This is a genomic window from Paraflavitalea sp. CAU 1676 (assembly GCF_029223285.1).
GTDB lineage: Bacteria > Bacteroidota > Bacteroidia > Chitinophagales > Chitinophagaceae > Paraflavitalea.
Map to the genome: position 1 here is coordinate 115,344 of NZ_JARHUJ010000012.1, position 57,671 is coordinate 173,014.

50 protein-coding genes (2 of these 50 cut by a window edge) are annotated in these 57,671 nt (G+C 51.2%); 19 read left to right on the forward strand and 31 right to left on the reverse strand.

Annotation, left to right across the window (positions count from 1 at the left end; translation table 11 throughout):
* From P2H89_RS32670 to P2H89_RS32705, 8 genes are all read right to left on the reverse strand, one after another.
* Positions 1 to 171, reverse strand: partial view of a hypothetical protein gene (locus P2H89_RS32670; protein ID WP_275835242.1) — the 5' end (the start) only. 1,365 nt of this gene lie to the left of the window's left edge; 171 of the gene's 1,536 nt are visible here — the first part of the coding sequence; its start codon is at positions 169 to 171; its stop codon lies off the left edge, out of view.
* Positions 172 to 194: 23 nt separating this feature from the next.
* A complete protein-coding gene (locus P2H89_RS32675; RefSeq protein ID WP_275835244.1) occupies positions 195 to 3,818 on the reverse strand; it encodes a hypothetical protein in 3,624 nt (1,207 codons plus the stop codon).
* Positions 3,819 to 3,843: 25 nt separating this feature from the next.
* On the reverse strand, positions 3,844 to 6,132 hold the full coding sequence (locus P2H89_RS32680; RefSeq protein WP_275835246.1) for a hypothetical protein: 2,289 nt from the start codon (positions 6,130 to 6,132) through the stop codon (positions 3,844 to 3,846).
* Positions 6,133 to 6,162: 30 nt separating this feature from the next.
* The gene (locus tag P2H89_RS32685; protein WP_275835248.1) at positions 6,163 to 10,557 is read right to left on the reverse strand and encodes a DUF6603 domain-containing protein; all 4,395 of its coding nucleotides are present in this window, start codon (positions 10,555 to 10,557) and stop codon (positions 6,163 to 6,165) included.
* A gap of 10 nt (positions 10,558 to 10,567) precedes the next feature.
* The gene (locus P2H89_RS32690) at positions 10,568 to 11,764 is read right to left on the reverse strand and encodes a hypothetical protein (RefSeq protein WP_275835250.1); all 1,197 of its coding nucleotides are present in this window, start codon (positions 11,762 to 11,764) and stop codon (positions 10,568 to 10,570) included.
* Between the two features lie 381 nt (positions 11,765 to 12,145).
* The gene (locus tag P2H89_RS32695; RefSeq protein WP_275835252.1) at positions 12,146 to 12,349 is read right to left on the reverse strand and encodes a hypothetical protein; all 204 of its coding nucleotides are present in this window, start codon (positions 12,347 to 12,349) and stop codon (positions 12,146 to 12,148) included.
* Positions 12,330 to 13,583 (reverse strand): MFS transporter, encoded by a 1,254-nt coding sequence (locus P2H89_RS32700; protein WP_275835254.1) that lies wholly within the window; start codon positions 13,581 to 13,583, stop codon positions 12,330 to 12,332. Before P2H89_RS32700 ends, P2H89_RS32695 begins: the two co-directional genes overlap by 20 nt.
* Positions 13,584 to 13,743: 160 nt before the next feature.
* Entirely contained in the window at positions 13,744 to 14,034 is a 291-nt protein-coding gene (locus tag P2H89_RS32705) for a hypothetical protein (protein ID WP_275835256.1), read from the reverse strand.
* Between the two features lie 258 nt (positions 14,035 to 14,292).
* Between P2H89_RS32705 and P2H89_RS32710 the strand changes: the two genes are divergently transcribed.
* Both P2H89_RS32710 and P2H89_RS32715 read left to right on the forward strand, forming a co-directional pair.
* Entirely contained in the window at positions 14,293 to 15,306 is a 1,014-nt protein-coding gene (locus P2H89_RS32710; protein WP_275835258.1) for a substrate-binding domain-containing protein, read from the forward strand.
* Positions 15,307 to 15,395: 89 nt separating this feature from the next.
* Positions 15,396 to 15,902, forward strand: a complete 507-nt coding sequence (locus P2H89_RS32715) for a DinB family protein (protein ID WP_275835260.1) — start codon at positions 15,396 to 15,398, stop codon at positions 15,900 to 15,902.
* Between the two features lie 138 nt (positions 15,903 to 16,040).
* Here P2H89_RS32715 and P2H89_RS32720 read toward each other — a convergent pair whose 3' ends face one another.
* The 4 genes from P2H89_RS32720 to P2H89_RS32735 form a co-directional block, all read right to left on the reverse strand.
* Entirely contained in the window at positions 16,041 to 16,781 is a 741-nt protein-coding gene (locus tag P2H89_RS32720; RefSeq protein ID WP_275835263.1) for a DUF4397 domain-containing protein, read from the reverse strand.
* A gap of 250 nt (positions 16,782 to 17,031) precedes the next feature.
* Positions 17,032 to 17,568 carry a DUF4199 domain-containing protein gene (locus P2H89_RS32725; protein ID WP_275835265.1) on the reverse strand — a complete coding sequence of 179 codons (537 nt, stop codon included), beginning with the start codon at positions 17,566 to 17,568 and terminating at the stop codon, positions 17,032 to 17,034.
* 120 nt (positions 17,569 to 17,688) lie between these two features.
* Positions 17,689 to 18,180 carry a response regulator transcription factor gene (locus P2H89_RS32730; RefSeq protein WP_275835267.1) on the reverse strand — a complete coding sequence of 164 codons (492 nt, stop codon included), beginning with the start codon at positions 18,178 to 18,180 and terminating at the stop codon, positions 17,689 to 17,691.
* A 122-nt stretch (positions 18,181 to 18,302) separates the two neighbouring features.
* Entirely contained in the window at positions 18,303 to 18,653 is a 351-nt protein-coding gene (locus P2H89_RS32735; RefSeq protein ID WP_275835269.1) for a hypothetical protein, read from the reverse strand.
* Positions 18,654 to 18,975: 322 nt separating this feature from the next.
* Here P2H89_RS32735 and P2H89_RS32740 point away from each other — a divergent pair, with 322 nt between their 5' ends.
* Entirely contained in the window at positions 18,976 to 19,809 is an 834-nt protein-coding gene (locus P2H89_RS32740) for a sugar phosphate isomerase/epimerase (RefSeq protein ID WP_275835271.1), read from the forward strand.
* Between the two features lie 72 nt (positions 19,810 to 19,881).
* Here P2H89_RS32740 and P2H89_RS32745 read toward each other — a convergent pair whose 3' ends face one another.
* Together P2H89_RS32745 and P2H89_RS32750 are read right to left on the reverse strand one after the other, a co-directional pair.
* The gene (locus P2H89_RS32745) at positions 19,882 to 20,421 is read right to left on the reverse strand and encodes a hypothetical protein (protein ID WP_275835273.1); all 540 of its coding nucleotides are present in this window, start codon (positions 20,419 to 20,421) and stop codon (positions 19,882 to 19,884) included.
* Positions 20,422 to 21,077: 656 nt separating this feature from the next.
* Positions 21,078 to 22,109 carry an aldo/keto reductase gene (locus P2H89_RS32750; RefSeq protein ID WP_275835275.1) on the reverse strand — a complete coding sequence of 344 codons (1,032 nt, stop codon included), beginning with the start codon at positions 22,107 to 22,109 and terminating at the stop codon, positions 21,078 to 21,080.
* A gap of 301 nt (positions 22,110 to 22,410) precedes the next feature.
* Between P2H89_RS32750 and P2H89_RS32755 the strand changes: the two genes are divergently transcribed.
* The 6 genes from P2H89_RS32755 to P2H89_RS32780 all read left to right on the forward strand — a co-directional run bounded on the left by P2H89_RS32755 (position 22,411) and on the right by P2H89_RS32780 (position 27,656).
* Complete coding sequence (locus P2H89_RS32755; RefSeq protein WP_275835276.1) at positions 22,411 to 23,322, forward strand: J domain-containing protein; 912 nt, start codon at positions 22,411 to 22,413, stop codon at positions 23,320 to 23,322.
* 20 nt (positions 23,323 to 23,342) lie between these two features.
* Complete coding sequence (locus P2H89_RS32760; protein ID WP_275835278.1) at positions 23,343 to 23,708, forward strand: hypothetical protein; 366 nt, start codon at positions 23,343 to 23,345, stop codon at positions 23,706 to 23,708.
* 9 nt (positions 23,709 to 23,717) lie between these two features.
* Positions 23,718 to 24,017 carry a thioredoxin gene (gene trxA / locus P2H89_RS32765; protein ID WP_275835280.1) on the forward strand — a complete coding sequence of 100 codons (300 nt, stop codon included), beginning with the start codon at positions 23,718 to 23,720 and terminating at the stop codon, positions 24,015 to 24,017.
* Positions 24,018 to 24,134: 117 nt separating this feature from the next.
* Positions 24,135 to 24,917, forward strand: a complete 783-nt coding sequence (locus P2H89_RS32770; protein ID WP_275835282.1) for an RMD1 family protein — start codon at positions 24,135 to 24,137, stop codon at positions 24,915 to 24,917.
* 10 nt (positions 24,918 to 24,927) lie between these two features.
* Complete coding sequence (locus P2H89_RS32775) at positions 24,928 to 26,250, forward strand: hypothetical protein (RefSeq protein ID WP_275835284.1); 1,323 nt, start codon at positions 24,928 to 24,930, stop codon at positions 26,248 to 26,250.
* 131 nt (positions 26,251 to 26,381) lie between these two features.
* Entirely contained in the window at positions 26,382 to 27,656 is a 1,275-nt protein-coding gene (locus P2H89_RS32780) for a hypothetical protein (protein ID WP_275835286.1), read from the forward strand.
* A gap of 64 nt (positions 27,657 to 27,720) precedes the next feature.
* Here P2H89_RS32780 and P2H89_RS32785 read toward each other — a convergent pair whose 3' ends face one another.
* Positions 27,721 to 28,935, reverse strand: coding sequence for an SGNH/GDSL hydrolase family protein (locus P2H89_RS32785; protein WP_275835288.1), 1,215 nt, complete (start codon positions 28,933 to 28,935; stop codon positions 27,721 to 27,723).
* A gap of 264 nt (positions 28,936 to 29,199) precedes the next feature.
* The gene (gene ppsA / locus P2H89_RS32790) at positions 29,200 to 31,635 is read right to left on the reverse strand and encodes a phosphoenolpyruvate synthase (protein ID WP_275835290.1); all 2,436 of its coding nucleotides are present in this window, start codon (positions 31,633 to 31,635) and stop codon (positions 29,200 to 29,202) included.
* A gap of 317 nt (positions 31,636 to 31,952) precedes the next feature.
* Between ppsA and P2H89_RS32795 the strand changes: the two genes are divergently transcribed.
* The 5 genes from P2H89_RS32795 to P2H89_RS32815 all read left to right on the forward strand — a co-directional run bounded on the left by P2H89_RS32795 (position 31,953) and on the right by P2H89_RS32815 (position 38,500).
* On the forward strand, positions 31,953 to 32,825 hold the full coding sequence (locus P2H89_RS32795; protein ID WP_275835292.1) for an AraC family transcriptional regulator: 873 nt from the start codon (positions 31,953 to 31,955) through the stop codon (positions 32,823 to 32,825).
* Between the two features lie 167 nt (positions 32,826 to 32,992).
* Complete coding sequence (locus P2H89_RS32800) at positions 32,993 to 33,742, forward strand: Ig-like domain-containing protein (RefSeq protein WP_275835294.1); 750 nt, start codon at positions 32,993 to 32,995, stop codon at positions 33,740 to 33,742.
* 158 nt (positions 33,743 to 33,900) lie between these two features.
* Positions 33,901 to 34,269, forward strand: coding sequence for a hypothetical protein (locus P2H89_RS32805; RefSeq protein WP_275835297.1), 369 nt, complete (start codon positions 33,901 to 33,903; stop codon positions 34,267 to 34,269).
* Between the two features lie 227 nt (positions 34,270 to 34,496).
* Positions 34,497 to 36,827 (forward strand): TonB-dependent receptor, encoded by a 2,331-nt coding sequence (locus P2H89_RS32810; RefSeq protein ID WP_275835299.1) that lies wholly within the window; start codon positions 34,497 to 34,499, stop codon positions 36,825 to 36,827.
* Positions 36,828 to 36,829: 2 nt separating this feature from the next.
* Positions 36,830 to 38,500: a PepSY domain-containing protein gene (locus tag P2H89_RS32815; RefSeq protein ID WP_275835301.1), complete on the forward strand. Its 1,671-nt coding sequence runs from the start codon at positions 36,830 to 36,832 to the stop codon at positions 38,498 to 38,500.
* 6 nt (positions 38,501 to 38,506) lie between these two features.
* On the opposite strand, the gene P2H89_RS32820 is transcribed toward P2H89_RS32815, so the two are convergent.
* The 3 genes from P2H89_RS32820 to P2H89_RS32830 form a co-directional block, all read right to left on the reverse strand.
* Positions 38,507 to 39,424 carry an AraC family transcriptional regulator gene (locus P2H89_RS32820; protein ID WP_275835303.1) on the reverse strand — a complete coding sequence of 306 codons (918 nt, stop codon included), beginning with the start codon at positions 39,422 to 39,424 and terminating at the stop codon, positions 38,507 to 38,509.
* Between the two features lie 52 nt (positions 39,425 to 39,476).
* Positions 39,477 to 40,478 (reverse strand): aldo/keto reductase, encoded by a 1,002-nt coding sequence (locus P2H89_RS32825; protein WP_275835305.1) that lies wholly within the window; start codon positions 40,476 to 40,478, stop codon positions 39,477 to 39,479.
* Positions 40,479 to 41,294: 816 nt separating this feature from the next.
* The gene (locus P2H89_RS32830; RefSeq protein WP_275835307.1) at positions 41,295 to 41,753 is read right to left on the reverse strand and encodes a GNAT family N-acetyltransferase; all 459 of its coding nucleotides are present in this window, start codon (positions 41,751 to 41,753) and stop codon (positions 41,295 to 41,297) included.
* A gap of 94 nt (positions 41,754 to 41,847) precedes the next feature.
* Here P2H89_RS32830 and P2H89_RS32835 point away from each other — a divergent pair, with 94 nt between their 5' ends.
* Complete coding sequence (locus P2H89_RS32835; protein ID WP_275835309.1) at positions 41,848 to 43,272, forward strand: PLP-dependent aminotransferase family protein; 1,425 nt, start codon at positions 41,848 to 41,850, stop codon at positions 43,270 to 43,272.
* Positions 43,273 to 43,275: 3 nt separating this feature from the next.
* Here P2H89_RS32835 and P2H89_RS32840 read toward each other — a convergent pair whose 3' ends face one another.
* The 3 genes from P2H89_RS32840 to P2H89_RS32850 form a co-directional block, all read right to left on the reverse strand.
* Positions 43,276 to 43,803, reverse strand: a complete 528-nt coding sequence (locus tag P2H89_RS32840) for a hypothetical protein (RefSeq protein WP_275835311.1) — start codon at positions 43,801 to 43,803, stop codon at positions 43,276 to 43,278.
* Positions 43,804 to 43,878: 75 nt separating this feature from the next.
* Positions 43,879 to 44,523 (reverse strand): porin family protein, encoded by a 645-nt coding sequence (locus P2H89_RS32845; protein ID WP_275835313.1) that lies wholly within the window; start codon positions 44,521 to 44,523, stop codon positions 43,879 to 43,881.
* A gap of 163 nt (positions 44,524 to 44,686) precedes the next feature.
* Entirely contained in the window at positions 44,687 to 45,328 is a 642-nt protein-coding gene (locus P2H89_RS32850) for a response regulator transcription factor (RefSeq protein WP_275835315.1), read from the reverse strand.
* A gap of 224 nt (positions 45,329 to 45,552) precedes the next feature.
* Here P2H89_RS32850 and P2H89_RS32855 point away from each other — a divergent pair, with 224 nt between their 5' ends.
* On the forward strand, positions 45,553 to 46,125 hold the full coding sequence (locus P2H89_RS32855; protein WP_275835317.1) for a hypothetical protein: 573 nt from the start codon (positions 45,553 to 45,555) through the stop codon (positions 46,123 to 46,125).
* A gap of 48 nt (positions 46,126 to 46,173) precedes the next feature.
* Here P2H89_RS32855 and P2H89_RS32860 read toward each other — a convergent pair whose 3' ends face one another.
* Positions 46,174 to 46,950: a carbonic anhydrase family protein gene (locus tag P2H89_RS32860; RefSeq protein WP_275835320.1), complete on the reverse strand. Its 777-nt coding sequence runs from the start codon at positions 46,948 to 46,950 to the stop codon at positions 46,174 to 46,176.
* A 151-nt stretch (positions 46,951 to 47,101) separates the two neighbouring features.
* Here P2H89_RS32860 and P2H89_RS32865 point away from each other — a divergent pair, with 151 nt between their 5' ends.
* Together P2H89_RS32865 and P2H89_RS32870 are read left to right on the forward strand one after the other, a co-directional pair.
* Positions 47,102 to 47,995 (forward strand): MBL fold metallo-hydrolase, encoded by an 894-nt coding sequence (locus P2H89_RS32865; protein WP_275835322.1) that lies wholly within the window; start codon positions 47,102 to 47,104, stop codon positions 47,993 to 47,995.
* Between the two features lie 41 nt (positions 47,996 to 48,036).
* Positions 48,037 to 48,600: a hypothetical protein gene (locus tag P2H89_RS32870; RefSeq protein WP_275835324.1), complete on the forward strand. Its 564-nt coding sequence runs from the start codon at positions 48,037 to 48,039 to the stop codon at positions 48,598 to 48,600.
* Positions 48,601 to 48,704: 104 nt separating this feature from the next.
* On the opposite strand, the gene P2H89_RS32875 is transcribed toward P2H89_RS32870, so the two are convergent.
* From P2H89_RS32875 to P2H89_RS32910, 8 genes are all read right to left on the reverse strand, one after another.
* Positions 48,705 to 49,490 carry an SDR family oxidoreductase gene (locus P2H89_RS32875; RefSeq protein WP_275835326.1) on the reverse strand — a complete coding sequence of 262 codons (786 nt, stop codon included), beginning with the start codon at positions 49,488 to 49,490 and terminating at the stop codon, positions 48,705 to 48,707.
* A 15-nt stretch (positions 49,491 to 49,505) separates the two neighbouring features.
* Complete coding sequence (locus P2H89_RS32880) at positions 49,506 to 50,360, reverse strand: fumarylacetoacetate hydrolase family protein (protein ID WP_275835327.1); 855 nt, start codon at positions 50,358 to 50,360, stop codon at positions 49,506 to 49,508.
* Positions 50,361 to 50,409: 49 nt separating this feature from the next.
* Positions 50,410 to 50,979 carry an LUD domain-containing protein gene (locus P2H89_RS32885; protein ID WP_275835329.1) on the reverse strand — a complete coding sequence of 190 codons (570 nt, stop codon included), beginning with the start codon at positions 50,977 to 50,979 and terminating at the stop codon, positions 50,410 to 50,412.
* A complete protein-coding gene (locus tag P2H89_RS32890) occupies positions 50,979 to 52,361 on the reverse strand; it encodes a lactate utilization protein B (protein WP_275835331.1) in 1,383 nt (460 codons plus the stop codon). Before P2H89_RS32890 ends, P2H89_RS32885 begins: the two co-directional genes overlap by 1 nt.
* A gap of 24 nt (positions 52,362 to 52,385) precedes the next feature.
* Positions 52,386 to 53,123 carry a (Fe-S)-binding protein gene (locus P2H89_RS32895; protein WP_275835333.1) on the reverse strand — a complete coding sequence of 246 codons (738 nt, stop codon included), beginning with the start codon at positions 53,121 to 53,123 and terminating at the stop codon, positions 52,386 to 52,388.
* A gap of 9 nt (positions 53,124 to 53,132) precedes the next feature.
* Positions 53,133 to 53,897, reverse strand: a complete 765-nt coding sequence (locus P2H89_RS32900; RefSeq protein ID WP_345799383.1) for a glucose 1-dehydrogenase — start codon at positions 53,895 to 53,897, stop codon at positions 53,133 to 53,135.
* A gap of 45 nt (positions 53,898 to 53,942) precedes the next feature.
* The gene (gene fucP / locus P2H89_RS32905; RefSeq protein ID WP_275835335.1) at positions 53,943 to 55,256 is read right to left on the reverse strand and encodes an L-fucose:H+ symporter permease; all 1,314 of its coding nucleotides are present in this window, start codon (positions 55,254 to 55,256) and stop codon (positions 53,943 to 53,945) included.
* 109 nt (positions 55,257 to 55,365) lie between these two features.
* Positions 55,366 to 55,716, reverse strand: coding sequence for an L-rhamnose mutarotase (locus tag P2H89_RS32910; RefSeq protein ID WP_275835337.1), 351 nt, complete (start codon positions 55,714 to 55,716; stop codon positions 55,366 to 55,368).
* A gap of 359 nt (positions 55,717 to 56,075) precedes the next feature.
* On the opposite strand from P2H89_RS32910, the gene P2H89_RS32915 reads away from it, so the two are divergent.
* Positions 56,076 to 57,671, forward strand: the 5' portion of a protein-coding gene (locus P2H89_RS32915; protein ID WP_275835339.1) for a SusC/RagA family TonB-linked outer membrane protein. 1,539 nt of this gene lie beyond the right edge of the window; only the first 1,596 of its 3,135 coding nucleotides appear in the window; the start codon lies at positions 56,076 to 56,078; its stop codon lies beyond the right edge, outside the window.

Below are 57,671 nucleotides of genomic sequence, written 5' to 3' on the forward strand. Positions count from 1 at the left end.
AGGAAGTACGAATTGGATCTGCGAAACATCTACTGCTACATTGCCTCCATTGGATACTACAAAAGTAAGCGTGCCATAAGATTGATTGCCTGTTGCCGGACTTACCTGCAAGGGGTCGGGCAGGGTTGTGAGGCTGTAATTAAGCAGTGCATTGGTGGTGGATGGATTCATGATTTTTTTTGTTTAGTGATGATTTAAATGATTTGATCCCCGCTTTTTTCTGCTTCTGCACCCGTTAACCTTAATAAACCCTGTCTGATGATAGGTTGTGCATTGTTGAATTGAGCAGTGGGGGTGGAGGGTGTAATGTCATAAGTGGCCCAGCCTGTCTGCCCCTCAAATTGCTGCCAGGACCAGGTGCCGTTCTTGAGCGATGGGCGTGGCATCACCACTGCAGTGTTGTCGGCTTTGGTGACCACTTCGGGGGTAACGGTATCACCCAGCAGGCAGTTGACCCTGAAGGTGAGGTCCATATGGGCAAAGGCGCCACCGACGAATCCCTGTGGTATACCAATACTGATCACCGGCAAAATGCCGGTGGTGGCATGAACGATGGATCGCGGGTCCATCAGCATGGTGAGGTAAGCCGAGGTGCTGCCATCAAAAGGCAAGGCGATGGAGGGGCCGGTACCCACCGGCAGAATGTAGTTTGGATCTTCTACACGTGCCGGTACATTGGGTGTATAAAATCTATTGTAGCTGTTACCGGTGAAATAACCAACCAGTCCGTCGGATCGTTGCCCTGCCTCACCCATACGTATATTGAAAGTATAGCTGGTTACAGGATTGCGGTTGGGGGCGAAGGTATAGCGCCAGCTGGGGTCGGTGATCACTGGTCCTTCCAGCTCATATTGCAGTTGAATGCGTACCATGGCAACCGGTCTGCCGGCCAGCAGGGTGAGGCCCATATCGGCCGTCGTTTGCCTACCGTCGATGGTAACTGCTGCCTTGTCGAGGGTTTCCAGCATGCTGTTAAATGCAGTGGGCCCCAGTTGCTGCATGGCCAGTAACATCTGGCCAAGGTGGTTGAGATCGGGATATGCTGGATTGTTGATCATGTCGGCAATGGTCATGATCTTACTATCGGGTGCGGGTGTCCAGTTTACGACCTTTTGTTGCTGGTCGTTGGTAATGATCCAAACGCCACCGAGTATATTGCCTTCATTGTCGTAGCAGGCAATGCTTTCATCGAGGTAGTTGTGCAATAGCCAGGCGCAAATAGGATTGATGTCGGGCGAGAGTCCTAAAACCTTTTTGTCATCCGAGCAGGATACAAAGTCGAGGTTGAGGCGTGCCGGCTGCAGCAGCCGTGGGGGTAATTGCACAAACCGATATCCTTCCTGCACGATCACCGGATGCTGGGGTTGCAGGGAGGGTGCCAGCAAAGGCTTGGTGGTCATTTGGGTTTGCGAATTGATGACCTCACAGGTTTGCCCGAATTTATCGACCACGTACAACCGGCGGATGAGGAACTGACCGGCCCGCCAGTTTTGAAAGCCCGAAGCGGGCCATGGTTCGAATGGAGGTGGCGAGGTGGCGCCGGGTATGGGTACATAGGTGGCGCTGCTGCCCACGAGGCTGGATAACGACTGATTGGTAAAATAGGCTTGCTGGTTCAGTTCGGGTGATACGTTGGGATTGGGGTCGCGCAACGTCATAGAAGGAGTAAGCCCTACAAATGATTGCGAAAGAAAGTCCCAGCTATCCGTTTGTGTAATGAATTCCTCCAATTGTTCAACAGCCGTATCGTCTGGATTCTCCCGTAAGAATTTTTCCATCTGAGCCCTGAAGTTGAAGCTGGCCTGCGGGGTCATGAAGATCATGCTTTGATACTCCCAGGTAGGTGCTTGGTTGTCAAAGCCGGTTCCGCCCCAGGTGTATTCGTTGCCGTCGAAGGTCCACAGGTCTGTAAGGCCATCGTCGTGCGCAATGGGATACCAAACCACATCCCAGAGTAATACCAGTGGCGCCCAGGGTTGGGCCCAGGTGGCAAGGTCCAGGTCGGGGCAATAACCGGGCAATAAGATATGCTGGCCGCCCGTCATGGCCGCTTTTACCAGGGCAATGATGTCTGGCTTGGAGCTGCCGAGCGCCGCCTGTGCAACCATGGCAGCGTTTCCCGGATCGAGCAGAAAGAATTCCTGCAACAGGTTCACCAGTTGCGAGGGCACACCCTGCATTCTCGAAGGAATGGGTATAATGGATTGTACTTGCGATAAGGTGATGGTCGTGTTTGCATCATACTGGAAGCCGGTGGCCAGCTGACTCATAAAGCGGCACACTAGTGCACCATGCGGCTTGAGCGGTGTTTCATTCTTAAGTCCCTGCATAAGTACTACGGGGTCATAAGCGCGGTGGAAAGGCCGGCGCGCAGATTGTTTGAGTATCCTGGTAGCCGGAAGATCTTTTGACTGTGCATAGATCGAGATATTGTCGAGCAGTTCGGTCTGCGTGTTGCCGGTAGGGACGGCCAATGCCAGTTGATCGACCAACTGCTTTTGCGCATAGACCTGCTTCAGCAGGCCCTGGTTATTGTTGGGGTCGAGCGCATGTTGGAACTGTTGTTGGGAAGTACCAGATGGCCAGGGATTGGTTAAGCCATTCGCCTGTGCGTTGTTGTATTTCCACCAGGTTTGGTACAGGTTCCATTGCAGGGCGCTGAGGGTGCGCACGGCATCGTCGTAGGTTTGCTGGGCCTGGTTGAGGGCTGCCAGCCATAGTTCCTCCTTAGTGAGTTCGGTAGTGGATACCGGTGGCGGAGGGTCGCCCTGGTTGGCATCAACCGGTGCATCTACTATCTCCCAGTTATAACCTCCGGTGCGGGCGCCAAACCAGTTCTCCTGAATTTGCTGGGCCAGTTCAAATGCCGCATCGGGCAGATCATAACCAGGCAACAGGCCATATTGCAGGGCCTCGAGCAGCGACGCATCGATCTTGTCGTTACCCTGTGCCTGTGCAGCAATCAGGGTGGTCAGTGCATCCACCGCTGTATTGCCCAGCGCTATTTTTACATCGGTGCTGGCAGGCGTATTGTTAGGAGCAGCGCCGTTGATATCCCAATTGATGCCCCATACCATGCTGTGATAGAAACCATAGGTAGCAGTATCCGCACTGGGGGCTGCCAGTTGCCATCTTGCTTGAGATAAAAAGGCATTGAAGTCGCCTTTGGCAACCCAACTATGAAGGATGTCTTCTTCCTGCGAGGAATACCATCCACCAACAAAATAACTCAGGTTATCCTGCTGCGCAACCCCGCTAAGCGGGTCGAAGAAGGAGAAAACATTCCAGGAATAAGGTTGAAAGGAGGCAAACATATTGTTGCCGGGCGCAACAGCCGTGAGGAAAAGCGGAGAAGGGTTAGGTTCTTTCCAGGCTGAAAGGGGAACTACCTGACCCACAAAGGTGGACTGCAAATTATTGACACCTGGCTTCAGGTAGGGCGAGCCGCCGGTTACCGGGTCACTGTTGCCGAGGGCATCGCTTTGCACCACCCAGCCAGTGGCAATACGCGCGTTGGCAGGGCCGCTGTAGCGCACGACCAGCCAACGGTTAGGCGCCGGTGGAAATACCACCTTGCCGGCATCGTTCAAATTACCGTTCCTTACTATTTCGGGCAATTCCCAATGCAATACTACACCCGTGCCGGGCAGGTCGTTGGTGCCGGTAAATGCTTTTGGCTGGGGCGTAGCATACATATTGAGGAAGGGATAGCCATATTTCCACCGTTGAATATTGACGCCGGTATTGTGCAATACATTATTGTTGACAACAAAGGCTTCCATTTTTATGGGAACAAGCAAGGGATTGTTGGTAGCCATGATCGTAAGTTTTGAATTGATTGATTTAGGCAGGCGGATTGAAGGTGATCTTTTCAGGTGCTTTTACCATTTCAATGGCAAACTGCGAGGCCGAAATATTGGCTTGTGATAAAGCCGTTGCCATAGCAGGTATAATATAGTTGGGGGTGCCTGCCACCGCAGGTACCAGGTTAAGCACCAGGCCGCCGGTGTTATTCTGGACAGGCCGCATGAATTGTTTGATATCACCCGAAGCCGGAAAGTTGGGTGCCCCCAATGGTGCGCCGAGGTTTGTTGCTGCAAGACTTCGCCGCAGTATCGTCCATCCGTCTTCTACGCCAAAGAGTAAACCCTGTTCGGGCTGACTGATGGTAACGGTATCCGGTACGCCCGACCAGAGCACGAGTAATATAGAAGGGGAGAGGTGGTCCATGCGCAGGATACTGACATCCGTTCCACCTGCTTTAGCAGTTACCGAAAGGCCGGGCCAGCCACTCACCAATGCCGAACGCAATAGCATACCCGCCGCAGGTAATTTGGGTGCGGGCGGATCTTCGCTCGCTTTACGTAATAACAGATTGCGGGCGCCGGCAGCTTTCTGCAGACTGCGTTCCTTTAAGGAGGGGGCCAGTATATTGTGTGCCATCCCTTCCCGGCTGCCATGTATGCCGATGTTCATGGCGCCATCTATTAACAGGTGCAGCCATGCCTGGTCTACATAAAAGAACCGGATCGATTCTACGGGCAGCATACGCTGATCGGGCACCAGGTGATTGAAGGATATGCCCTCGAGCAATGCCAGGTTGCCCAGCCAGGTGGTTAGTGGGTCTATCTCTTCGGCAGCTTGTGTAGCGAGAAAACTACTGATGGCCGGCTGTCGAAAGAACCAGGTAGCTTCCGCCGCGGGCGATGCCGGTGGTGCCTCTTGCGGAAACAGGAAATTCCTGGCAGGGCCTTTTACCGCCTGGGTATTATTCAAAGGCGCCTTAAATGATTGGGTGAGCTCGCTGTGCACGCTGGCTTTTACATGACCCGTAAATGTTTTACGGCTTAATCCTGGCGATGCCAGCACGGCAAGATCGGTGATGCCTGCCAGGTGCGGTTGTTTGGATCGTTCCAGCAAGCGGGTGCCCGTAGAGATCGTTTTATCACGCACCCGTTGCAAGGCGTCGATATAGCCGGGGTCGGCGAGTGCGGTAAGCCTGCCGATGGTCCAGGCTGCCGCATAGGAGTTATCGAAAATGCCATTTGCCTGGTCGTAGATCATAGCGGCAGCTGCATGCTGGTATTGGGTGATGGAAGCGGGCAAAGGCTGAGCAGGTACCGGACTAAAGGGCCCCCTGTACCAGCAAAATGTATCGGGCCCGGGGTCTGTATGAAAAGACAAGGCTGTATAACCTTGTTTTAATCGGGTAGCCGCCACCGATCCATCATCGGCAGCAGGTATTTTCAGCAACAAGGAGTTGGGGTCGTTGTTGGCTGCCGTGATGAGGTGCTCCGCGAGTTCTGCAAATGTCTGCCCCGGTTGCGCGGCACAGGTAAAGGTCCAGGAGGCCAGGCTAATGAGTTGCACTTTAGAAGCGCCTGTTGGCCATTCCGGTGCATCGACCAGGTAATTGCTGAGGCCTTCGAGTGATACCAGCTGCACGTAATTGACGGCGCCAGCTGAATCGCCGGGGTTCGAAGAAAGGGGAAATCGATTGGCAAGGACGATGGAGAACCAGCCATCTCCGTCTGTACCGTTTACAACCTGTGTTGCTGGATTGATATGACGTACATGTGATAGCGTCGATAGCTCTTTTAGTCTGGGAGTAATGGCCTGGAAAACGGCCGTGGAAATGCGAAAGCTGTTCATCGTGCTTTGCAGGATGGGCGTAGAAATTTGGGTTGGGTCGATCGAAGGTTTTATAATACCCGCTTCAGCATGAAGAAAATCCTGCACCGTAGAAGTGATGAGGGGCGAATGAGTGGCAGGGTCGATCTCGAGTTCGCTGGCCCTCAATACCAGCAATGCCATCCAGGGAATGGTTTTATCGCTGGTAATAGGGCGCTCCCAGGGTAACACAGCGTTTTCAAGTACAATGGCCGGCAGTACTTCCGTAAAGTCTCCATTGGCATTGCTGGCGGGGCTCATGGCATGTATCTCAGTTGTATCGATGGAAAACTGAGGGCCCTGCACAGCGAAGGTCTGGGTGGTAGTTTTTGAATAATTATCGGTATCCGTATTCGGCAATGACAGGGTAGCGCTTACCACATACTTACCGGCGCCAAGCCCGGGCGTTTCATTGTCATACAACTCCATGAAACCCGGATCGATAATATTTTGTTTGCCCATAGCTGATCGTTTAAAAGGTGAGAGGTTGGTTTAGCTGACTGGTATCACCAGCGGTTCTTCCGGGAAGATGGAACCTGCCCGTTCTGCATATTTGGTCATATCCCCATCGGTGCCCGGTTTAATGCCAAGATCACCCAGGCTTTTAAACAGGTCGTTGCGCGCCTTCGTATAGGCAACGCTGGCTATTTGCTGCTCGATCATCAGGATGGTGTTGGCGCCTGCCTGTGCTATCGGTCCTTGCGCCGGCTTGCCCGGCTGAACAGGCAAAGTACCGGCAAGCAGGGGCGCGCTGGCCAGGTTCAGGGTTACATTGATGATGCCCGGCGTATAGCCGAATTGGGTAGCTGGTGCTGCGAGGTCGAAGCCCGTTAGCTGTTCCTTCACCAGCTGATCATTACCGTCCGGTACCTGCGTTTGAGGGCCCGTACCCCACATGGCCTTGGGTACATTTTGCTTGCGGGGATTGACAGTCCAGCCTGCAGTAACGAGGTTCAGCTCCGCACCGTTGTAGGTTACCGTAAGCGTGTGTTTAGAGGTGAGGTCTTTCCCGGTATTGCTGACCGCTTTGAGATGATTACCTGCGGCATTGGTTTGCATGGGCCGTATGTTGATGAGGCTGCCCTGTTGAAACGGCGTTTCACTGCTGCCCAGCAATAATTGGGAATTGGGTACGGCCGATGTAACGGAAAAGCTGAACTGCGATGGGCGCACTATCCACGGATCTGCGGCGTTGAGATCGGCATTGCCATTGGGCGCCAGTCCATCGCCGGGCACCATCTTGATGAGATCGGCCGCTTTGGGCAACTGTTGCATGAACTGGGGCCATTTCAAAGCATCCGGATTGCCGGTTTGCGTTGCGCCAAAATCGATGGTAAATGAAATGACCCACCAGTGTACGGTAGCAGTGCCTCCCGTAGACGGACCCCACAGGTGAATATCGGCGCCCAGTTCTGCTTCGAGGGTAATATTGGTGAATCCAAGATCGAGGCGGTAAGAGGCGCCTATCGAAGTGCCTAACTCCACGTCGAAGTGAAAGGGATTCCAGTATACCAGCATATTGGCCCAGGCTTTGAACCACGCCCGCAGGTTGCCTTCCTGGTAGGTGACACTTAGTTGTGCGCCGGCCATGGCCGCCGCCGGTGTCATGGCGAAGTAAGCAGTGCCGGTAATGCTCACCGTCGAGTCGAGCGACCAGGTGAAGCCCACACGCGGTATCTGCGGATACCAGTCTGGCGGATCGAAGCTGGGATGATAGCCACCCAGCGTGATCACAAAATCGCCGGCATGATCGCTGGGCGTGTACCAGGCATAAAAGGCAAATCCGCCCATGAGCCGGCACGAAGGATCGAGCAGGTAGGAGTTGGGACTCAGTATCGCTGTTAGGGAGAAAATACCCTGGCCCGGATCTACAATGGTTTCTATCTGTAATTCGATGAATGCGTAGGTTACGCTGCCACTCATGGGGAAGCGTGCACGGGAGAGGCCCAGCAGGGCGAACTGTAACCGCTTTCCAAACTGGATAATGAGTAAGGCATTGGTCGATACGATGGAAAAGGTGGAGAACTGAAGGCCGGCTGCAAACCAGTATTGACCAACTTCATGCGATATCCAGGCAGTGCCGCCATCGAGGCCCAATAGTATACGCAAAACTTCGGCGGGCGTAGCAGTAGCTCCGCCAATAACAGAGGGGTTCTGTGCGCCAGCCACCAGCGGAAACTGGTAGAGTTCATTCATGCCGGGCAGGCGCAAACTGGAATTGTATCCAAAACCTCCGGCAAAGCCGGTAACGAAAAATACAGGAGGGCCTCCAAAGCTGCCGGTTACCTGTCCAAATACAAACATGGAAGGCACAGTGGAGGTATGGGTATTATCCGTGTAAATGCTGGCATAACTGCCGAGGGCTGTAATGGAGAAGCTGCTCGCTTTGATAACAGCGCCACCCGCATACTCATAGGCTACACCGGTAGAAGGGGGTACTTTGAAGAAGGAGCCGCCAATGGAGAAGCCCGGCTCGCTGAATTCGATGCCAAGGCCCGATAACGTGAATTGCGGTGAAAAACTGCTGAGGGGGGAGCCAATACCCATGCCAACCAGTTCTATGGAAAGGCCGCCAGCGGTGAAATTCGCATCCAGCAGGAACCACAATACAGATTCCTGGTATCGCACACCTATACGCCGGAACATGACGGGCCCTACGGCCTTCTGTACATTGAACCAGGTAGTGCCGTCGGCCTGGTTGCCCGGTGTAGAGGTAACGGGGGTATTGGTATTGCCGGTAGCCGGACCCTGTACCGAGCTTTTGTTGGCCGGCATATTCGTGGTGCTTTTTCCACCTACACCCGAGCCTAGCGGAATGATATAACCGCCCACGTTAAACTCCATGGAGATATTCACGGTAGAGGCCATTCCTTCGGCAGGGATAGAAGGATATTCGGCGCCCAATTGCAGAATAAGCGCATTAAGTTGCCCTACCTGGCCCGGAGTTATCACATCGGAGGTGACCAGTACTTTCAGTTTGTCGATCTCCACTTTTTCCAGTGCTGAGAGCGCCTGGCCCACGAGGGGCAGATTGGTAAGGTCGATGGGCTTATCAACATGAAGACCACCAAAGAAAGTATAGGAATTGCTGCCGGTTGGTTTGAAGACAATCAGATCGGCTTTGCCATAATTGGCAGAGGCTGCACCGATGGTGAAGATGCTGTCGGTGATATCGTACACCAGGGTGATCTGTTTTAGCCCCATATCAAGGTCCTGCGGAATACCCAGACTGCCAAACCCAAGGGCGATCGCAATGTCATTCAGGTCAAGCGGATTGGCCTCGTTTTGCCAGGAGCAGCTGATAACCGTTTTTCCGCCCGTGTTGGTGATCTCGCCCGCAACAGTAACCGATGAAAATACGAACTCAACCTGTATGTCGTAGGTGAACTGTGGTTCAAGTCCGATGGCAAGGTTGATATTGAAATCGACGGGGGTACTGCCTACGGTGAGCTGGCCTGCCAGCGTAAACGTCATGTTTTTGCCGGGCACATCCATCGAAAGCAGCATCACCGTTAGGCTGAAGGTAGAAAGCGCTTTGGCGATATCCGACGGTATCGTAGGGCCTCCAAAGCCCGTTACAATGGTTTGCAGCCATTGAGCCGCCGTCATCGTCTTTTGAGAATACAGGGCAAACGATAACTGCAGGTCGGGTAGGAGAATAGAGCCCGTGAAGGTAACCTGGTCTACGCCGCTGAACATATCCAGCTTTCCCGAGATGGCCACGCTGCTGTAAGCCGCGTTGAACGGATCGATCAATTGCCAGCCCACCGAGAAGCTGGACATCACCAGTTTATTGTCGATGATCGTCCAGGGGCGCAAGGTGCCCACTGCCAGGCTCGTGCTTAAGATCGAAAAGTTGCCAAGTGTAAAGGATAACGAATACGACTGCAAACCGAAGTTGCTGAGAAAGGGCAGCAGGCTGCTGGCTGGTGCTGCGGCAAAGAACTCATCCCACGACTTGCCGGCCATCCACTGGCCCAGGCTGTTGATGCTGGTAGTAACCGACCCCGGTTGCGGAGCAATGACCAGCGTTAGGAAGGGGGAGCTCGTTTCATACGACAATACAAAAGATACATTCAAAGGGTCGGTCTGACCCGTTAATTGAGTAGTGGTGTTCAGCACGATCTGCCCCCAGGGCTCATAGGGCGCCTGCGGATTATTATCGGGCCGATGGTATTCCATGGAAGCCTCTACTACCGGTGCAGACACCGTGAGGGCCTGCAGGGGGAGTGTAGCTACGCCATCAACGTTGCCCTTGAGCGCAAAGGACGGGCCGTTGGGTGTTTGCGTAATGAGTCCCGTAAATGGAGCAGCAGCAGGGGCGTTGTGGCCAAACATTTGCAGCAACTGCAATAGTGGACCCAATATACCCGTAAGTGTATAAGCTGCATTGAAATTCAAACCTTCACTAATACCGGCCGGAAGGCTATTCTGGCCAAACATGAATATGAATTGCGGCGCCTGCAAGGGCAACCGGTCGAAGGGCCATCCCAACAGCGAAGGATAACTATTGCTGAAGAGCCAGGTGGTGGATCCTCCGGCAGCAAGCACGGTAAGGTCGATGCTGAGCTGCACCTGGTATACGATATTGTTATTGACAGTTACTGCACTGATGACCACGGTTACTTTATTGCCTGATAGGTTCAGGAAGGCATCGGCGGCCGTAGCAGGTATGCCTGCGGGAAAGGTAAAGCTGTTGACGCCCGGGTTTTGCGGTATATTGGCCGCACTCGCTGTGAGCAATACATTGCCGGCAGAACGAAGCAGGTTCTGTTGTACCAGGGTAGAAAAAGCAGTGCCACTGCCGAGCAGCATATCATTGATGGTAATAACGCCTCCGCTGTTAGCCTGGTTGTAAAGTGTTTGAGCGATGGATTGGAGAGACATGTTGCAGGATTTAAAATTCTACAAAAACGGCTAAGTGATCACTGGTCCCGGGCACAGGACCAAGCCTGCCGAAATTGAGCGGCCGGCGAAAAACCTCGTCTTGTTGATTGGGGGGCAGTGCCAGTATCTGCGCAAGGGAGTTCTCCATTAAAGTAGGAATATCCGGATCGTAGATCCGGTTCATGATCGCCCATCGTTGTCCGGGCACAACAGCCTGGGCGCCAAATCTTATAGCCACATTGTCCAGTAATAGTTTAGGTTGGTAGAAGGTGGGCGTGGCAATGCTTCTCCGTTTTAGCATACTAGGGGGCATGCCATACCGGAGAACAGGGGTAAACCTATACAGGTCCTGCAGCGCTGAACGGGCATAACAAAACTCTTGTCCAAAATCGATATTATAATCACCGGCAATGACCTGCACTTCATTGTTGGCAATCACCTTGTCGAATAAATAACCTGCCAGGCGCGCCAACGCAGTTTCGGCAGCAGCCAGGTTGGGCGGAAAATGTACGCTGGCCAGGTTGATGATCCGGTGTGCACCTCCCAATTCTACAAACCGGGTAAGAAATGGATTGCGGGAAGTGGTGGCGGGGAATTCAACCGGAGAACCATTCGGATAAAAATAGGTGTATTGACCCGCAAAATAGTTGCCGGCAGGCAGGCAATTCTGCCATCCGGGAAGATATGGTCCGGCCACAGCGCCACCGCCTGCCGGTACGGCCACCTTTAAAGGAGAATCGGGCGTATTGGGCCATATATAAGGCCCCTGAAAGGAAACGCGATCCTGGCGAAAGAAGACACCAATACCTTCCGTATATTGTCCGTCATTGATCAATTGAAGCAAAGGAGCATCATCTTCGTCCTCATTCTCTCCGTCGATCTCCGTTACATTGATCTTGTTGACCAATTTGAGGGCCGGCACGAGGCACCAGTGGGGACTCATAGCTCTTAAATGCCCCAGCAGGGTTACGAGTCCCTGAGCTCCTCTGCCACTTACCGGGCTTCCCCGCTCTCCTCTTCCGCTGATCACCTCGATCACCACAAAGATGTCGGGGTCGGTAAGGTTTACGTTGTTGAGAATGTAAAGGAGCTTTTGAACGTTGATGTTGTTGGGGTGCTGAAGCGGCACATGGGGGTTCGCATTGGCCAGGCTTATCTTATTGATGGTGAAATTCTGAATATTCCACACCAGCAGTTTTGTACCCATGGCAAGGTTTGATAAGTTTTATGAATAGCATAGCCAGGTGAATGATTGTTCACACCATAGCCGTACAGTTGCAGGCACAGAAAATCTTTATTCTGATGAATGATCAGTAAATAAACAGATCGGGCAGTTTAATGAAAGTGGGGCGGATTGAGTGGAGGATCAGTTGCTATGATGAAGGTATCTTATGGAATGAAAGAAACGGTGCGTACATGTACGGTATTTGAAATAGGCTGATACGTAAAGTAGAATATTTGATTTTTGTGGACTTGCTGTTTGACCGATTATCTGGCATTGGGCTTTTATTGAAATCGTAGGGTTATTAAATAACAAAACGGGGCCTGCAAGAGGCCCCGTTCATTGATCAGGTCAATAAGTCGCTGATTATTTTACCAGGAGGGGATTGAAAATAGCATGTGGCCCAGCCAGGAAATGGCCAGGGAATATCCTTAGCCCGGCTATCCCGGTTTTCTTGCCGCCCACCTGTTTGTTCTCCAATGTTGAGTCGTTCGGCGCAATGGCGTCGAACTGACTGCCTTGTTTTACAATACGTTTGAAACTGCGTTCATTACTGATAGATGTTTTCATAATTTTTTTCTTTTACTGGTGACTGAATGGCCTTGACCGTTTCCTGGTTCGGAACAACGGCAGGCTGCTTTTTCACTTTGGCAAGCACCATGCAAAGAATAAAACCGGTAAGGGCCAGCCCGGCCCCTACGTACTCCGGCGAGGTATAACCTAAGCCGGCAGCGATGGGAAGTCCGCCCAGGTAAGCGCCCAGCGCATTACCCATATTGGCACTGGCCTGCAAAACAGAAGAGGCCAGCATTTCGGCGCCTTTGGCCGAACTGATCATGAGCATTTGCATCGGGGCGATCACTGCAAAAGCGATAGCGCCTGTAACAAAGGTCATCACGAGTGCCGGAGCTTTATAATAACTCACTACCGATACGATGAGCAGCGCCGCGATCATCGTGAGCAATAGCGAACCCGTTGTCTTGAGTGGCGAGAAGCGGTCGGCCAGCCGGCCTCCCATAAAATTACCCACTGCCATACCCACACCGGCAATGATCATGATGCTGCTCACGCTGGCAGCGCCGAAGCCTGCTACTTCTGTCATCAATGGAGCGATATAGCTGATCCAGGCAAACAAACCACCGGTACCGATGCTCGAAATGCCAATGATGAGCCAGAAATCTTTTTGCCTGAACACCCGCAGACTCTTACCAAACCCTTCCGATTGCGAAGGCGCGAGGTTCGGCATCCACTTATAAATGCTGAATGCAGCGATCACCGCAATAACGGCAATGGTGAAGAAAGCATATCGCCATCCAAACTCGTGCGACATCCAGGTACCCAGGGGTACCCCGGCTATATTGGCGATCGTGAGGCCGGCAAACATCATCGATACAGCCCTTGCTTCACGGCCGGGTTCTGCGAGCCGCGCTGCTACCACGGCGCCCATTCCAAAGAAAGCGCCATGCGGCAGGCCGGCAAACAGCCGGGCCACCAGCAATAGTCCATAGGAGGGGGCCAGGGCAAATAAGGTATTGAAAAGCGCAAACATGCCCATCATGCCCATCAATACTATGCGTGGCTTGTAGTGGGAAGTGAGCGCGGTCATCAACGGTGCACCGATCACTACGCCCAATGCATAGATCGCGATCAGGTAGCCCGCCTTGGGTATCGATACCGACAGTGAAGTGGCTACGTCGGGCAATACTCCCATCATCATAAATTCTGTCATCCCCACCACGATACCGCCAAGGGTAAGAGTGAGTAGTCCTGGTTTCATCGTTCTCAAAAAGCTCGTCTGTTTCATCTGTTGTGCTTAAATGGGTTTGTGTTCGTCTACGGCAAAAAAAAAATGCCCGCTTGGTAGCAGGCATTCGTGTGGGGGAGGATCTCATGTGAGCTTTAAACTCAGTTCCCATAGGTAATATCTTAACTCCAAAGGCAGGCAACCTAAAACCAATCTGTAACTAAACCAATCGTACATGTTTGCCTGTCTGCAATACTTCTGCTACCAGATCAAGATCGTCTTTCGCCGCTCCTGATATCACTATGAGATCTATAGAAGAATCCTCCATAATGGCGCGTTTGTCCTGAACGATCTCCGATTGCGGATAATGCCGCCGGGCAATCTCAGGGGATACATCCGGTACCATCACTTTTTTGAGATGGAAACCGTGTCGGTTACCCAGCGAATCCGTTTTAAACGAACCAACTGGCTGCTTACATTCAATGAGCCCAACATTAGTGAACTGTTCCATACACACTGGCTTTTGATTCAATAACCCTTCCTGTTGTTCCTGCTGGATCCATCGGGTCGGATTATTTGGAATGCGTGTTGACGACACAAAAGTAAATATATTTGGTTAAACGTTTAACCAGCTTAAGATAGCCTTAACGATTCTTAATGCCGCTTTAATACGTTAACTTCCACAATTATTCTGATAATCAGTAAATTGCCTAAACCGGGTTGGTTAATGCATTAAGCGGATAGCGGGCAAATAAGGTACAATTGTGATATGGAACGTAAAGTGTCATTGAAAGATATTGCGCAAAAAGTAGGGGTGTCGACCGCTCTCGTTTCCTATGTGCTCAACAATAAACGGGAGAACCGCGTATCGCCCGAACTGGCCCAGCGCATCCGCGATGCCGCCGCCGACATGAACTACCGCATCAACCAGGTAGCCCGCAGCCTGAAGACCAATAAGACCAATACCATCGGCCTCGTTGTTTCCGATATCGCCAACCCTTTCTCCTCAGGGCTGGCCCGCATCATTGAAGACGAAGCCGAGCAACATCAATACACCGTGATCTTCAGCAGTTCGGATGAAAATGCCCGCAAATCGGGCAAGCTCATCGATACCCTGCTCGACCGGCAGGTAGACGGACTGATCCTGGCACCACCTGCTTTTTCTGAACACCAGATCATCCGGCTGCAGCAACAGCAGGTGCCTTTTGTGCTGGTAGACCGGTATTTTCCCGATCTGAAGACCAACTATGTGGCGCTCGACAATTTTGGCGCAGCCCATAAAGGCGTAGAACACCTCATTACAGCCGGTTGCCGCAGGATCGGGATGCTCACCTATGCCAACGAGTTGTTTCACCTCCAGGAACGTGTAAGAGGCTATACGGCGGCATTGAAAAAGCATAAGCTGCCGGCAAAAAAGTCACTCATTAAAGAAGTCGACATCCGCCTTCAAAAGGCCGATATCGAAAAAGCCATCCATCAACTCCTCACTGGCCCGGAGCCCATCGATGGGCTTTTGTTTGCTGCCAATAACCTGGCCGTTGCGGGGTTCCGGTATATCAACACGCTACCGGTAAAAGTGCCGGAAGCCTTGCGTATCGTCAGCTTCGACGAAACCGAAGCCCTGGAATTCTATCACGCCCCCTTTGCTTATATCAAGCAGCCTTTGGGCGAAATGGGCCGGCTCGCTACCCGGATGCTATTGGAGGCTATCGGCCAACGTCCCGCCACCACCCAGATCAACCTCGAGGGTGAACTGGTCGTTAAAACACCCAACCTGCGGTAAAAAAATCTGACATCCCATTTTCCCTACTGACATAAGGCTGTCACTAGCCGGTTATTTCTTTGTGGTATCACTTTTAAAAAAGAACCACTATGCAAGCAACAGCCGTTAAAAACAATGTATTCGTTACGCCCGACCAATTACTCGAACACTGGCAAGGGCACCGTCACCTCACCCGCAAAACGATCGAAGCCTTCCCCGATGATAAGCTGTTCACCTACTCGATAGGCGGCATGCGGCCTTTTGCCGACCTGGCCCATGAACTGAGCACCCTGGCCATTATTGGTGTGCATGGTACGGCCACTGGCGAATGGAAAGAGCTGGCGGATCTGTATGCCGGCAATACCCAACCTGCCACCAAGGCCGACTTGTTACAATTCTGGGACGATGTCACCGCATTCATCAATGAGAACTGGGAGAAAATACCAGCCAGCCGCTGGCAGGAAACCGATAAAGCAATGGGGCAATATGAAATGCCGGTATATGGCGCCATGTTCTACTGGATCGAAAACGAGAATCATCACCGCGGCCAGGGCTTTGTATACCTCCGTTCGCTGGGTATTCAACCGCCTTTCTTCTGGGACAGAGGCCAGTTCTAAACGGACCCGGCAGTTACGGTTCTGTCAATACATCATCGACCTTTTTCAAACAGCTCCCTATAGCAATAGCAAAGCCCCTTGCAAAAGCAGGGGGCTTCTTTTTTGGGGACGATTGGATTTCTATAGTTCCTTCACAAACTATTTGTTGTCGTCGCTCAAAGTACCGTTGCCAATAAATTTTATCTGCACCTGTTGGTTGGCGTCGGCAGCACCGGGCTTGCCCACCAACAAGATGGTATATATTTTCTTTTGCTCTACTGAAATGGTGCGGCTTGCATCCACGCCGTTGTTGTTCTTCACGGCAATACTGATACTGCCGGGATTGATAGCGGTAAATTCACTCACCCTTGTGTAAGGAGCCGGTTCATTGACCACATTGTTGCCACCGGCTGCAATGGTAACCGTTGGCGCATTTACCGAATCGGTGATCGCGTTGATGTACCGTACATAGGCTTTGCCGTCGGCAGCCGATAAACTATCGAAATTATCCACGGCCACAATGTTCCTGTAGGCACTGTCTGCTCCGGTTATGAACAAAGAGTAATATTTGCCGGTCTCGAAATTGAAACTGGAAGCACTGATCTGTTTGTTGTTGTTCACATTGAAAGCATCGATCTGCCGGTTGCCCGCATAGATGCTCTGGTAAGCGCCGGAGTAATTGGTATAGGCGAGCGGTGTTTGCGTAAGCAGGTTGCCCGATAACCTGATCAACAGGCCCGGTTGATCGGGAGCCAGGTTGAAGGACATCAGTGCGCCGGCCGGAATATCGGGGTTGTTACCATCCTTATCCTTTAAGCAGGAAGAAAGCAATACGCCTGTAGAAACTACTAAGAGCACGGGAATCAAACTCCTACGGAGAAAAGACAAAGCTTTGTTCATAGCATGCGTTTTTTAAAGTGAAAAAGAAAACTCTTTCAGCAGTTGCGATGGTGTGTTGGCTTTGATGCGTGGTTGGTAGTAAACAGGTTGGTAGGGGAGAGGGCAAAATTACCGAAAAGCGCCGCCCGATAGTGATAAGGAAAATGTAAAGGAATGATAAAGCTTCGTTAAAGCGACTGGCAACGAATAGGGCCGGCGATCATCATCGCCGGCCCCGACATTAAAAGAAATTAATGAGATGCAGACTGCATCACGCCACCTGTACCTCAGGCTTTTTCTTCCTTTTCAGGAAGAGCGCACACAGCAGCGCAACGACCGTACCTATAGGTAAAATTTCCATATAGGTGAGGAGGATAACGCCCACCGGCGTTTGATACATCTTCGCATAGCTGGCCATACTTTCCCGCTTCTCATTGATCTGGGCCGGTGTGGCGCCACTCTCCTGAGCGTCCCGGATCACGCAGGTACTATAGCGTTCCAGGAAGTCGGGCATGAACAGGTAATATTCGATCAGCCAAACGCCCACATACATGGTCGAAGCAATCAGCGCGATGAAGAAGCCCACTTTAAAGGCTTTTCCAAAACTGATCACCCCCTGGTTATATTTATCGCGATAATTCTTAATGCCAACAAAGAGGAACGAGAAGGCAACCAGCATGGTGGTGTAGCCAAGAATTTCACTGCCTTTAAAATGGTCGGTCTTATAAACCATGTTGGCAGAGTAGAGCATCATGGCGGTAACGATGAGGCCGGCGATCAATCCGAAAACAAGAACGGTCTTTTTCATGATGGTGAAGATTGGTGAATTGGTTACCCCGCAAAATTGAAGGTAAAATCGTTCCTGCAGCTCATACTTTGGGGTGATTTTAGGCTGGAGATCGTTTTTAGTACCAATGGGTGATACCTGCTATGGAATGATACTCAGTCGCTTAGCTTTTTCGATAGCTTGCGTGCGTCGTTTAACGTCCAGTTTCAGGAAGAGATTCGAAGAATGGGTCTTAACGGTATTGAGGGAAACATACAAGTGGTCGGCAATTTCCTGGTTACTGTGGCCCGCAGCGATCAGTCGGAGCACTTCCAGTTCGCGCGGACTGATGCCCGATTTAGTAAGGGCAGTGTGATTGATGGCGAAATCGCCGGTTACCGTCGCAGCCACTGGTTCTTTTTCGATATACAATTCCTTTTCGATCACGACGGTATTGATCTTTGGCTTGCTGAGGCGGAGGGCCAGCCATACCCCGAGCACAGTAAAGATCACGGCAATAGCGCCGGCATAGACCTGGAAAGCATTGTTGATGATGATGAAACGCAGCTCAAGCCAGCGCAGCAATACCAATAAAGCGGCGAGCGAAAGGCCGTAGCCCACAATATGTTTGTACCTGGCCAGCGATTTCAGCATAAGGCAATAGCCGGTTAAAAGACCGGCTAGTTCAAAAATACAATAATTCATCCGGAGCGATAGGTTCAACGATCGTGCTGAACATCGCCGCACCCGGAGGATGATTTTTTGAAGTCTATTTATTATGCGTGATCCTGACGACGGCGCATCACCAGGCTGGCGATCCTGCAGGTAGCCACGGCTACTGGTATGAAACTCAGCAAAGCCAGCATCCCGCATATTTGTGCACTGGCAGGCATTAGTTCGGTGCCAATGGCCAGGGTGGCATTTTCATACAGGATGGCGATGGTGATCAGCGAAAAGGCGAGGGTAGCCACCAGGCTAAAGCCCAGGGTGATGCCAAGGTTACGTCCTCCTTTTTCCTTACCATTCAGTTTGATCTTGTCGCCGAATAACATGAGCAGAAAAAGGCCTCCGAGCGAAATGGCGCTCAGGCATTTTACAAATGGGGATAACAGTTCATGCAGCTCCATAGTAGAACAGTTTAGGTAGTGTTAACAGGGTTAAAGGTTCAGCTTCCGCGCGCGTGACGTGGCAGCAAATGGTCAAATTCTCTTTTGTGGATGGGAACCTTGAACTGCGGGGCAGTGAACAGGTTATTATAACACTTTAGCTTACACAGGAAAGAATGGAAAATGGAAACAGGGTGCGCCAAAACTAAATGAATTCAGCAAAATAAACATACCTATGCCCTAATTATTCGCCGAACCTGCCAAAATTTGACATATAGCAAAGGTATTAGGGTACAAGTCGTATCTTCCGACCTCATATCAACCAACTGTTTAAAACAGCCATATGACATCAAGACGGAATTTTTTACAGCAATCTGCCCTGGGCCTGGCTGGCTCCCTTAGCTTACCACTTGTATCCGGCGCTGCTCCTGCCAAAAAAGGAAATACCCCCATTCTTACGGGCGTGGCTGGGTACACCTTCGCCAAATTCGATCTCGAGAAATCGATCGCAATGATGAAGAAGGTCGACATAAAATATATCTCGATCAAGGATATCCACCTGCCACTGAACAGCTCCGATGAAAAGATCGAGAGTGTGAAGAAGCAATTCGCCGATGCCGGGATCAATGTGTACGCTGTAGGCGTTATCTACATGAAATCGAAGGAAGCGGTGGACCAGGCATTCGCCTATGCCAAAAAAGTAGGGGTGCCCCTGGTGGTAGGCGTGCCCAATCCCGAACTGCTCGACTACACCGAATCGGTGGTGAAATCGACTGGTATCAAGATCGCCATTCACAACCACGGACCGGAAGATAAACTCTATCCCAGCCCTAAGAACGTGTGGGATCTTATCAAGGACCGCGACGAAAAGATGGGCATCTGCATGGACATCGGCCACGCTATTCGCGCCGGCGCTGATCCCGCCGAAGTAGTGAAGCTTTACAAGAGCCGTCTGTACGACCTGCACATCAAGGATGTATCGCTGGCGGCCAAAGATGGCAAGGCCATTGAAGTAGGCCGTGGTGTCATCGACTTCCCGGCACTGGTAAAGGCCCTGCAAAAGATCCGCTACCAGGGCGTATGCAGCCTCGAGTTTGAAAAAGATATGAGCGACCCCCTTGCAGGCATTGCTGAATCAGCAGGCTATTTCAAAGGAGTCGTGAAGTCGTTGTCGTAAGTGCAAGATCCAACGGTATTAAAAATGTAAGTATAGGAGGGTGTCAAAATCAATTTTGACACCCTCCCTTATTTAGCAACCATCTTTGCGAGGGATACGTTTAAAAATTACTTTACTATCTCGTTCTGCATAGTTGCACCTTACTATTGGATAGGAATACTTAGGCGCGTGTGATACGACATGGCTTCTTATAATGATTTTGTCGTTAACTTTCAGGCTCTGCAATTGCTCAAGTTGAGACTTTTCCGGCTCAAATGTTACAATATAATCGACACCATCAATCCTGGCCATCACACCGAAACCCAATCTTGAGCCTGGCGGAAGAGAAAGGGAGGTTACAACAGCCTCCATATTGCTAGAATCACTTATATGCTTGCTTAATTTAGCAGCACCGGCAAGCACTTTTTTACCTTCGGGAGACGCTACCCACTTTTTGTAACTTATACCTCCAGGCGTAGCCTCCCATTGTCTCAATGCGGCTTCCCTTTCAGCAGCAGAGAGTGGCTGGGGGGGTGATTTTTTGGGCGTTTCATTGTTGGTTTCGTGATTAGCATATACTAGTCCGCTTACCACAACCAGCAGTAGGATCAACGAATAGATAACTTTTTTCATATATTGTAGATTTAATTAACAAAGATTGATCTCCTTATAAATCACAACCGTTTAAGGCATTTCTTTTTTGTTTTTCGTAGCCCGGTAATGTTTGATACAGCAAAACTACTTTGATCCTTCCAGCTTGAAGGGTCAGGGTTGTAAATTCAAATGTAAACGTTGTAAATTATTGTAAATAGCACCCTGGACCTTAGAGCCTTGCTGCTTAAGATCCTCACTGACTGCAAAAAAAAGGCTGGTGCTCCCTGACTGATCCCGGCCTGATCCGCCCCCGGTCACGCTCTGATCAGTCCCCGATCAATTCCTGCGTACGCTGTGAGTAAGCCCATAGGAGGGGCAAAGGAACTCCGAGGGAACTCCAAGGGAAGTCTAAGGGAATAGTAAGGCAACAGGCATCAAATGCAGGCTGGACGGGCTTTTTTTCTGTTTCAAAATGGCGGATGCAGTCCCATGGCGGGTTTGCTCGAAATGTGCCATTAAAACTTGCTGAACCCCAGGCAGAGCTCAAAACCCTTACTGTAATGTACAATCACCACCGGCCCGTCACCAAATTTATCTTCCCGTATCGCGGAAATCACATCCGGCAGCTTCTCACTAAGGGAAAACCGCTTCTTTTCGACATTCATCAACCGCAGTGGTCGCAGAGTCGGTAGTGATCAATAAAACTTCGGCAACGGATTTAGCTGCGTATTCTGCCGCTGGTGCCAGTAGGGGTAAATAGCATCCCTGTCGCTGGCAGCATCGAGTTTTTTGACCTGCTCCGTGGTCAGGTTCCAGCCTACCGCGTCCAGGTTCTGCTTCAATTGCTCCTCGTTGCGTGCACCAATAATGATATTGGCAACCGTAGGGCGCTGCAATACCCAGTTGAGCGCTACCTGCGCCACCGACTTGCCGGTTTCGGCAGCCACCTCATCGAGGGCATCCATGATCGTATAGAGAAATTCTTCATTGAGCGCTGGCCCGTGGCCGCCGCCCTGTTGCACCCTGTTCTCTTTGGGCAGTGGTTGGTTGCGGCGGTATTTGCCACCCAGCCGGCCCGAGGCCAGCGGGCTCCACACAATGGTGCCGACCTTTTGGTCGATGCCCAGCGGCATCAATTCCCATTCAAACTCGCGGTCGAGCAAAGAATAATACGCCTGGTGGGCGATGTACTTGGTCCAGCCATACCTTTCCGAGACCGACAACGATTTCATCAAATGCCATCCCGAGAAATTGGAGCAGGCAATATAACGCACCTTGCCGCTTTGCACCAGGTTGTCGAGCGTGCGCAGGGTTTCTTCTACCGGCGTATTGCCATCGAACCCATGCATATGATAAATATCGATATAGTCGGTTTGCAGACGCCGCAGGGAATCTTCCACCTGCCGCAGTAAATGGAAACGCGACGAACTATAATCATTGGGGCCGTCGCCCATGACGAAGGTTGCTTTGGTGGAAAGGATCACCTGGTCGCGGATGCCCTTGATCGCATGGCCCAGTATCTCTTCGGCCACGCCACGCGAATAAACGTTGGCGGTATCGAAGAAATTAACACCTGCGTCCATACACAATTTCACCAGGCGGTTGGCTTCTTCCTGCTGCGTGGTGCCCCAGGCTTTGAAGAAATCTCCCACGCCGCCAAAGGTCGCTGTACCGAAACTCAATACCGGTACCTGCAGCCCGGAGTTGCCCAATTGTCTGTATTCCATAAAAACGAGTTGATAATGATGATGGGAGGATAACAACCCGCCGCCGGAGATTGTTTGGGCGGCAGCTGGTCAGTTTGCCCGCATTTTTCCCGGCAACCATACCGGCAGATTGATAGATTCGGGCAGATTTGCCTGTGGAAGGAATGCTACATAATGATTCTTATTGTAACTTTAATATCGCTTCTCCAACACTTATTCCCTTACCGTGTTATCGATAGCCAGTGGCACCGTATTGTAGTGACCACCTTCATAACGAGGTACCAACGATCACCATTCAACCTTTAAAAAGTACAAACCGTCAGTGGCAAAAGATTATTATTCCATATTGGGCGTTTCGAAGCAGGCAACAGATGATGAGATCAAAAAGGCATTTCGTAAGCTGGCTGTCAAATACCATCCCGATAAGAACCCCGGCAATAAAGAGGCTGAAGAGAAATTCAAGGAACTCAACGAGGCCTACGAAGTGTTGAGCGACCCCGAAAAACGCAAGAAGTACGATGTATATGGCGCCAACTGGAACCAGTTCAATGGGGCTCAGCAGGGTCAGCATCAATACCAGGGGGGCGGACAGTCCTATCAATACGAGGGCGATCCCAGCGAGTTCTTTGGACAGGGCGGCGATTTCTCGGATATATTCGGAGAGTTCTTTGGCCGCACCGGCGGCAGTGGCAGCAATTCGCGCCGCAGTACGCGCAAGCGCAAGGGACAGGATTATCAGTCGTCCATGACCATTACCCTGCTGGAAGCATTTGAGGGCACTTCGCGCATCGTGAATGTCAACGAACAGAAGATCCGCATTACCCTCAAGCCCGGTACGTATGAAGGGCTCACCATCAGACTGGCAGGCAAAGGAGCTCATGGCATGAATGGCGGCGTGGCCGGCGATCTCTTTATTACGATCCATGTAACGCCCGATGCCACGTTTAAAGTAGAAGGGAACGACCTGCGGCAAACCATCCAGGTAGACCTGTTCACGGCCGTACTGGGAGGCGACCAGGTGGTGCGTACCCTGTCGGGGCAATTGAAGATCAAGATTGGTGCCGGCACACAGCCCGGCAAATTGTTGCGCCTGCGCGGTAAGGGAATGCCGGTATACGGACAGGAAGGTCAGCAGGGCGATATGCTGCTCGAAGTGCAGGTTAAGATACCTGAACAGTTGAGCGAAGAACAACAGGAATTGTTCAGGCGCCTGCAGAAAACGTTCGAATCATAGAACCTGAAAATACAAACACTATGCATCCGGATCTGATCATTTACCAATCGTACACTGATGCCTATGCCAATGTTGTGGATGATGTGCGGGAGATACTGCTGAGCCGCCGGTTGATCCACTATGCAGGTTCGCTGAAAGAAAGGGCGCTGCTCGATGAAGAAGAACTGGAGAAAGCAGTGCGGAAGGCATTGATCGTTTGCGTGTCGGCGGGCATACAGCCATCGGAACATTTTAAAAGTATTTTCATTTACGAAAAAGAAGCGTTGAAGAAAGACTGGCTGGTGTCCGACCTGGGCCTCCAGCTCATCCTATTGAATGCCGATATTGAAAACCCGGTAGTAGCCAGGCTGCAGGTGGAGCTGGCAGCAGGCCGGGTAACATCATAAATCATACCTATGCAATCGTTTCAGGATCTAATACAAGGTGATATGCCCGTGCTGGTCGATTTCTATGCCGATTGGTGCAGTCCCTGCAAAGCCATGGACCCCATCATTCGCGAGGTGGCCCACGAAATGACCAATAAAGTAAGAACGATCAAGATCAATGTCGATAATAACCAGCAGGCCGCCCAGGCCTTTGGGGTAACGGGCATCCCCACGCTGATACTGTTCAGGCATGGAAAAGTACTCTGGCGCCAGGCCGGCATGGTCAATAAAAGCAGCCTCGTGGCGGCCATCGGCCAACACCTGGTTTAATGACCGTGAGATACCATTAACTGCCTTCCAGCTGTTTGTTGCTTCATGCTGCCGCGCCCTCCCTTGGGCTTGCCCGAAATATGCGTACATTAGCAGTGGCACAACCTCGAACCATTTATGCGCGTTACCACTATCGGATATCATTTGGGCGGAAGACTGGACCTCAAGCTGATCAAAAATAGCCTCACTTTTCGTTGTGTATATGCCGATCCTACTGAACTGATCTATGAGACCGGCGAGTACTCCTGGTTTCAGGTATTCGATTATGGCAGCGTTGTTTTCTTCGGAATTGAAAAAACACTTCAAACAGATATCATTACTTCTATTCGCCGCATCCTCAACCTCGAAGTGAATGAGCTGGAAAGTGAAGAGACGGATATCGAGATGATCGCCGATGCCCCCACCAAAGTATTGTTCGATAAGATCATCGTTAACCATATCAATGTCGATGTGGCTAAAATTGTAATGCTCAATATCGCGCAGTCGGTGGCGTTGGATTATTATATCGACCAGACCAATATCCTGCTGGAGCAAACAGCCTTTTTCGGCGTAGAGCTCGAAGAAAAAGGGAAATTCTCCATCAAAGGAAAAGCGCTGCTGAAGTACATTGGCAAGGCGCTCAATCTTAAGAACCGCATCGCGCGCAACCTGTATATATTCGACAGCCCCGATATTACCTGGAACGATCAGTACCTCAATGACCTGCACACGCAGCTGAACCACGAGCTGGATATCCGCATCCGCTACCGCAGCCTGCAGGAAAGCCTGGATATCATACAGGAAAACCTTGAGATATTCAAAGACATCAACCAGCATTCGCACAGTTCAACCCTCGAGTGGATCATCATTATCCTCATTGCGGTGGAGATCCTGAACATATTCTTCGGTAAGTTATTCTAACACCTATTCCATGCAGCACCAACAACTCATTTTATCCGGCGCCGTACTGATGGCGCTGATGTTTCCCTATGCCGGTGTCCAGGCCCAATCGGACGACACCACCAGGCCGGTAGCTATAGTAGGGCAACCGATGCCTGCCTGGCAGGCAGGGTACCTCGATCTGCACCATATCAATACCGGCCGGGGAAATGCAGCCTATTACATACTGCCCGATGCTACGACCATCCTGTTCGATGCCGGCGAGATGGACCCCACCAACCCGCGTACTACCTCCAAACGCAATACGCCCTTGCGGCCCAACGATAGCCGGCAGCCTTATGAATGGATAGCGCGTTACATTCAACAGGTAGCGCCGCCAGCCAACAAAGGGGGCATCGACTATGCGGTGATCTCCCATTTTCACGATGATCATTTTGGATGCTGGTACCCGTCGGCACCCTTGTCGAAAAACAAGCAGTATGCACTGACGGGCATTACAGGCGTAGGTGGATTGCTGCCAATCCGGCATTTGCTATTGCGCGATACCGCTTACCCGGTCCCGGTAACTACTCAATTGATCAGAAGCGGCAATGTCAATAATAATTTCTATAAGACCTGGACGAACCTGCAAGCCTTTATGCAGGCCGAACAACAAAAAGGCATGCAGCTGCAATGGTTAAAAGCGGGTTCGCGCAGCCAGATCAGGTTGCAGCACCAGCCAGGCCGTTATGTCGAATGTTATGTGCGCAATGTGAAATCCAATGGATGGATATGGACTGGAAAAGATAGTGCCGTGGCGCAGCATTTTCCATCCGTTGACCCTGCTAATAATAAAACCTGGGCCGATGAGAACAGCCTGAGCAATGTGCTTACCATTCATTACGGCCCCTTTACCTATTATACCGGTGGGGATTGTCCGGGTAATGTATTCCTGGGCGATGCGTCCTGGCGAGATGTAGAGACGCCCGTAGCCAAAGCCGTTGGCAAAGTAAATGTGGCCACGATGGATCACCATGGCAACCGCGATGCCGTCAGCGAATTTCAGGTACGTACACTACAACCGCAGGTGTGGATACAGCAGGTGTGGACGGCCGACCATCCCGGTCATGAAGTATTGATCCGCGTTACCTCTCCTCATATTTATCAGGCCAAACGCGATCTCTTTGCTACCAATATGATGGAGCCTACAAAGTTGGTCATCGGTCCGCTCGTTGATCGATCGTATACCAGTCAGCAGGGGCACATAGTCGTGCGTGTATTGCCGGGCGGCAAAACCTATTATGTTATTGTCCTCGATGATAGCCGCGAAGACATGCCGGTGAAGCAGGTAGCCGGTCCTTATTATTGTCAGTAGTGCGTGCATTTTAAACATCATTTTCATCATTTTAAGTGGCAATAAGCATCCTTGGTCGACAATGTATCCCCTTTGTCGGTTACTGCTGAAATTGAATCCTACGCATTGTTTATTTACAGTAAATAAGCGTCATGATCATAAGAATGCCTATGCGAAACCTCGCCATGCTGGTGGTGATGGGAGGGCTGCTGTTTGCAGCCTGTAGTAAGGAAAAGAAAGCCGCGGAAGAACCCTTAGAGCCCTTTGTGGCTCCGGTCGGGAATGTCTATGGCCAGCAAACTGCTGCCACGATCGGCGTGCAGGGAGGTACACTGGCTACCCCCGACGGACAATTGCAACTCACCATACCTGCAGGGGCATTGACGGCCAATACCGCCATCAGTATTCAGCCAGTAGAAAACACCACGCCGGGCGGCTTCGGACTCAATTACCGCCTGTTGCCGCATGGTATCAAATTCGCCAAACCGGTCACGGTCAAATTCTCCTACGCACAATACCTCGATAGCATACCATCGCCAGACGCATTGGCGATCGCCTTCCAGGATAATGACCGGATATGGAAAATTCCCAAAGGTTATAGCGTCGATAAAGGAAATAAAACGGTGAGCGTGCAAACCACGCACTTCAGCGACTGGGCAGTAATGAAATTCCTGGACCTGGAACCAGCATACTGGGTGCTTTTCACCGGAGAGCAACTGACACTGAAGGTTGTTAGCCACGTACGCCTCGACGATGACCTGGGTATCGCCTACGTCGAGGAAGATCTTATCCCGGTCACCAGGATAGCCAATCCAATCCCCCTGCGCGAATCGCTCATTAAAGAATGGAAATTGGTAGGTGGGGGAGAGCTGAATCCCAGTGGCAATACAGCCGTGTATACAGCGCCCGGCGAACTTCCGGCACGCAACCCCGTGGCTGTGTCCGTGCAGTTAAAGAATGCCGCCACTTTATTATTGATATCCAATATATGGGTATTGCCTAAGAAGGGCGTATGGATAAAGATCGATCAGGAAGCGGGCCTTAACTATTCCGAATGCCGGTTAACAGGCAGTAATGGTGTATTTGAACTGGAGTGGAGAGCCGACCGTTTGGGAGCATGGCAAGGAGTGGCGGCGACCGAAGGATTTACCGGCGCCGGAACCTATTCGTGGGGCGATAGAACTTCATTCTATTATGAAGAGCCGCTCCGGATCAACGATCACACCCTGCTGGCGCACCACGGCGAAACACAGCCGGTATTCAGCACAGGTTCGCTCAGGATCACCCGATGGGCCGCTGTCGGCGAAATGGTGTCGGGCGATTTTACGATCAGCAACGCCGGAAGGTATGATGCCAATAGCGGTGGCGGGGAATTCATCAGAACTCATGCTGTTAAAGGCTACTTCAACGTGCGGCGGGAGGAGTAACAGCAAGCAATACAGTATATTCTTACCATGAAAGACAAAAGGCCGCTCCATGGGGGCGGTTTTTTTATTCATTCACCAAAAAGTGCACAATGCGAACAGCATGACCGCTGCTGTTGGGGTTCTTGTTATTCGATACGCGTAGTTGAACAGTATGTTTGCCCCGCTTCAAACTGCCATCAAATAGTACATACCAGGGTAAATGCAGAGACTTACTCCATTGGGTAAACAGGTCGATCTGCCGAAAGGGGCCTTTGTCGATGGAATACTCAATGATGCCAGCGTCTTTGCCCGAAACGATCGCTATGCCCACTGCCGTGCCTTTAAAAGGCAGTTTGAGCGTAGCGCCCGGCGTGGTAGTCACCAGCATGGGTACATGCACGAATCCTTTACGGGTGTTGAGACCGTCGGTGGGTGTCCAGTCGGGGTTGATGGTCCAGGCAGTATCCTTGCGGGCTTTTCCGATGGCAACATATTTTCCACGCTCGAAGGCGGTAGGGTTAAGGGGGGCTGGCAGGAGATGGGGTTCTATACGCGACAGAACAAAGATAGGTTTGAGAGAATCCAGGGTCAGGAGGGATTGAATGCTGTTAAAATATAACTGTTGTCCAAAAGGCGACGGGTGCAGGTCCTTGAAATCCTTCTCCCAGGAGAATTCGCCATTCCGCATTCGGTCATGTACTTCTTTGGCGAGGTTGATAGAAGGTAAATTGTAATGGGTGGCTATCAATTCATGATTGATGACCTCCACCGGTATCCTGCCTTCGTCATAATCTTTTGTTTTATCCGGATCGGCAAACGACATCATGACAATATCTATATAGGGATTGCTCTTGCGGGCATGGCGTATGATGCCTTCCAGCGTACGCACCTGCGTAAGGCTGTCGGTGCCGTTTACATGATCGTTCACGGCTGCTTCGAGAAACAGCAGGTCAATGCGGCCGGAGTCGAGCACATCGCGCTGCAGGCGAAAGGAGTGGGGCAGGCTGCCCAGGGAAGGGATGCCGGCATTGATGAAGCGGAATTTGAATTCGGGGAAATCGGCCCGGAAGAAAGAATCGACCTTGTTGCGCCATCCATTCATATTGGTGATGGAACCGCCGAGATAGGCAATGGTAATTTCCTTCTTTAGTGAACTGTTGCTGTAAAGGCGCTCCATGGTATTGTTGGTGCCACCGCGATGTTGGTGAAACAGGTCGCTGGACAGCCTGGAGGCCGGCTGGGCCAAACTAATGAATGACAGGGTGGAACAGATCAGCAGCAACAAGGATGTACGGTACATGCAAAATGATTAGGCCCGCAATCTATTTATTCGCCTTCACATTGCTGTCCTATTTTGTAACGAATCACTCAGCTATTTTATCGCGAGGCCCCGCAGCGCCCCCTACATAGTGAACCTGCCGGCCATTGAACACCCAGCGCCGCAATGCTGACTATCCAAAACCGGCAGGTTGCTTAGGGGTACATTCCTGTTTCAAAAAATCAGGCCGGGCCGGTTATACGATTGATGCAGACTCCACCGCACCCAGCCTGTTAGCAATCCCGATCAAGCTATTAAGACTTTTAGTTGCTGTTCAATACTATGAATGGCTTTTACTGTTTTGTAATAAGAGTCGGGCGTCACGGATATCGAGTCGATACCCATCTCCACGAGAAACTGGGCAAAGTCGGGGAAATCACTAGGCCCCTGGCCACAAATGCCCACCGATATATTGGCTTCACGCGCCGCCTGTATCAGCATTTCGATCATCGACTTCACGGCCTCATTGCGCTCATCGTATATATGTGCCACCAGCGATGAGTCGCGGTCAAGACCCAACACCAACTGGGTAAGGTCGTTCGAGCCGATCGAGAATCCGTCGATATGCTGGGCAAATTGACGCGCCATGATAATGTTCGAAGGCAATTCGGCCATCAGCACTACCTGCAAACCGTCTACGCCACGTTCCAGTCCGCCTTCTTTCATCGCATCATATACCTGCAGCAATTCGGTTACCGTACGGCAGAAGGGGATCATCGTCACGATATTCCTTAACCCCATCTTTTCCCTGGCGAGCTTGATAGCCCGGCACTCCAGCAGGAAGGCTTCCCGGTACTGTGGTGAATAATACCTGGAGGCTCCTCGCCAGCCGATCATCGGGTTCTCTTCTTCGGGCTCAAAATGATTGCCGCCAAGCAGGTTGTAATACTCATTGCTCTTGAAATCGGAGAACCGCACCAGCACCCGGTGTGGATAGAAAGCCGAAGCGATCTTGGCGACACCCTGTGCCAGTTTCTGTACAAAGAATTCTTCTTCATCCTTATAACCTCGTGTGATCTCCGCGATAGAGGCACTCAGCTTATCATCACCCAGTTCGCGGTGGTGCAGCAAGGCGAGAGGATGCACTTTAATATAGTTGTTGATGATGAACTCTTCCCGCGCCAGGCCGATACCCTTGCAGGGCAGGCTGGCAAAGCGGAAGGCCATATCGGGGGATGCCACATTCAGCAGCACCGGTGTATCTACTGTCGGGAACGACGATTCATCGTAGGTAGTCGTATCAAAAGGGATGATGCCATCATAAATAATACCCGTTTCCCCTTCGGCGCATGACGCGGTGATCACCTGACCCTCCTTCAATAATTCGGTGGCATTGCCGCAGCCTACAATGGCGGGCACACCCAGTTCGCGGGCAACGATGGCAGCATGACAGGTTCTGCCTCCTTTGTTCGTGATGATGGCGGCCGCTTTTTTCATAATGGGTTCCCAGTCGGGGTCGGTCATGTCGGTGACCAGTACATCGCCTTTGTTGAAGGAGATGGTATGGATGGCCTGACTATGCACCGATTGTAAAACCCGTACTTTTCCACTGGCGATCTTATCGCCCACGGCAATACCTTTTGCTACGATCTTCGAAGAACGGTCACCATCCTTCATCGTGTATTCGGTGAAGCTGCCGCGCTGTTTACGCGAGTGGATGGTCTCTGGCCGGGCCTGAACAATAAAGAGCTCTTTCGTAACACCATCCAGGGCCCATTCCACATCCATCGGACACCAGCGTTTATGCAGCGTGGAATAATATTTTTCGATGTCCATGACCCATTTGCTCAACAGCATGATCTGGTGATCGGGCAGACAGAAATGATCCCTTTCCTGCGGACGTGTGTTCACGATCGCCACCCGCTCGCCGGGCTCTTCCCCATACACCATTTTCTTTTCCTTGCTGCCCAGTTTTTTCTCTATGATGGATTGGAAACCCTTTTGTAGCGTGGGTTTGAATACGATGAACTCATCGGGCGAAATCGTGCCCTGTACAACCAGCTCACCCAGGCCAAAGGCGCCGTTGATGACGATTGCATCGCGGAAACCGCTTTCGGTGTCGAGCGAGAAAGCGACACCCGAAGAACCGAGGTCCGACCGCACCATCTTTTGCACGCATACTGACAGGCCTATTTTGAAATGGTCGTACCCGAAGCCCTGGCGATAACTGATCGCCCGGTCGGTAAAGAGCGAAGCAAAGCAATGCTTGATAGAGTCGAGCAGCTGATCGATACCGCGTACATTAAGATACGTATCCTGCTGGCCGGCAAAGGAAGCATCCGGCAGGTCTTCTGCGGTAGCGGAAGAACGAACCGCTACATCCGTGCAGATCTGCTTGTATTGATCGGAGAGCAGATCATAAGCATCGCTGATCTGATCGATCATTTCTGCCGGGAAAGGGCATCGGCAAATGAGCTTGCGGATAGCCGCCCCGTTTTCCTGCAGCGAAGCGATGTCATCTGTCTTGATGTTGTCAATCAGTTCATGAATACGGTCGTTGAGTTTGTTGAAGCAGAGAAACCTGTTATAACCTGCTACCGTTACAATAAATCCTTGCGGGATCCTTACACCCAGCGGCGTTAGGTTTTGCAGCATTTCTCCGAGGGAAGCGTTTTTGCCGCCCACCAATTCGATATCCTTAATACCGGCCTGGTTGAGTTGCATGATGATCGGGCTTGACATGTGTTTTGTTTTTCTGGTTTTAAAGTAAGAGCAAAGCATATCCCCCTCATAGCTTATGTATGAGATACACTAAGGCATTAAGGACAAACTGGATTGTTGATGTACAATGAAAGCTAATGCAGGCAGTCGATAGATGTGCACCACTGATGCCTGAAAGAAATCCCGTTATCGGATACAGAGCCGATTTGTGAATTCAAAAGTAGGGGCAAAAGAGAAAACATCTTTCCATCCGATTACCCAGTTTTTGTACTATCTTAACATCATGTGTTGATTTAGCAGCCTATTTCATACCATGAAAGTATTAAAATCGATTTAGCATGAAGGCCCAGTTGATCAAGATCCCATTAGAGGCGGAACATTCATTTAGTGTAAGGCACGAAATTGCCCCTGCGTTTTCCAATAGCTGGCATTATCATCCCGAACTGGAGCTGGTACATATAGTAAAAGGATACGGCAGGCAGTTCATCGGCGACCACATTCACCACTTCAAAGCCAATGATATGATATTGCTGGGGGCCAACCTGCCGCATTGGTTCCGCAGCGATGAAAAGTTCCTGCGCAAGAACTCCACCCTGCATACGGAAGCCATCATCGTACATTTTACCCCCGAGTGCATGGGGGCCGATTTCTTTAAGCTGCCGGAAAACAAAGACTTGCTGAAGTTATTTGACAAAGCACAGCAGGCAGTGCGCATCAAACACCAAACCCGCCAGCAGGTAGCGGCCTATATGCAGCAGCTGGTAGGCGCGCGTAAAAGCGAACGCATCATATTGTTGATGCAGATATTGCAGGAGATCGCAGCATCCCGGCAAACCAAAACAGTTTGCAGCAAGGGACTCGATTTTCATTACAATGAAATGGAGGCCGATCGCATGAACAGTATTTATCAGTACATCATGAAGAACTTTTCGCGGGAGATCACGCTCGAGCAGATTGCGAAGGTAGTCCACATCAGTCCCAATTCCTTTTGCCGGTATTTCAAGTCGCGCATCAAGAAGACCTTCTCGCAGTTCCTGATGGAAGTGCGGATAGGGCATGCCTGTAAGCTACTCGCCGAAACGCAGAAAAGCATTGCTGATGTATGTTATGAAAGCGGATTCAATAATTTCTCCAACTTCAACCGTCACTTCAAATCCATCACCGGTAAAACGCCCATGGCGCACCGCAAGCATTACCAGGACATGAAATAGGAGAGGGGGCGCCAACGGCCCCAGGTAGCCCGGAGTGGTTGATCTTCACCATGCCTCCAACAGCATTTCAGCGTGGAAAATCAGCATTTAAAACGGCGTCCATTGGAGAAGCATTGGACCACAGTTAGTTTTAGGTCAAAATCAATAGTCATCAAAAAGTTAAGACCATGAAACTGACCAGTATTTTCCGGATTGGCAGCCTGCTCCTCGCGCTGCCGGTGTTGTTATCCTGTCATAAAGATCCCGAAGGGGAAGGCGCCGATCCCGAAAAAGGATACGCAACAGGCCATGTGGTAGATACCAACGGGAAGCCGCTGGCCAATGTAGAGATACTGCTCGATAATACCCTCATCTTTAATTCATACATATCCGGTAAAACGAATGCCAACGGCGATTTTAAGGTGAAACTGACTACCGGGTCGTGGATGCCCTATGCCACGTTGGAGAAGGAATACAATGGCAAGACCTACGAAGTAAGGCTCCATCCGGACAATAACAGCGGATTCAGCATAGATGGCGGCGTATGCAATTTCACCTGGAAACTCACCGGCGCCAGAAAATCGCCAATGACGGGTACTTACGGAGGTAATATCATCCTTACGAGAGGTATTGGCAGTGACTTGTATGATTCGGAAAATATTGAGTATACATTTACACCCGTTGGCACGCTCATCGATGGCTCCACAGGCCAGGTATTGAAACTGCATGAAGTGGCCAATACGTCTTATCTGAGGGATATTCCCATTGGTCGTTACACAGTAACTGCAGTCTACAAGTTGGGCGCGGTGACCAAATCAGTGCTCCTGCGGAACCGCTATGCCAACGGTCAGTTCGCCTCCTCCATCCAGATGGATTTTGAACCCGAATCACCCGACGGCAACAACATGGCCGCCATCGACTATAAGGAAGGGCAATAGCACCTGCTATTGCGCTAAGCAGGCCTGCCTTTAGATCACCCTATGCCCGTACCGGGAACAGGATCTGATTGGGCAGGCCTGATTTTTTTCATAATAATACCTGATTCGGGTAAGGTATTTATGATCTTCTGGCCTTACTTTTGCACCATCTTACGCCGTTGAAGCAATTTGGTGCGATATTATTACTGGTCATCGTGATGGCCCAAACATTCAGCAAATGCTGGTTGTTAGTGAGTTTCGTCGTCAACCAACGCACCATCGCTGCCACGCTCTGCGAAAACCGCAACAAGCCCCAGTCGTCCTGTCACGGTAAATGTTACCTCCGCAAACAAATGGCCGCGCAAGACAGGCAGGAAAGTACGCCCCTCAATGGCGGTAAAGAAAAGTTTGAAGTACTGTTGTTCAATGAAGTGGCCAATACGGTCAATATTGAACCTTTTACAGTAAGTGCCACTCCATTTCCTTCCCATACGGCATCCATCCTGCTACAGGAAACGGCCGCCATATTTCATCCTCCACGAGCCTGATAACAGCTCTATTATTCTCAGCACATGCCAACTATTGTGCCTTGCTTAACCGGTGAGCAGGAAACATAACCAGTTGTGTACGTAGCTGTCCGTAACCGGCCTCAGGGCCATTCCAATTCATGTTCCGATAATTCCACTTCATGCAGCACGCTGTTGAAGTGGCCCGTTGTTCCGTGCACTTTTGCGCTGGCAAAAGTGGCAATACTTCATGCCAAAACCGGATTATTATGAAATCAGTTCTTACCTACCTTATCATTGGCTTATTCGTACTGGTACAAAATAGCTTCGCGCAAACGATCTGCCGCGGCAGGATCATCGATGGTATAACCAAAGAAGCGATCCCGCACGCCTCCATTCAAGTAAAGGATGCCGCTAAAGGCATCGCTACCAATAATAAAGGCGAATTTGAGATCACCTCAACAGGACAGTCTCAGTCGCTGGTCGTATCCTGTATCGGCTACCAGCCTCTCACCATGGTGGTGGAGCCGCAACAAACCAACCTGGTGATAGCGTTGCAGTCGGGCAACAATACCATGCCCGAAGTGGTGATCTCCGCCAACCGCGATGTGGCGCGCCGTTCGCAGGCGCCGGTTGCGATCAATACCCTCACCGCCAAAACCATCCAGGATACCAAACCGATCACCGTAGACCAGGTGCTCAATAAAGTAAGCGGCGTGTACATGGTCAACCTCGGCAACGAGCAACACTCCATGAGCATCCGCCAGCCTATGACCACCAAAAGTCTTTTCTTATACCTCGAAGATGGCATGCCCATCCGCACCACCGGCCTCTTCAATCACAATGCCCTCCTCGAAATGAATATGGCTGCTGTACGTAATATTGAAGTGGTCAAAGGACCTTCCTCTTCCCTCTATGGCAGTGAAGCGATCGGCGGCGTGGTGAACTTTATTACGCTGGCGCCTACTGCCCTCCCTTCCCTTAAATTATCTGTGCAGGGCAATGACATTGGCTACAAGCGCACCGATCTGCAGACCGGCTTCACCAGCGGCAAATGGGGTGTAAGCGTTAATGGGTATTATGCCGATAAACGCAACAGTTATATTGAATACAGTGATTTTCACAAAGGCATTATCACTGCCCGTGTCGATTACCGCTTCAGCGATAAAACCTTTCTCACGAACTCCTTCACCTGGCTCGATTATTACAGCGATATGCCGGGTGGTATCGATAGCGCCAAATTTGCCAGTAAGTCGTTCAGGAATCCGCAAACCTTTACCTACCGTAAGGTGGCCGGACAGCGGTATCGTTCTACGCTCAACCATTCCTGGAACGAACACAGCAAGAGCAGCGTGTCCTTCCTTTATCGCAACAATAGCATCGGACAAAACCCTGCCTATTCCGTAAAAGACGATTATCGCCGCCAGGGCAGTGCCTGGATCGGTAAAAAGGATCTGGCACATGGAGAGATCAATGACGCCTCATTCAATAGTTATGTACTCATCGCCCAGCACAAGCAGCAGTTTCAATGGAAAGATGCTGCCATCATCGGCGGGGTGAGTGCAGACATTAGCCCCTCTACTTACCGGGCAGACTATATCCGCATCAAAAAGGATTCCGTGTCAGGTAAATACGAAAGCTATCAAACGAAAGACAGTGTGCTCACCAACTACCGCAGCAACCTCAACAATTATGCGGCCTATGTGAACCTAGAGCTGTCGCCCATCGAAAAGCTGCGTGTAGTGGCATCGCTCCGCTACGATGTGTTCCGCTATCAGTTCGATAACTACCTGAAACCATCCTCCTACAGTGGATCGCCGGATACTGTCAATCACTTTAGTGCCGTAAGTCCGAAGATCGGGTTCACCTATAACTTCAGCCGGGCTGCGGGTATCTATGCCAACTACAGCCAGGGCTTTGTGCCGCCGCAGGTTACGGAAATGTACCGTGGCGTAAAAGTGCCCAACCTCGATCCCTCGGTGTTCTATAATTACGAAGCAGGGGGATGGATCAGTTTGCTGAAAGGAAAGCTGAGCGCCGACCTGAGTTTGTATTACCTCGATGGTACCAACGAAGTAGTATCGGTAAAGCTCGATGATGGCTCTTCCGAAAACCGCAATGCCGGTAAAACCCTGCACAAAGGCATCGAGTTGGGCGTTAATGTGAACCCGGTGAAAGATGTCAGCCTTCGCTTTAGTGGCGCCTACAGCCGCCACGAATTCGTCGACTTCAACGAGAAAGGGGTTAAGTACAATGGCAATGAAATGAATGGCGCGCCCAACTGGATCTACAATACAGAACTGTGGTATCGCCCGTCGTATGTGAAAGGATTGCGCCTTGGTGTTGAATGGCAGCACCTGGGCAGCTATTGGCTCGATCCGGTGAACACGGTCAAATATCCCGGCTTCGATGTGGTACACCTGCGTGCAGGTTATCAGTGGAAGGCCCTGGAACTGTGGGTAAATACCGTGAACCTCGGCAACAGCTATTATGCGTACACGGCCAGCAAAAGCAGTTTTGGTTATAGCTACAACCCAGCCGAACCCCGTAATGTAACCGTAGGACTTTCCTGCGATTTTGGTCAACTCTTCAAAAAGTAAGGATGAGCATCCGTCAATATATCCGCCGGCATATGTATCGCTGGCACCGTATAGCCAGTTTGATCATTGCTGTTCCTGTATTCCTCTGGGCGCTCAGTGGGTTCATGCATCCGCTGATGACCAATGTTCGTCCGCAGGTGGCCACCCAGAAATTACAGGCTCCTGTCATCGACACAGCAAAGATCAGGGTATCGCTCGCCGATGCCTTGCGCAAGAATAAGATTGATAGTTTTAGTCAGTTCAGGCTGGTGACCATGCACAGCAACTGGTTTTACCAGGTGAAGCTGCCGGCGAGTAAAGTGCTGAAGTATTACAGTACAGAGAATGGCAAATTGTTGCCCGATGGTGATGAGCTGTATGCCCGTTACCTGGCCAAGCAATTCCTGGAAGGAGATGAGCAGGCGGCCGCCGAAGCGAAGTCGCATAAAATGCTGGCCTCCTTGAAACCTGAGCCATTGCCCGGTACTGCCACTACGGTGGCGGCCGAAGCGCTGGGTGGGGGCGATCATGATTGCTGCACCAATACCATGGCGGCCATCATGAATGTAACGAAGGGCGCCAAAGTGACTACCGTACAGTTTAAAGAGCAGTATGATGGCGAGTACAAATATGTGAACCGTTACCTGCCGGCCTGGAAGGTGAGCTTTAACCGGCCCGATGGTATTCGTATTTATGTGGAGACCGCCCAGGATCGTTTTGCCTTTGCAGTAGATAATAAGCGGGCGGCATTCGATACCTTCTTCTCGCTCTTTCATACCCTTGGCTGGCTCGATTTTATGGGCCGGGCAAAATATATCGCGGAGATGCTGATCATGTTATTGGCCGTCTTTACGACCGTGATGGGGCTGTATATGTTCTTCACCACAAAAGCAAAGAAGGCAGCCGGCAATGCTAAAGTGCGTGCACGCCGCATCCACCGGTTTACATCGGTGACTGCTTCCTTGTTTACGCTATTGTTCACCATCAGTGGTGGGTATCATGCGTTCGAAAAACTGAAGCCGGATACCCGTCACCTGTATTTTGCCGATTATAGGTATGCGGCTACTGAAGCAGCAGCCGATTGGGATAAGCTGGACAGTGCTGTTGGGGCAGACCGCTTGATCACCAACTTGTCGCTCGTACAGGTGCAGGGTGAACGCTATTGGCAGGTATTTAATAAGTCGGCCAAAACCATGGCGCATCAGGCAGCGGCAAAGGGTGGTAAGGACCTGATGAAAAGTATGACGGTGCCGCCGCCGAACACACTGTATGTGCGGGCCGCAGATTATACATTGCTGGCAGGCGGTGAGGAGCAATATGCACGCGAACTGGCCACGGCCTTCAGCGGTCGCCCGTCGGATAAGATCATAGCCACCAATGTGGTGACAAAGTTTGAAGGGGAATATGGATTTGTGAACAAGCGCCTGCCGGTTTGGAAGGTGGGGTATGCGGAGAATAGCGAGGAAAGATATTATGTGGAGACCAGTAGCGGCAAATTGGCTGCGATGGTGAATGATAAAGACCTGGCGGAGGGATATAGCTTCGCTTTATTCCATAAGCACCACTTCATGGATTGGGGCGGTAAAACAACGCGTGATGTAAGCACCATGTTCTGGGCTGCCATGCAGATGATGATGGTGGGCGTGGGTCTGTGGTTTTGGTGGAAGAGCAGGCAACAGCGGCGCAGTGCGTAGGGGGGATTATCCCCGCAACGAATGCCGGTATTGCAGAGGCGTGCTGTTGGTTTTGTTTTTGAACAGCTTGTTGAAAGACTGGGGGCGTTCGAAGCCCAGTTGGTAGGCGATGGTGGCCACGGGCCAATCGGTCTCGGCCAGGAAGTTCTTAGCTTTTTCAATCAGCTTACCATGGATTAGTTGCTGTGCGGTTTGACCGGTGAGGGTGCGCAGCATATCGCTCAGGTAACCGGGCGAAAGGTGTACCTGCGAGGCGAGGTATTCTACCGTGGGCAAGCCTTTGGTGAGCGGTACTTCATGTTGGAAATATGCTGCCAGCAGTTCTTCGATACGTGCAAGCAGGTCGTTGTTGACGGCTTTGCGGGTCAGGAACTGACGGGTATAGAACCGGTTGCAATAAGTAAGCAACAGTTCAATATGGGCGATCACGACATCCTGGCTGAAAGAGTCGATGTTGGATTGGTATTCTGTTTCAATGTCGAGCATGATCCGCTCGATCAAGGTCTCTTCTTTGTCGGATAGGTGCAGGGCTTCATTCACCGCATAACCGAAAAAGCCATATTCCTGGATCTTTTTACCGAGGGCGTAGGGGCGAATGAAGTCGGGGTGGAAGGAGAGGCAGATGCCGGTGAGGTCATATTCTTCAACGCTTTGGTTTTCGAGTACCTGGTGAGGAGCGATAAAAGACATCACGCCTTCATCGAAGTCGTAGTAGTTTCTGCCATACCGGAACTTTCCTTTGAAGCCCCGCTTCAGGGAGGCGCAATAAAAGCCCAGGGAAAACCGACGGTTGAGCTCTTCGGCCCTGTGAGCAGCAGTTTCCAGTCTGAAAACGCTCACCAGTGGATGCAGTGGCTTGGGCAACGAGAGTATACGGTGTTGCTCGGTGATGGATTCGATGATATGTGGGCGCTGATCGCTCATGATGATACTATAAAATTAGAGCAGGTAACGCAGAGTTACCTGCTTTTTGTTTTTACCGGTTCACGGCCTGCATGCCGGCGGCGTCGTAACGGTCGCCGGTGATGGTGCCGAGCGGAATGATTGATTCCAGCCGGCGAAGTTCTTCACTACTCAAGGTGATGCTGTCTGCAGCAATATTTTGCTCGAGGTATTTAATGCGCTTGGTGCCGGGAATGGGTACGATGCCTTTGGCGATGACCCAGGCGAGTGCCAGTTGAGAAGGCGTGATCTCTTTTTCGGCAGCCATTTTTTCAATGGCCTGCAGCAGTTCGATGTTCTTATAGAACTGTTCGCCCTGGAAGCGGGGCATCGATCGCCTGAAATCGTCGGCGGCGAGGTCTTCGGGCTTTTTCAGTTCTCCGGTCAGGAAACCGCGACCCAGGGGTGAATAGGCCACGAGGCCGATGCCCAGTTCGCGCAGGGTGTCGGGAATACCTTGTTCTTCGATGCTGCGTTCGAACAGGGAGTACTCCGATTGAACGGCGGTGAGGGGATGAATGGCGTGTGCTTTACGGATGGTGGCGGAAGATACTTCCGAGAGACCGATATACCGCACCTTGCCTTCCTGTACCAGTTCCGCCATGGCCTGCACAGTTTCTTCAATGGGTGTTTGCGGATCTACGCGGTGCAGGTAGTAGAGATCGATATGGTCAGTGCCCAGGTTGCGCAGGGAGCGTTCGGTAGCCTTTTTTACATAGTTTTTATCGGCCTTGAGTTGCCAGGTCAGCGCGCCGCTGTCGTCGATCTCATAGCCGAATTTGGTGGCCAGGATGTATGCTGAGCGTTTGCCTTTAATGGCTTTGGCAATGAGTTGTTCGTTGACCAGCGGGCCGTAGAGGTCGGCTGTGTCGAGAAAGTTGCAACCCAGTTCCAGCGAACGGTGAATGGTGGCGATGCTGTCGGCTTCGTTGGCTTTGCCGTAGATGTCGAACTGGGCCATGCCCGTCATGCCCATACAGCCCAGCCCTATGGAGGGTACAGTAAGTCCCTGACTACCTAACTGAATCATTTTCATGTTCAAATGCTTTGTTGAATGATGCAGCAAAGGTGGGTTTGGAGTGACTGGGAAAAGTGTCCAAAAAAGGGTAAGGTGTATCCAGAGTCGGGTAAAGGGTGTTTGATTTTCCGGTTTTGGGAATTATGGTTGGAGAAACCGTAACGATGGGCTGTTTATGCCCGGGAGGGCCTTGCCATACTGCCTGCATATTGCCTGCACATTGCCTGGACATTGCCTGCGCTCCCTATGTAGAGGTACCATATTCAGGCAATATACGGCCAGGCGGCAGTGAAGTTCCAGGCAGGTGGTAGTACATGAGAGACGGACTACATGCCTGTTTGGGATTAACTTGGAACAGGTAAAGCTAATTCCGGGCGAACTGGATGGGCGTCCCCAAGCGACTGGATTGTCGCAAATAGCTAGTAGAATGGCAGCGGACCTCTCTAAGGGTGGTACGCGACCTGTACAGAACCCCTACAGAACCCTTAGAGCCTTAGGCCAGTCCCAGACCACCCTTAGGCCATTCCCAGGCAATACCCCGAAAAGTCCGCACCAACCCGGCACCCATTCCACTAGCCTTTGGGGCCAGTTACGTGCCGAGGGGAGTATGGGGGGCGGTGTTAAAAGGTGGTTAGAGGCGCATAATCGGACGAATTTTAAATTTACGGGAATTTCTTAGCGAATCGGTGTGCGCGGCCTGGTGAGGCGCTAATGCATTTTGGGGAGGTGCGCTGGCGGGCGGCGAAACCGGAAGTCGCAATACGGGTTCCACAGGCTAATTAGCGGATCTGCTATTTACGGGCGCTGGCGACGAGCTCAGCAAGCTCGAAGGTATTATAACGGGCGATCGGCTAAGTGGTCCTGGGTGAACTGCAAATGAACATCCGGCCTGTATATTTCCTGTAGAAAGGGTGGGTTCGTAAGGTCTTTAAACCCAAATTGACGGTACAGGCCATGGGCATCACTGGTATTCAGCATGATCCTGCGGAGGCGTTTAGCCCAGCCTTGTTCAAGGATATGAGCAAGCATCTTCTTGGCCACTCCCTGGCCCTGGTACTCGGGGAATACAAAGAAATCAGCGAACCAGGCAAACGTCGTATAATCGGTAATGACACGTCCGAAGCCGATCTGCCGGCCATCCACAAAGGCGCCCACACAAAAAGAGTTGCTCAGGGAATCATTAACCATGGTATAGGGTATGCCTTTTGCCCAATAAGTTTCCTCACTCAAAAAACGATGTACCAGTTCTACATCCATTTGCTCCTTACCGGTTTTAATCACTACGTTCAGCATGGCTATCAATTTTACCACACAAAGCTACCTTTGCCAGCTGGATAAACACAGTCTCAGTTTTGTGTATTTTGATGGACACAGTTAACTTTATGCCATGAAAAGCGATTTCCTGTATATCGAGCTATCCAACAATATCGCCCGGCTTATCAGGGATAAGGTATTGAAGCCGGGCGATCGTTTGCCTTCGGTGAGGATGCTTTGCGAAGAGCAGGGCATCGGCATGAACACTGCCAAACGGGTGTTCCTGGAACTGGAAGCGCAATCGCTCATTGAATCCAGGCCGCAATCAGGCTACTTTGTTAGTCAGTTGCCTCATCAAAGACTTGCTCTTCCGGCCATCAGTAGCCCTTCTCCTATAAGCAACAATGCCGGGCCCGGCGAGATCATCAACAAGGTATACTCCACACTGGGCCATAAAGGGATTACGCATTTTTCCATTGGAGTGCCATCGTCAGCGTTGCTGCCGTTGGCCAAACTGAACAAAGAAATAGCACAGGCTACCCGGCAGCTTCCGGGTAGTGGTACTGAATATGAGCAGGTGCAGGGAAATGAAAACCTGCGGAGAATGATTGCTGCTCGCTCTATCTCCTGGGGCGGCAAACTTCCGGAGAGCGATCTCATCACCACAGCCGGCGGCATGCATGCTCTTTCTTTGTGCATGATGGCACTCACTAAGCCCGGTGATACCATTGCGATGGAAAGTCCCTGTTATCCCGGCAGTTTACAACTGGCCAGCAGCCTTGGACTGAAAGTGCTTGAACTGCCCACGCATCCAATTACAGGCGTGTCGATCGACGCCTTGAAGAAGGTGGTGAAGAAGATCGATCTCTGTCTGCTGGTGCCCAACTTTAATACGCCTTTGGGCAGTTGCATGCCCGATGAACAGAAGAAAGAAGTGGTGGCGCTATTGGCCAAATACAATATCCCGCTGATAGAAGATGATATCTATGGTGATCTGTATTTTGATGGACAGCGACCCAGGTGCTGCAAGGCCTATGATAAAGAGGGAAATGTATTGTTGTGTAGTTCCGTTTCCAAAACACTGGCGCCCGGCTACCGGGTAGGGTGGGTGGCGCCGGGCAGGTATAAAGAACAGTTGTTGAAATTAAAGTTCGCGCATGCCATATCGACTTCCACTATTACCCATGAAGCGGTAGCCAGTTTCCTGCAATCTGGCCGGTACGATCTTCACCTGCGAAAAATACGCGGTCTGTTGCAGCAGAATTATGGGCAGTATGTCAATGCCATCACTGAATACTTCCCAGCGGATACAAAAGTGAGCCGGCCGCAGGGCGGACTGTCCATGTGGGTGGAGTTCAATAAAAAGATAAACACAACGGGGTTGTTTGATATTGCCCTGAAACAGAAAATAAGCATTGCGCCCGGTAGGATGTTCACACTCCAGGATCAGTACCAAAACTGCATGCGCCTTTCTTTAGGCTTGTTGATGTCGGATGAAGTAAAGCAAAGATTAAAGGTGCTTGGCCGACTGGTGGCATCGCAATATCCAGGCACGTAGTTGCTATTGCGGATCGTTGTCTGGCTGCTTTTCCGCAGTATCCGCGTTTTTCTTTAAGCGCCAACCTTTCTCAATAAACTGCCTGGGACCTTCACGGAAAATAAGCAGTAGGCCCAGCAACCCGTAAAGTAAGCCGCCTATAATTGTTCCAGCTACTATACCTGGTGTATTGCTGGTTACGAATGCAAGCAAAGGTTTTGAAAGTGTTCTGATGCCTAGTGCGGGCAGTGAAAGTATATAAAACGACACCAGGATAATGATCGGATGAAGCACAGACCAACCCCTTTTACGACATATCACCAGTGAGATGATGAACGCTACAAGGCCGCCCAAAATAGCGGATATTTGGGTGCTAAAGTGAAAAAAAGAGATGTCATATGCGTTAACTCCTTTCTCAAACAGGTACTTTATCATTTGATCCTGATCAGTGCCGGCCTGTTGTTGATAGTACTCGTTGGCAAGATTCAGCACCTTCAGATTGGTAAGGAGTGAAAAGCTTTGGAATGCCCGGATCAGGAAAAAGAAAGCCACCCCATGTACCAGGATAAGCCGCCAGTTGAGTTTTCGTTGCATCAGTAGGGGTTTAAGGATGTAGGATAGGGTGCATCAAAACCGAGGATTACCAGGTGCACCCGACGACGGGGAGCTGAGTGCATAAAATAAACCTATCTGCACCACCCGGTTGGCGCCGTCGCGGTTGGTGCCGGTAGGGTTTCCGTTACCGTCTACCGTGATGCCTTTCACCAGTCCGCGGAATCCATAATTGTAATGTAATTCCACGCCCAGCGTTGGGGTGATCAGGTAGGCGCCGCCGATATTCAGCCCCCAGTCGAAATGCTGGAACCGGCTGGTAATATCATTTTTGGTATTGTGGTATTTTTCTACGGCTTTCATAAGATAGCCGAACTCGAAGCCAGCCATCGTTTGTATCTTATCTCCAACAGGCGCCATCAGTAAGATGGGCAGGGTAATATAATTCAACCGGCAGGTTACCTGGCCATTCGCGCCGGTCAGTGGGGAGCGATAACCTTTCAGGGAATATTGAATTTCCGGCCGCAGAAAAAGATCCGATTGGGTGAGCCTGATCAACGTATAGGCCCCTGCATAATAGCCGATACTCGCGTTGTTGGGGTCTGCATCCCGGTATCTGACCGTATTGATACTGCCCCCAGCCTTGATGCCTAACTGCCCTTGCGCCAGGGCGCCGAGCGTACTTGCCATAACGGCCACCAGTAAATAAAATGCTTTCATGTTCGATGTGGTTGGAGTCGGCCCTAAAAGTAACCCCATTTTGTTGAAGCGCAAAAACGACGAACAGTAGGGCATTCTACCGGATGCTGTCGCTGTGGGGGCAATTCCGTCACGGAGCCGTATGCTGCTTTGGGGATTCGGATGCTTTCTGTGAAAGTTAGACTCACTCGATCAATCCACGACGCAGGGCTTCCCGCACCAGCGATACCGTGTTCTTGGCGCCGAGCTTTTGAGAGAGATTGAGCCGGTGTGTTTCTACTGTACGCAGACTGATGAACAGCTTTTCCGATATCTGCTGGTTGCTGTTCTCTTCCCCAATGAGCTTCAGTATCTCCAATTCTCTTTTGGTGAGTGGTATCTCAAACATCGACCGGCGCTGGCCGGAAAGGCTTTCACTTAGCAGGCTTTTCTTAATGCTTTCATCGAGAAACTCTCCGCCTTCATGAATCGTCAGGATGGCCTGTGCCAGTGTTTCCTGATCGGTATTCTTGAGTGCATAACCAGCCGCGCCCATGCGCATGATCTGTTTGATGTGCCGGGTGTCGTCGGAGCTGGTAAAGGCGAGCACGCGAACAGCTGGTTGCAATTTGAGCACCTGTTTACAAATATCGATGCCCGAAGTGCCGGGCAGTTGGATATCCAATAACAAAACATCGAGCGTATTGGAAGCGAGATAATCGAGCAACGCCTCGGGTGAGGTCGTAGAAAAGCTTAGTCTGATGCGGTCATGGTTTTCAAACATAGCCTGCAATCCGTTAAGCACTACCGTATGATCGTCTATGACACCTGTTTTGATGAGTTCCATAACTGAGTTCACCGGCTTGCCTGAGCTGGCTGCTGACCGGTGCGGTCAAATGTAAGTATTAATACGTAGAAATGGAATTCAGTCCTGCTACTGAAAAAAAAGCCTGGTCGCCGCAGTTCTTTTGTACCTCCAATCGATGACTGGAAATGTATCCCAACGGACGGGAATACACCAGCGCCGCGCGGTAACACTTTATCAACTAATAAAATCAATAAACAAACGTCATGAATCCATTTGTGATTGCGCTGAGTGCATTGCTGCTGGTCGGATCTTCCTGCAGTAAGAAGTCCGGCGACTCGTCTGAAGACCTGTTTCAACAATCCCCTGCCAGTAAAGTGCCCGATCAGTTGGCCACCGGTACCTGGTTCTCCGGCACTTTATCGGCGATCTCTTACTTCGACCGCGATGGCCATAGGCTGGGTAATGAATACGAAGCCGGCCGGGAGTATACTTTTTCCAATGTGAACGGAAAAGGGAGAATAAAGTTCTGGCAATACCTGGGCGTGCGCACGGCTTCCACTTGTGTAACGGAGCATTACACCTACAAAGAAGGTACGGTGGTTTTCGAAGGCGATAAGTTTACGATCTATCCGGTAAAAGGAAATTTCAAGACCATCAAGGATAAATGTTCATCGGGCAATGGTACCACAAAAAGAGACGCGGCAGGCGACGATCTAAAGCCTGATGTATACCGTTGGGAGATAAAGACGATCGATGGCAAGACTTATTTTTATACCTATCTCGATACCGACGTGGACCACGAGGATCCTGTGTTCGTGTACAGCTGGGTGCAGTAGACGATCCGTTTTATTCATTATTCATGGCTAACCGGGGTGGTCTGTCCTTTACAGGAAGACCACCTCACCTGTTTTAAGGTCGTAGTAGGCGCCCGCAATCTTTATTTCGCCCTTGTCGGCCATTTCCTTCAGGATGGGGCTTTTAGCCATTATCTCGTTGATGGTATTGATGACATTGTTTTTGGCAACATGCTCCACGAATGCAGCATTGCCCGCCGATTTCTCGCCATTAAAATCCTGCGATTTGGCAACGGCCGGTTTGATCTTGGTGAGCATGGCCGTGATGTTGCCCAGCTTCACATTGTCGATAGCGGCTTTGATGGCCCCGCAGGATTCGTGACCCAATACAAGAATTAGTTTGGCGCCCGATACCTTGCAGCCATACTCCATGCTGCCCAATATATCCTCATTGACAAAATTACCGGCTACCCGTGCTACGAACAGGTCACCGATTCCTTTGTCGAATACATCTTCTACCGGAACGCGACTATCCAGGCAGGAGAGAATAACGGCTTTCGGGTACTGTGCCGGGCTGGCATTGCGTACCATGGCCGAGTGATCGCGCGCCGTAACATCGTTGCGAACGAACCGTTGGTTGCCGGCTTTTAGGTTTTCAAGTACCTGGTCGGGCGTTAAGGCCTTTTGCTCTTCGGCAGTGAGCACCCGCTCGCGGCGCGGAATTACCTGTACGGTGGGTTGCGCAGAATCGCTGGCGGTAGTGGTAGTGGTCGTGGCGGTGTTGGGGGTGTTGGCTGCATCCCTGCAGGAGAGCAGCAGGCAGGTGGCGGTAATGGCGAGGAGCCCCGCATGAAAGGAATTTGTCATGTTTTTCGTTTTATTGGCTGTGATCCGGGTTGCGTTCTCTACAGTAAAGGGGAAGGTAGGGGCAGGATTATTGCTAAATTAAATGTAACAATTCTTCCGGTTGGCCCGGGCAGTTTTATAAAACCGGGCAAAGTTCTATCTTACGTTCGCTATGGATGCAGGCATGACTTATACGATCACTGGTTATTCAACCGCCCTTTTTTCTACCTGGTATTTTGTTGATGAACTGGGCCTCCTGCTCGATGCGGGTGATGGGATCGCTTCGACCCTGATGCAAAAGAGCCGGAAAGCAAGTCATGTGTTTATCTCGCACCCCGACAGGGACCACCTCACCGGCCTTTTTCAATTCAACCAATTGAATGCCCGGGAGGGCTTGCCCCTCATTTACTATCCAAAGGATTCTTCTTCGTTTCCTGCCCTTCGTGATTTTACGGCGCGCTTCGATCCGCATGTAAGCGGCACGCAGTGGCTGCCCATCCGGGAAGGAGAACGTATCTCCATAAGGGATGGTATAGAGGTAGAGGCGATACGCAACGGTCATGTGGAAGCGCCCGCCGGTATCACCAAGAGTTTGAGTTTTAAAGTGCAGCAGGTGCGTACCAAGTTGCGGCCCGACCTGGTAGGACTGCCCGGCGATGAGATACGCAAGATCATACAGGAGCAGGGTAAAGATAAAACGACTACCGAAGTACGCTCTACCATGATCGGCTATTCGGCCGATAGCCCTGTTGAAGACCTGGAGCGGTGGAACCATTGCCAGGTATTGATACACGAAGCCACTTTCCTCGGAGGGACGGAAGATGCAAAGCTATTGGCGCATGGCCATAAGCACAGTCAGCTGGAAGAAGTAATGGAAATGGTGAGTGGCCTGGAGATTGGCACACTGGTGCTGGGGCATTTTTCTTCGCGCTACAGCCCGGAGCAGATCGATCAAAAAATACGTAGCCTCTGTGAGCAATATGCGATCAATATTCCCGTGCGCCGCCTCCTGCCCGGAGAAGTGGTGCGGGATATATTAAAGCAGCCCGCCATCAACAATAAATAACCCGCTAAAGCGGTTAGTAGCGTTCGTTCAATTCAATTACTATGAGCCGACCTTTTTATAAAATATGCTTCTTACTCCTTTGTCTCGTTACTGCCACCGGGCTCCGCGCGCTGGCAGATACCGTCGATAACTACCAGATCCATTTAAGGGACAAGGTAGTGGTGCGGGAAGTGGGCGACAAGTTCCTGCAGCTCGATGAGAGCGATCGTAACGAGACGATCCGCATCAATTATAATCGTTGTGTGCCTTACCGGGGCGACCGCCGCTTGTTTGTGAAGGATGCTGATGGCAAGATCCTCTGGCAGCGACTCTTTACCGGAAATGATGGCGCTTACCAGATGGAAGTGCCCGTGGCCGACTGGCTCTCCTGCGGTGATGAAACTTCAAGGCCTGCCCGCCTGCTTTACCTGGAAGAAGGGGCAACTGACAGTATCCGCCTGGCGATCCTGCAGGTGGATTATGTAGACAAAGCACAACCCGACTTTGCTGTTTATCACCACGAATTCAGTATGCCTGTCAAAATAATGCTCAGCGGTGTATTGGGCGCTGCCGCCGTGCTGATCGTCGTGATGCGGGTGAAGGCACTCCGGAATGGACGGAAATAAAAAACCTTGTGAAGGATTGCTCCCCACAAGGTCTTATCTAAATCTCAATCTAACCTCAACATGGTTTGTTGGCTGCATCGGCTGGTTGCGTTGCAGCACCGGTACTACTGGCTGACGGCCCGGTCAAGGTGCACATAGCCGCCATCTACATGGATCAGCTGGCCGGTAGTGTGGCTCGATGCCGACGACAACAGGAAGGCCGTCGCATTACCCAACTCTTCGGAAGTGGTCATGCGGTGCTCCAGGGGAATCTTCGAAACGATCGACGCCAGTTTGGCTTCCGAATCGGGCAGGCCCTTGATCCACCTTTCATACAAAGGCGTCCAGCACTCCGCCACAACGATCGCATTTACACGAATACCATAAGGCAATAATTCCACGGCCCACTCACGCGTCAGCGCATTGCGGCCGCCATTGGAAGCGGCATAAGCCGATGTTCCGCCCTGGCCCGTCTCGGCGGTCTTGGAACTGATATTCACAATCGCGCCTTTCGATTTCTTCAGTTCGGGCAGTGCATAATGCGCCACGAGGTAATAGTGGATCAGGTTCTTGTGCAGCGAAGCCACGAACGCTTCATAGGTGCCATTTTCCAGGCCAACGCCGTCATTAACGCCGGCATTGTTCACCAGACCGTCGATGCGGCCAAACTGTTTGATCACCTCCTGTACGGCCTTTTCGCAGGCTTCGGGTTGGGTGAGTTCGGCAACGACCTGTGCAGCCTTTTGACCAGCCGCCTTAATATCGTTCACCGTTTTAATATTGTCCTCCTCATTGCGACCCAGGATAACGGGAATAGCTCCCTCTGCCGCCAGTACTTTAGAAATGCCTTCTCCGATCCCTTTGGCCCCGCCTGTTACAATGATGACCTTGTCTTTCAGTTGAAGATCCATATGGCAATAAGTGTTTTAAGGTTGATATGCTTTGGCTACCTGTTTGCTGGTACCCAGACCGTCGATGCCCAGTTCCATCACATCGCCTGGTTGGATGTAAATGGGGGTGGGCTTTTGACCGAGGCCTACACCCGCCGGTGTACCGGTGGAGATGATATCGCCCGGCAGCAGGGTCATGAACTGGCTCAGGTATGATACCAGGAAGTTGACATTGAAGATGAGGTTTTTGGTGGTGCCATCCTGGTACATCTTGCCATTCACGCTCAGCCAAAGGCGCAGGTTGTTCACATCCTTGATCTCATCGGCTGTAGCGATCCAGGGGCCCAGTGGCGCAAACGTATCACAGCTCTTGCCTTTTACCCACTGGCCACCGCGCTCCAGCTGAAACTCGCGTTCGCTGTAGTCGTTGTGCAGGGCATAACCCGCTATATAGTCAGCAGCATCTTTCTCTTCTACATAAGAAGTCTTCTTGCCGATGATCACGGCCAGCTCTACTTCCCAGTCGGTCTTGGTGCTGTTTTTAGGGATCACCAGGTCGTCGTTGGGACCTACCAGGGCTGTGGTTGATTTGAAGAACACGATCGGTTCTTTGGGCAGCGCCATATTGCTTTCGGCAGCATGGTCGGCATAATTCAGCCCGATGCAAATGATCTTGGAGGGCCTTGCCTGCGGGGCAGCCCAACGTACATTGGCCGCTACTTCGGGCAGGGTAGGCTTCTTGTCGAGCGCTGCCTGCAGTTTCGCGATGCCGCCGTCGGCGAAGAAGGTCTCATCATAATCACGGGTGATGGAAGACGCATCATAACGCTTGCCATCCAGTACTACACCGGGCTTTTCCTGGCCGGGTTCTCCAAATCGGATTAGTTTCATTGCTGTTCAGTATAGTTTAATAAGTAGAATACAAATGGTTGTGGTGTTGCTATGGCTCCACGATGAACACCTGCATGCTGCGCGGGCCATGGGCGCCGATCACCAGCGACTGTTCAATATCCGCCGTCTTCGACGGGCCGGCAATGAATACGCCGTAATCGGGATTCTGCTGACCCATCACGGCATAGGCCTGGTGCATATTGCCCACCAGGGTTGGCTGGTCGATCACCAGCACCAGGTGTTGGGTAATGAAAGGTAAAACCCTTTCCACACAATCCTTATCCGTAACCCAGATAGCGCCATTCTCTGCCACACCAAGCTGTCCTTTCAGCACTACCACATCCAGCAAGGCCGGCTGCTGCAGCAGGGCTGCATTGGTGGTTGTATCGCCTTCTATGAAGTCGGCGATACGTTGGGCATCCGGGAACAAAGCTTTGATAGCCGGAGTCAGGGGCTGTCCTTTTTTCACGATGTTCGTTGCCCCGCCAGCCTTGGTGATGGCGGCCGTAAAGGCGGCCGTCAGATCGGTGACAGGGTAGGCAAACGACAACATCTCCGGTAAAGGTACAGGCGCTGGTTTATTTTGCTTAACTGCTGCCAGTATTTTCTCTCGGCTCATTACTTACTACCTCCGTTTTTTTGATACCATTCCCGGAAGCTTTCTTTCGGCGGCGCCGGCAGGTCGCGTTGTTTTGCCCAGGGGTTGAATGTTTTGTTCAAGGCCAGCGAAGGGAACCAGCGCAACAGCTTCCTGGCCCACTTGCCCGCAAAGCTATAGCGGGCAGGAGAGGCGAGTACGCCGGCCATTACTTTCATGCCGGCCGCCTTGGCCGCGGGTACATGACCTTCCTGGGTAAGTACCTGCCGCCATTGGTATAGCTGATTGTGAATATCGATCTTGACCGGACATACATCCGTACACGAGCCGCAAAGCGTGGAGGCAAAGGGCAGGTCGGCATTCTTGCGCATGTCGAGATTGGGCGCCAGGATGGCCCCGATAGGCCCTGCTGTGGCATTGTGGTAGCTATGACCACCACTGCGCCGGTATACGGGGCAGGTATTGAGGCAGGCGCCGCAACGGATACATTTTAACGAGTTGCGGAAGGCTTCGCGTCCGAGTTGGGTGGTGCGGCCATTGTCTACGATCACGATGTGCATTTCCGATCCAGGTTGCGGTTTGCGGAAATGGCTCGAGTAGGCGGTAATATTTTGTCCGGTGGCGTTGCGCGCCAGCATGCGCAGAAACACACTCAGGTGCTCGGTACGGGGTATGAGTTTCTCGATACCCATGCACGCGATATGTACTTTGGCCAGGTGGGCGCCCAGGTCGGCATTGCCTTCATTGGTGCAAACCACGATGGCGCCGGTTTCGGCAACGGCAAAGTTTACGCCGGTGATGGCGATATCGGCTGCGAGGAATTTCTGGCGCAGGTGCTCACGGGCTGCCAGGGCCAGGTATAAAGGGTCTGAAGCGCCCTTTTCGGTGCCGAGGTGCTGGTGGAATATTTCTCCCACTTCTTCTTTCTTGATGTGAATAGCAGGTAGCACGATATGGCTGGGCATCTCCTTGTTCAGTTGCACAATGCGCTCGCCCAGGTCGGTATCCACTACTTCGATACCTTGTGTTTCGAGGTATTCATTGAGGTGGCACTCTTCGGTGAGCATGGATTTGCTCTTCACGATCTTTTGTGCCTTGTGTTTGGCCAGTATGCTGTGCACAATGCGGTTGTGATCGGCTGCATCGGCCGCCCAGTGTACGGTAACGCCATTGGCTATGGCCGCGGCTTCGAATTGCCCAAGGTATTGGTCGAGTTGGGAGAGGGTATGGTCCTTGATCTGCGAAGCGAGGTCGCGCAGCTGCTCCCACTCCGGGATCTCATTAACGATCTTATCCCTTTTATAACGTACAAACCACAACGTTTCATCGTGCCATTGCACCCTTTCCTTGTTTTCGAGGAAGGCGCTGGCCGCTTCGGCGTGTGGTATCGGTTTGGTGTGCATGTGAATGAATGGTGTAATGAAAAACTATAAGCCTGCTGCCAGTACTTCCGATATGTGCAGTATCTGCATATTCAGCTTGCGCCGTTTGATCAATCCCTCCTGATGCATGAGGCAACTCATATCGGTACCGGTTACCACATGGGCATCGTGTTTGGCATAGTCGGCAATGCGCGAAAGGCCCATGGCCGAGGATACGGCTTCTTCCGTTACGCAGAAAGTGCCGCCAAAACCGCAGCATTCATCGGGCCGGTCGAGGTCAACCAACTCCAGTCCTTCTACCATTTTCAACAGTTGCACCGGTTTGGAGAACCAGGGCACTACCGTTTCTGTAGAAGCCGCCAGCTTCAGTCCCCGCTGTCCATGGCAACCCTGGTGGAGCGCCACTTTTTTGGGGAAAGATGCCTTGATCGATTGCACCTGCACGATGTCGGTGAGGAATTCGCACAGCTCATACACCCGCTGTCGTATCTGAGTGGCTTTGGTTTCCTGTTGGTGGTCGTGCAGGTGGTCCTTTACATGCAGCACACAACTGCCCGACGGGGAAACGATATAGTCATAGCCATCGAAGGCCTTGATGAAATTGCTGTTGCACGAATGGGTGAGGTGCTCAAAGCCTCCATTGGCCATGGGCTGGCCGCAGCAGGTTTGTTGCATAGGGTAGTGCACCTCGAGCCCCAGGTGTTGCAGCAACTTCAGCGTAGCAATGGCTACCTGGGGATAAAACTGGTCTACATAGCACGGAATGAACAGGGCTACACGCATCACAAATAATTAACTATTCAACGTGATAAAACCGCCATCGATGGGATAATCGCAACCCGTAATGAAAGAAGCCTCGTCACTACACAAGTAGAGGACAAGGGCAGCTATTTCCGATGGTTGGGCCATACGACCGATAGGCTGGGTTTTGGATAATTTTTCAAACATCTCGGCTTCGCGGCCGGGGTAATTGTTTTTCAGAAAGCCATCTACGAACGGGGTATGCACGCGCGCAGGGGATATGGAATTACAACGGATATTTTCACCGATATAATCTTTGGCTACCGACAGCGTCATAGCCATCACGGCGCCCTTGGCGGTAGAATATACAAAGCGGTCGGATAATCCTACCCAGGCCGCAATGGAGGCCATATTGGCGATCACACCGCCGCCTGCAGCCCGTAATTGAGGGATTGCAGCGTGCAGGCAGTTGTACACGCCTTTAACATTTACATTGATCACGCGGTCGAAATCGGCTTCGGATGTGGTATCGGCCTTGCCGATGTGCGCAATGCCGGCATTGTTCACCAGGATGTTGAGGGCCCCGATCTTTTGGAAGGTGGCCAGTACATCGGCCTGGTTGGCCACATTGCAGCTATGGGCGGTGGCGGTGCCGCCGGCCGCTGTGATCTCCTGCACGGTGGCAGTGGCATTCTCTTCGCTCAGCTCAATAATGTGCACTTCGGCGCCCTGTTGGGCAAACAATACGGAAATGGCCCTGCCAATACCGCTGCCGCCTCCTGTTACTACTGCTTTCTTACCTGCTAATGAAAACATCTCTTCTGTTATTAAAACGTGTAAAATTATAAACTAAACCGCTTATCACTGTCCTGCTCTAAAGGCCTCCTCGTATTCACCCAGTGACTTTGTCTTATGTCCCTTCCAGCCAAAATAGCCTACTACCACAAAGCAGATCAACGGAACTATATACCCATACTGGATATTGTTGGTGGCATCAGAAATGACGCCCAATACCGGTGGTAGCAAGGCGCCTCCCACGATCGACATCACGATGAGGCTGGAGCCCAGCTTGGTATCGTTGCCGAGGTCCTGGATGCCTAAGGAGAAGATCGTTGGGAACATGATACTCATAAAGAACGCGATACCGATCAATGAATAGACGGCGGCAATACCGGTAGCGAAAATGGCCACGATGCTCAACACCACATTGATCACGGCGTACCAGGTTAATAAGGTGGCGGGTTTGATGGTGCGCATCAGGAAGGTACCTACAAAGCGACCGACCATAAAAGCCAGTCCGTAGCCCAATGCCAGGTAGGTGGCTGCCTGGCCTTCTGTTAGGCCAACCCGCATAGACAGTTTGATAAAGAAACTGCCAACACATACTTGTGCGCCCACATAAAAGAACTGGGCAATCACCGCCCAGGTAAGGTGCTTGTGACGGAAGGCATGGAAAACGCTTTTCGTTTCCTTGTCACCTTCTTCTTTGGTATCGGGCATATGCGTAAAATAGATCACGATGGCCACAATGATGATGGCAATACCAAGAATAAGGTAAGGCATCTTTACGCTGTCGGCTTCCGATTGCAGGTAAGCATCCTTGACAGCCGGCAGCATTGCGTTCAACTCTTCTTCTGTATAGTTTTTGCCCGATAGAATGAATTGCTTGCCGATCAGCGGGGCCACCATGGCAGCCAGGCCGTTGAACGACTGAGCCAGGTTGAGGCGTTGGGTGGCAGAGTGGGGCGGGCCCAATACGGTTGCATACGGGTTAGCGGCTGTTTCGAGGAAGGCCAGGCCGCAGGCGATCACGAACAAAGCGCCCAGGAAGAAGATGTATTGACGCGTATCGGCGGCCGGGATAAAGAGGAAGCAGCCCACACCAAAGAACAATAAGCCTAGTAAAATACCCCACTTATAACCAAACTTACGCATTACGTATCCGGCTGGCAGGGCCATCAGGAAGTAAGCGATGAATACGGCTGAATCTACCAGCGACGATTGCAGGTCGTTCAACAGAAAGGCTTTCCGCAAATGCGGTATCAGAATGGGGTCGAGGTTGTGCACAAAACCCCAGAAAAAGAATAAGCTGGTTACAAGGATAAAGGGGAGTAGCATGATCTTCCCGGTACCGGTTGTTTGTTTGGGAAGCGTTGGCGAAGCAATTCCTGGCATAAATAGAAAGTTTTAACGATAGCTGTTGGGTAATTTGGTCGGGTTGAAATTAGTCAAAAATGGATGGCCGTTCCGGGTGATGAGCGCAATCGTTCCCGGAAGCGGGATGCTATAAACTGGCTTTGAGATCGAATATTTTATCCATCAGCAGCCATTTTTCTCCGGGGTTCGCCGAGGGTAGGGCCTGCTGGTATTGCCACATCAGCTCTTCCCAGCGTTGCACAATGGGATTGGCCGCGTCGGCGATGCTTTTTTTGTCGAACGAAAACGTATCGTTCACTTCCATGATCATGAAGAGCCTGGTCTCTATACGATAGATCTCCAGTTGTTCGATGCCGCTGCCTGCAATGGATTGCAGTATCTCCGGCCACACGGCTCTGTGGTAAAATTCGTATTCAGCAATAAGCACCGGATCATTCTTCAGATCGAGCGCCAGGCAATATCGTTTTTGTATGCTCATAACAACGTAATGGGTCGAAAGTAATGTTTAGTTGAATTTGGCTGTCCTGCGCTATCTGGTTTGTCAAGACAAAATCTAACCTCAATATTCATCAATGTTCGTGAATATATACATGCCTTGCCAAAATAGTTTATAATAATGGCAATAACATGAAATTCAACATACTGATTTGTTCCGTATTTGCATGCGTAACCTGCTTAAACCTGCAATTAACAAAAACACCAAACATTAATTGCTATATCCGTCTCAACCGATTGCGTTGGGATCGCAGGGGTTCATAAACCCGATTTACAAAACGTTCCGTGCGGTAGCTGAGCCACCCAGCCGGCTGTCGCAAAACACAGAAAATTGCATGCTTTATGGAAAAGAAGCTCTTTCAGCGCACCCGGGTCCCGAACAGGACCAGGCCCTGGTGGTATCTCCCCCTCTTTCTCCTGCTTTTACAATTCCCGGCTTCTATGGTGATGGCCCAGTCGCGCCAGATCTCCGGCGTGGTGACCGACGTTAAAGGAAAACCACTCCAGGGAGTTAGCGTGAACATTAAAGGTTCTACCAACGGTGTCACTACCGATGCCGATGGTAAGTACACCATCTCCCTGCCCGCCGACAAGAACGAGCTGGAATTCTCCTCTGTTGGTTATCTGGCCAAAGTAGAGAATATTGGCGCCCGCACCACGATCAGCTTATCGCTCAGCGAAAGCACCTCCAACCTCGACGATGTCGTGGTGATCGGTTATGGCGGCAAACAAAAGAAACGAGATGTAACGGGGTCTATCTCCTCTGTAAGTTCCAAACAGATCGAAGAGCGTCAGCCCATCAACCTGTTTGATGCCTTGCAGGGCCAGGGCGCCGGTATCCTCGTCGTGAACGACGGTGGTGGTGCTCCCGGTGCAGAAGGCTCTATCCAGATCCGTGGCGCTTCTTCACTCAACGCCGGCAACGGGCCGCTGTATCTGGTGGATGGGGTGATCAATCCCAATGGCGCCAGCATCAGTCCCATGGATATCGAGCGCATTGAAGTATTGAAAGATGCTGCCTCTGCTTCTATTTATGGTTCAAGAGCTGCCAATGGTGTTATCATCATCACTACCAAGAAAGGTAAAGAAGGCAAGCCACGCATCGATCTCAACTATACCAGCGTATTTGGCAAGCTGGCTCACAAACTTCCCATCAACAATGCACAGGGGGTACGTGATTTCCGCCGGTTGCAGAACGATAATCCCGGTGCAGGCGGTAATACCGACTCGCTCAATCCCGGCTTCAACTCCGACAATGACCTGCAGGACCTGTTGCTGGGCGAAACCGCCATCAAACAACAGGTGAATCTGGGTGTCAGTGGCGGCAGACAGGGTTTGACCTATTACACCGGCCTGAATTACCTCGACGATAAATCCATCATTCCGAATAGCTATGTAAAGAGATTACAGGCACGCATCAATGTCGATTACCAGGCTTCTCCCAAGCTGAAATACAGCAACAACATTACTTTCGTATGGCAAAAGGGTAACGCTATACCCGTAGCCCGTACTGTGAATGTGGTGTTCGATCGTCCTTCTTTCTCGCGGATCTTTTACCCCGATGGTTCTTTAACCAGTTACATCGGTTCCAAAAGAAATCCCCTGGCAAATGCCCTGTATGAAAAGAACGAACAGGAGATCATGTCTGGTCAGCTCAACAATAACTTACAGTACCAGATATATAAGGACCTTACCTTCACTACAACGTTCAATGCCATTCTCGAGAACAGACAAAATATCCAGTTCTCTCCCCGTATTTTGTCAAGCAACCGGGATCAGAACAATGGTTCCAATGAAATGGCCAAGAACTTCTATTGGGAATACCAGGCCTTCTTCAACTACAACAAGAAGATCGGTGATCACAACATACAGGGTGTAGTAGGTTTCAATGCCGACAAACGCCGTAACGATCTTCACCACAGCGAATTCAAGAACGTG

Excerpts from the sequence above, each read along its gene's own strand:
- P2H89_RS32780 (WP_275835286.1), top strand. The coding sequence starts at position 26,382 with ATGATCATAAGAATGCCTATGCGAAACCTCGCCATGCTGGTGGTGATG.
- P2H89_RS32795 (WP_275835292.1), top strand. The coding sequence starts at position 31,953 with ATGAAGGCCCAGTTGATCAAGATCCCATTAGAGGCGGAACATTCATTT.
- P2H89_RS32890 (WP_275835331.1), bottom strand. The coding sequence starts at position 52,361 with ATGCACACCAAACCGATACCACACGCCGAAGCGGCCAGCGCCTTCCTC.
- P2H89_RS32760 (WP_275835278.1), top strand. The coding sequence starts at position 23,343 with ATGCATCCGGATCTGATCATTTACCAATCGTACACTGATGCCTATGCC.
- P2H89_RS32910 (WP_275835337.1), bottom strand. The coding sequence starts at position 55,716 with ATGAGCATACAAAAACGATATTGCCTGGCGCTCGATCTGAAGAATGAT.
- P2H89_RS32825 (WP_275835305.1), bottom strand. The coding sequence starts at position 40,478 with ATGAAAATGATTCAGTTAGGTAGTCAGGGACTTACTGTACCCTCCATA.
- P2H89_RS32820 (WP_275835303.1), bottom strand. The coding sequence starts at position 39,424 with ATGAGCGATCAGCGCCCACATATCATCGAATCCATCACCGAGCAACAC.
- P2H89_RS32880 (WP_275835327.1), bottom strand. The coding sequence starts at position 50,360 with ATGAAACTAATCCGATTTGGAGAACCCGGCCAGGAAAAGCCCGGTGTA.
- P2H89_RS32855 (WP_275835317.1), top strand. The coding sequence starts at position 45,553 with ATGAATCCATTTGTGATTGCGCTGAGTGCATTGCTGCTGGTCGGATCT.
- fucP (WP_275835335.1), bottom strand. The coding sequence starts at position 55,256 with ATGCCAGGAATTGCTTCGCCAACGCTTCCCAAACAAACAACCGGTACC.
- P2H89_RS32785 (WP_275835288.1), bottom strand. The coding sequence starts at position 28,935 with ATGTACCGTACATCCTTGTTGCTGCTGATCTGTTCCACCCTGTCATTC.
- P2H89_RS32815 (WP_275835301.1), top strand. The coding sequence starts at position 36,830 with ATGAGCATCCGTCAATATATCCGCCGGCATATGTATCGCTGGCACCGT.
- P2H89_RS32835 (WP_275835309.1), top strand. The coding sequence starts at position 41,848 with ATGAAAAGCGATTTCCTGTATATCGAGCTATCCAACAATATCGCCCGG.
- P2H89_RS32895 (WP_275835333.1), bottom strand. The coding sequence starts at position 53,123 with ATGCGTGTAGCCCTGTTCATTCCGTGCTATGTAGACCAGTTTTATCCC.
- P2H89_RS32700 (WP_275835254.1), bottom strand. The coding sequence starts at position 13,583 with ATGAAACAGACGAGCTTTTTGAGAACGATGAAACCAGGACTACTCACT.
- P2H89_RS32705 (WP_275835256.1), bottom strand. The coding sequence starts at position 14,034 with ATGGAACAGTTCACTAATGTTGGGCTCATTGAATGTAAGCAGCCAGTT.
- P2H89_RS32810 (WP_275835299.1), top strand. The coding sequence starts at position 34,497 with ATGAAATCAGTTCTTACCTACCTTATCATTGGCTTATTCGTACTGGTA.
- P2H89_RS32685 (WP_275835248.1), bottom strand. The coding sequence starts at position 10,557 with ATGTCTCTCCAATCCATCGCTCAAACACTTTACAACCAGGCTAACAGC.
- P2H89_RS32680 (WP_275835246.1), bottom strand. The coding sequence starts at position 6,132 with ATGGGCAAACAAAATATTATCGATCCGGGTTTCATGGAGTTGTATGAC.
- P2H89_RS32740 (WP_275835271.1), top strand. The coding sequence starts at position 18,976 with ATGACATCAAGACGGAATTTTTTACAGCAATCTGCCCTGGGCCTGGCT.
- ppsA (WP_275835290.1), bottom strand. The coding sequence starts at position 31,635 with ATGTCAAGCCCGATCATCATGCAACTCAACCAGGCCGGTATTAAGGAT.
- P2H89_RS32850 (WP_275835315.1), bottom strand. The coding sequence starts at position 45,328 with ATGGAACTCATCAAAACAGGTGTCATAGACGATCATACGGTAGTGCTT.
- P2H89_RS32725 (WP_275835265.1), bottom strand. The coding sequence starts at position 17,568 with ATGAAAAAGACCGTTCTTGTTTTCGGATTGATCGCCGGCCTCATCGTT.
- P2H89_RS32770 (WP_275835282.1), top strand. The coding sequence starts at position 24,135 with ATGCGCGTTACCACTATCGGATATCATTTGGGCGGAAGACTGGACCTC.
- P2H89_RS32870 (WP_275835324.1), top strand. The coding sequence starts at position 48,037 with ATGAGCCGACCTTTTTATAAAATATGCTTCTTACTCCTTTGTCTCGTT.
- P2H89_RS32690 (WP_275835250.1), bottom strand. The coding sequence starts at position 11,764 with ATGGGTACAAAACTGCTGGTGTGGAATATTCAGAATTTCACCATCAAT.
- P2H89_RS32695 (WP_275835252.1), bottom strand. The coding sequence starts at position 12,349 with ATGAAAACATCTATCAGTAATGAACGCAGTTTCAAACGTATTGTAAAA.
- P2H89_RS32750 (WP_275835275.1), bottom strand. The coding sequence starts at position 22,109 with ATGGAATACAGACAATTGGGCAACTCCGGGCTGCAGGTACCGGTATTG.
- P2H89_RS32735 (WP_275835269.1), bottom strand. The coding sequence starts at position 18,653 with ATGGAGCTGCATGAACTGTTATCCCCATTTGTAAAATGCCTGAGCGCC.
- P2H89_RS32745 (WP_275835273.1), bottom strand. The coding sequence starts at position 20,421 with ATGAAAAAAGTTATCTATTCGTTGATCCTACTGCTGGTTGTGGTAAGC.
- P2H89_RS32715 (WP_275835260.1), top strand. The coding sequence starts at position 15,396 with ATGCAAGCAACAGCCGTTAAAAACAATGTATTCGTTACGCCCGACCAA.
- P2H89_RS32875 (WP_275835326.1), bottom strand. The coding sequence starts at position 49,490 with ATGGATCTTCAACTGAAAGACAAGGTCATCATTGTAACAGGCGGGGCC.
- P2H89_RS32830 (WP_275835307.1), bottom strand. The coding sequence starts at position 41,753 with ATGCTGAACGTAGTGATTAAAACCGGTAAGGAGCAAATGGATGTAGAA.
- P2H89_RS32860 (WP_275835320.1), bottom strand. The coding sequence starts at position 46,950 with ATGACAAATTCCTTTCATGCGGGGCTCCTCGCCATTACCGCCACCTGC.
- trxA (WP_275835280.1), top strand. The coding sequence starts at position 23,718 with ATGCAATCGTTTCAGGATCTAATACAAGGTGATATGCCCGTGCTGGTC.
- P2H89_RS32730 (WP_275835267.1), bottom strand. The coding sequence starts at position 18,180 with ATGCTGAAATCGCTGGCCAGGTACAAACATATTGTGGGCTACGGCCTT.
- P2H89_RS32720 (WP_275835263.1), bottom strand. The coding sequence starts at position 16,781 with ATGAACAAAGCTTTGTCTTTTCTCCGTAGGAGTTTGATTCCCGTGCTC.
- P2H89_RS32775 (WP_275835284.1), top strand. The coding sequence starts at position 24,928 with ATGCAGCACCAACAACTCATTTTATCCGGCGCCGTACTGATGGCGCTG.
- P2H89_RS32800 (WP_275835294.1), top strand. The coding sequence starts at position 32,993 with ATGAAACTGACCAGTATTTTCCGGATTGGCAGCCTGCTCCTCGCGCTG.
- P2H89_RS32845 (WP_275835313.1), bottom strand. The coding sequence starts at position 44,523 with ATGAAAGCATTTTATTTACTGGTGGCCGTTATGGCAAGTACGCTCGGC.
- P2H89_RS32710 (WP_275835258.1), top strand. The coding sequence starts at position 14,293 with ATGGAACGTAAAGTGTCATTGAAAGATATTGCGCAAAAAGTAGGGGTG.
- P2H89_RS32865 (WP_275835322.1), top strand. The coding sequence starts at position 47,102 with ATGGATGCAGGCATGACTTATACGATCACTGGTTATTCAACCGCCCTT.
- P2H89_RS32885 (WP_275835329.1), bottom strand. The coding sequence starts at position 50,979 with ATGAGCCGAGAGAAAATACTGGCAGCAGTTAAGCAAAATAAACCAGCG.
- P2H89_RS32900 (WP_345799383.1), bottom strand. The coding sequence starts at position 53,897 with ATGTTTTCATTAGCAGGTAAGAAAGCAGTAGTAACAGGAGGCGGCAGC.
- P2H89_RS32675 (WP_275835244.1), bottom strand. The coding sequence starts at position 3,818 with ATGGCTACCAACAATCCCTTGCTTGTTCCCATAAAAATGGAAGCCTTT.